The following is a 55,703-nucleotide window of genomic DNA, read 5'->3' as shown; positions in this document are numbered from 1 at the left end:
ATTTTCTGAAAAATCATACATCTATCACGACCACGTTCCACACCACAACATTGAACGCATCAATTAAAAATATCTCACATTCCATTGAAAAAGTCAGCTCTTTCAACGTTTTTCGCCTATGCGCATGCGGCAGCTGTATACTCCATGTCATACGCATTCTATTCCGATGCCAGTTATAGCGAGCAGGTGGTCGAAGACAATTCAATTCATTGCGCAGCCAAAAAACTTCATCTGCTTAATTCAGTGCCCAATATTTGAACAGCAGCATTGTATAAATCATCTATCGGTTTTTGCCACGCATGAGGAATTGATGGAACTGGGTTTCGAGGGATTTGACGACAGGGTTGCGACATTCGCGAGGGTATGGCGGGAGGGTCCATCCTGACAAAAAAGGAATATCGAAAATGCTTGAAATATCAATATTGCAATAAAAAAGCCAGTCACATGACTGGCTTTTTTATTATGCAGGACTTTCCTGAAACTGTTTTGCATTATCACAAATTTCATACCATGCGGGTTTGGAGCCGACATACACATGAAATTGCATGCTGACCTCAGGGTCATCATCCAGGCAGTTAACTGATATCGGAAACGAATCATTTTCTGAGCCAATTTCCCCCAAAGAAGTCCCGCAGTTTTTACAAAAAGTTCTTGCATATTTAAAGGGAGTCTCTGGCTCATATCGCTGAATAAATTCTCGCCCCTCCAGCAAGGTAAATGAATTTTTATCAACGAAGGCCAAGGCACTCGCGCCGGCCTTCCGACAACGAGAACAGTGACACATGCCCATCATGCCCGGGGGAGACGCCAATTCAAACTTTACTGAGCCACAGCAGCAACTGCCTCTGATCATGAGATGTCCTTTTTGAAAGTTGACACTGTATTTTTACACAGTACTTTTGGACAGGCAAGTGACATATGGTGGAATTTTTCAGAACCGAAGCGAGGAAGGGCAGCTCTGCCATTCAGGCACAGACTGATGCGTTGAGTGCTGTGAAAGCTTGCTCAGTCGAAAACTGATTAGAGCTCTGTGTAGAGTTTGCGAACGGTAGCAGTGGATCTGTCCTGCTGTTGGGACAGGCCGGGAGATCGTGCTGGTGTTAATGATGAGCGTGCACTGAAGTCAAAAAAGCAAGGGGAGGATTCTGGGCGGGCTGGTCCCGCAGGCCCAGCCTATAGCCCAAGCTTTATTCTTCACAAGTATACACGGAGTTCAACTGGAATATTGATCAATGGCTTCACTGAATAATCTGGCTTGCGATCCAGGAAACAAGCAACGTCGGGAATGGGAAGAATCTGTGCAAATATTCCCAGCTTTGTCTTGTATTCGATTTTATTGAGCAACACGGCATTCGCATGGGATAGAGCATGGATATCCTCGCAAGCAAGATCGAGTGTCTCGTATCGCGCATAGTGATCGCCCGGCTGATTGGCCCAGTAGATGCACAGCGCTGTAGCAAATTCACACTTTGCTTGCGCTATGATCTGCGTTAGAAGCCATATGCCACTATCATAATTATGATGCTGGACGATGGCATGAAGCTGACATCCAGACAGAGTCGAGAGATCGTTTTCTACTTCTTTTTTGAACGCTTGAATACCTATCGTTCTCTGCCGAACATAGAAGTGATAAAAATCTTCCTCCTCGTTACCTTCCATAGCGCTGTCAAAAACCGACTGATCCATGTTGTGATAATAAGTGTCGCCGGCACATTTTCCTTTCAGGGCCAGGATTAGGATATCTTGCTCGGCATCCGGGCCGTTCGGCTGTGTAAGTCCCAGCGCTTTTTCCAGTTTTGTTAAAATTTGCATTCCTTGGAGTAGACGGTTTGACAAAACTTCAGGATGAGTGAATGCGACAAATGGTAAGGAAATGTCGTTCTTCATGCAGCCTGCACAATATTGTCGTATCTATTTAGCTGGCGCGACCCGCACCGCAGCGTACCAGCAATATGAAAGAGTGAATGGAAAACATCAATTGTAAAGGCATGCCACACATCCGCGTACTGGCAGACGAAGACACCGACGGCCTCACGTACGAAACTCTGCCGGCGCACCAGATTGCCGAGCACGTCTTCGGACTGCTGGCGTCACCCGGCTTGGCCCTAAATTTGGCGCACGGCGACATCTAAACATCGCCGACCCGCTCTCCCCCGCCCAAGTATTGAAGCGCGGCGGCAACTTCTGCATCCAGATCTACGATGCCGACGCCGTGAGCCAGTCCGCAGTCGACCGGCTCGAGTACGACGTGCAAAAGCAGCTTGGCGGCACCATGGATGGCCAATATGAAGGCAATCTGACCTTCAGCGTGCCGGGCCACCACGGCATTTACAACGTCAACGGTCCCTCCGACGCCTTCCGCGAAGCAACGGGCGTGGAATGGTACTTCGCCAATATCTACGCCAACCTCGATGACGACAATGATGAAACCCTACTCAACTGGTGGCTGGATATGTAAAGTTTACTGACCACCTTGACGAGGCGCCGCAAGCCTTGGTCCAGCACGTCATCAAGGGCTACCTCATACCAACACCAAAACCGTAGAAAAAGTTTATAGCGCCTGGCCACTTGGCGAGGCAAGTTCGGTCCCAGACGTCTCCACCACTGAATTTTTAGAATCAAGTAGTTAGCTAGAAGAAAGCTGTCATTATTTGGGGTGTTTTAGCCTGGGAATGACAACAAAATGACAGATTTTTTCGTACGTTAGCTACTCAGCAACAACAGCCATCCCCTCATTTCGTAGCCTTACGATGGGTTTGCGTCAAGACCCGGAGAGCTATGTGCATAGGAACGTTGTTTTTCGCCAAGTAGGCGGCCGCAGTCGCTGTGCCTAGCATTTCTTGAAAAATGACTCCGACATCGACTTTTTGCGCTGTTAGACCGTCATGCCTTAAACAGTCATAATTTTGGTTGGCTGCAATAGCAAATATGGGTTCATCAAGTTTGTTAACGTGCATTTTTGCCTCATCAATAAAAGAGAAAAATGTCTCCTTTTTTGTCTTAAAGATAACTTAAATTTCCATTTTTGAGTAAATATTTTCTTTAATCAAGTTGTTGAAGAAGTAAAAATTTAACTATTAACAAGCAAAAATCATGCTGACAAGAACGTAAGGAAGCATAGGGGCAAAACACCTATTATTATAAGGGAGCACTCTCCCACTTCCCCTGCAAATCCCTTGGCCAGTACACCACGTGCACTAACGCGAGGGGCAGGTTTGGCGTTCAGACACGGACTGAGGCGTGGGGTTCTGTGACAGTTGGCTCAGTCGCAAAACTGATTGGAAGCACGAACGCGCGCCCAAGGCGCGCGGGGCTGCCGCGCAGCGGCAGCGGTTGGAGGATTCGGGGAGGGCTGGGCCGATAGGCCCAGCCCTTCGAATCTCACACGCAGGGCGCCGCCCTGCTCGCTTCCGCCAAGAAATAAAAAAAGCCGCCCAAGGGGGCGGCTCTTCTTTTTATTTCCTGGCGGAAGCGGTGAGATTCGAACTCACGAACAGTTTAACCCGTCGCTAGTTTTCAAGACTAGTGCCTTCAACCACTCGGCCACGCTTCCAGATGGCAGCATTATACATAAAGGTCCGTGGCTTACCAATGGCGAGTAGTCAGTGCCGCGTATTTAAACCTCACAGCAACCTCCGGGGTCAGACCCGGCGGGTCTGACCCCGGCCCTTCGCCTATGGGTTCCATATTTGCGCCGGTACGCCAACGGGAAGCCTAAACGCCCCAGTTTTTCCGCAGCGCCTTCTCGAACTCCCCCGCCGGCAACGGCCGCGAGAACAGATAGCCCTGCACTTCGTCGCAGCCAGAACTCTTCAGGAAGGCCAGCTGCTCCGCCGTTTCCACGCCTTCCGCGATAACTTTATGGTGCAGCTGCTGGGCGATGCTGATGATGGTGCTGGCGATGGCGCAGTCGCTGGCATCTGTCGGAATGCCGGTGGTGAACGAGCGGTCGATCTTTAATGTGTCGATGGGGAAACGCTTGAGGTAGGACAAGCTTGAGTAACCAGTGCCGAAATCGTCCAGCGACAGGGCCACGCCCAGCGCCGTGATACGGTCCATGATGCCGATGACCCTCTCGATATTGTGCATCAGGGTGCTTTCCGTGATTTCCAGCTCCAGCCAGGCCGCTTCCAGGCCGTAGCGGGCCAGGGTCGCGGCCACCCTGGCGGGCAGGGCTGCCGTGAATTCGCGTGCGGACACGTTGACGGCCAGGCGGATCGGCGGCAGGCCGGCCAGTTTCCACGCTTGCGCCTGGGCGCAGGCCGCTTCCAGCACCCACTCGCCCACTTGCACCACCAGCCCCGTCGATTCGGCCAAAGGAATAAACTCGGCGGGCGGGATCATGCCGTGCTGCGGGTGGTGCCAGCGCACCAGGGCTTCGGCGCCGATGATGCGCCCGCTGGCCAAGGCATACTTTGGCTGGTAGTGCAGCAGCAGTTGCTGCTCAGACAGGGCCTGGCGCAAGCCTGTTTCCAGGCGCATGCGCGCCTGCATGCCCAGGTTCATGTCCTGGCTGTAGAAGGCCACGCTTTCCGCTTCGCCGCCGCTGTCCTGCTTGGCCCGGTACATGGCGATATCGGCCAGGCGCAGCAGGGTTTCCGCGTCCTGCCCATCTTGCGGATACACGCTGATGCCGATGCTGGCGCCCACGCGCAAGTCGTGGCCTTCGATCAAAAACGGTTCCACCAGCGAGGCCAGCAGCTTTTGCGCCACCATGCTGGCCTCGAAATGCTGGCCGATATCGAACAGGCCGACGGCGAACTCGTCGCCGCCCAGGCGGGCCACCAGGTCCTGGTCGCGCAAGGCGTGGCGGAAACGCAGCGAGACTTGCCGCAGCAATTCGTCGCCGATGCGCCGGCCCAGGGTATCGTTGATCAGTTTAAAACGGTTCAAGTCGATGAACAGCACGCAGCCGAGCATCTTGCTGCGCTGCGCCACGCTGAGGGCCTGGTCGACCAGCTTGGCCAGCAAGGTACGGTTAGGCAGGCTGGTCAGGGGGTCGTAATAGGCCAGGTGGTGCAGGCGCTCTTCGGCCAGCTTGCGCTCCGTGATGTCCGTCAGGTAGGCGATGAGTCCGATGGGCTTGTCATCCAGGTCTTGCAGCGGCGACAAGGACAGGCTGGCCCAGAAGATCTCGCCCGACTTCTTTCGGCGGCGCACCTCCATCAGGCGCCCTCCCTGCTCCAGGAAGGCGTCGTGGAAACCCGTGTCTTCGTCGTCGTACAGGAACAGGATGTTGCGCCCCACGGCTTCCACCGAGGTGTAGCCGAACAGGCGCTCGGCGCCCTTGTTCCAGCTGGTGATGTAGCCAGTCAAGTCCATCGTCAGCACGGATTCGTGCAATTGATCGAGGATTTGCGTCTGCTGCGCCAGCAAGGCTTCGACTTGCGCGTAAGCATGGGTCGAGCGTTGCGCCAGCGAATGCACTTGCAAGACGCCGGCCGTCAACGATGCCAGGCTGGCCAGGTGGCGGCGGTCGGCGTCGTTATACAGCGGGCGTCCCGCCACGCTGTAATGGCCGAAGCAGTGGCCGTCGAAACTGATTTCCTGCAGCAAGGCGGGCGTATCGTCGGGAAACAGCGCGACCGGCGCAGCGGCGTCCATGTTGGCCGCAGGCAGGAAGCGGCCATGCGGGCTGGCCATCACGGCGCTGGCAATACGGCCCAGCTCGGCCACCAGCGCAGGGCCGCGCAAACGCACGACGGCGTCGCACAGGGCGGCGCTGTCACCGAGGAAATCCGACACCGGAAACAGGGTCATGCTAGAGGTTCCGGCTGACCTGGATGGCCCATTGGTAGGCCTGCAGCAGGCTGCGCCAATAGGTTTCTCCATCGATGCCGGCGCGGCGCAAGCCTTCGGGCGGCGGCGCGGCGCTTTCGACCAGTGCCAGCAAGGTGCCCAGTTCGCCATTGCGTTCGAGCAAGGCGGTGCTCACTTCCGGCGCCAGATTCAGGGTGGCGATGATTTCCTGCATCGGCATGCCCAGCAGGACGTCGAGCAGCGAGAACACGCCCGCCATGAAGGCCAGGTCCTGCGCGTCGCGGTCGCCGCCGCGCAGCTGGCACAGCGCTTCCATCTGCGCCGCGCGCACGGCCGCCAGCGGCAGCAGCGCGTGGATCTTGCCATCGTCCTGTTGCCGCGCATACAGCAGCAGTTGCAGCCAGCGCTGCAGCTGGCGCCGGCCCAGCAGGGTAATGGCCTGGCTGAAGCTGGTAATCGGCGCCGTGAAGCCGAAGGCGGCTGAATTGACCAGTTTCAATAAATGATAGCTGAGCGATGGATCTTGCTTGAGCGGCACTTCCAGTTCGTGCGCGTCGGCATCGCGGGCCAGCAAGCCCAGCAGCGCCAGCAGGCGGCGCCGCGACGTGGCGTCTTCCGGCTCGCTTTGCTGGCGCGCATGGTGCAGGGCGTAGTCGCCGGCAAACCAGCTCACGCCGAGTTCTTGCAAGGCAGCAAACTGCTCCGCGTCGGCGATGTTGTACGCCAGGTGCGGCCCCGCCAAGGGCAGCAACTGGTGCAGGGCCGGGCGCGCACCGGACGCGTCAAAGCTCAGCGCGCGCGCGTCGACTTGCGCCGCCGCCACGGGACCGGCATCGGCGCCATCGAGGATGAGGCGGTAGCCGGCGTCGCGCCATTGCTGGCATTTTTTCTGGATCTGCTTGTCGCCGGCAAGATGGGCCGGCAAACGGAAGATGGTGCGTTGCGGCGCCAGTTGCGCCAGCACGGCCTCGTCCACGCCATGCGGATCGGCCAGGGGAATGATGCAGTCGAGCGGCGCCAGGAAGGCATACGCATCGGCGGCGGCCAGCGCCGCCAGCAGCGGCGCCGTCGAGGCCTGCGGTACATGCAAGGTGACAGCGACCCACTCGTTATGAGCATTGGCAACTGCTTGTAATCCCACCAACGGAAACAGGTTTGATTCAGACGCTGACATCGGTATCTCAGTGTGGGTAGGGCGCCATAGTAAATAAACTGACCAGCATTGGCAACCCTGGCCCGACAGGGATGCCATTTCGACAGCGAGAATCATTCTATCCGAATCTCACCCATGAAACAGTTTAATTTTGGCAATAAATATTCAAAAAGAACATTCCCCCGCGAGACCCGCCTGCCATGCGGGTTTGACAAAAACACGGCACGGCGCGCGCATTCTCAGGCGCTGCCGCCATGCGCGTGCTCGACCGCATATTTGATCAATTCGGCCTGCCCTTCGATGCCCAGCTTGCGCTTGATGTTCAGCCGGTGCGTCTCCACCGTGCGCACGCTCAGGTCCAGGTCGCGGGCGATCTGCTTGTTCGACTGGCCCGCCGCGATGTGCTGCAGCACTTGCTGCTCGCGCGTGGTGAGGAAGGAATCGTGCACCTGCGGGCGCGACAGTTGCCGCGCCAGGGCCGCGCTGTAATAAATGCCGCCGGACATCACCGTCTCGATGGCGAAGACGATATCTTTCCCAGGAGCATCTTTGAGCACATAGCCGCGCGCCCCGGCGGCGATGGCTTGCGACACATATTCGAGCTTGTCGTGCATGGACAGGATCAACACGGCAATCTGCGGAAACGCCTGCTTGAACAGCGCCGTCGCTTCGATGCCGTTGATGCCGCGCATATTGATATCCATCAACACGAGGTCCACCTGGTGCGCGCGCGCCTGGCTCAACGCCTCGTCGGCGCCGCCCGCCTCGGCCACCACGTCGAAATGCGCCACCGCCTCCAGGCGCGCGCGCAAGCCGTCGCGTACGAGGGGGTGGTCGTCCACCAGCAGGATGTTGATCTTCTCGGTCATGTGTATCTATCAGTGTGAGGGTGGAAGGGCGAGCCGCGCCAGCACCAGGGTACCGGCCGCAGACGAGGTGATGTGCAGGCTGCCGCCGATGGCTTCCATGCGTTCCGTCATGTTGCGCAGACCGATGCCGCGCTGCGGATGCAGGGCGATGCCATCGAAATCGAAGCCGCCGCCATTATCCTGGATGCGCAATTCCACGGCCTTGCCCGCCTCGTGCAAGCTCACTTCCACGCCGCGGGCGTGGGCATGGCGCTCGCAATTGGTCAGCGCTTCCTGGGCGATGCGGAACAATACGGTATTGACCATGTCGGGCAAGCCCTCGCCCGCCGCCGCCGGGCTGGCCGTGAAACTGGCTTGCGCGCTGCTGCTGTCGTTAAATTCATGCACGAGGTGGTCGAGCGCGGCGGCCAGGCCCAGGTCGTCGAGGATGGCCGGGCGCAGGTTGTGCGAAATGCGCCGCACTTCGCCCAGCACCTTGTTGAGTTGCTCGGCGGCCCGCTCGAAGGTGGCGGGCGCCTTTTCTTTTTGCTCGGTATTGCCGGCCAGGCGCGCGATGCCCGCCTCGATCTGCAGCTTGATGGACACCAGCCACTGGCTGATGCCGTCATGCAAGTCGCGCGACAGCCGCGCCCGCTCTTCTTCCTGCGATTCCACCACGCGCTGCGCCAGCACTTTCAGCTTGGCGTCGGCCACCCGCAATTCGCGCAGGTTCAGCACGAGGCCGCAGGCGGCCACCAGCAGGGAGCCGAGGATGGCGATGGCGGCGATCAGTTCCATGGTCGAGCGGATATTGCGCGACTGCTGGGCATCAACCTTGGCCAGCGCCTGGTCCACGTCATCCATATAAATGCCGGTACCCATCATCCAGCCCCATTCCGGCATCAGGATCACATAGCCGAGCTTGGGGGCGGACTTGTTCGTCGACGGCTTGATCCAGTTGTAGCGCTCAAAGCCGCCGCCGCTCTTCGCCCGCTGCATCAGGCGCTGGATGGTCAGATTGCCCTCGGCGTCGCGCAATTGCCACAGATTCTGCCCCACCAGTTCGGGCTGGCGCGGATGCATCAGCGACTTGCCCTGCAAATCATAGATGAAGAAATAGCCGTCGTCGCCATAGCTGAGGGCGGACAGGATGCGCTTGGCCTCCTCTTGCGTGGCCTCATCCTTGCGCCCCGACTGGTACAGGGAAGCGATGGAATGGCTGGCCAGGGTCACGTAATGCTTGAGTTCAGCTTCCTTGCTGGCCAAATACGCCTGCTGGATGGTGGCGCGCTGCTGCTCGGCCAGGGTGATGGCCTGGTGCCGCACGGCAAATGCAATGGCGCACAGGGCGAGGATCAGCGGCGTGATGGCCAGGAAGATGACTTTCTGTCTGAGTTTCATGGCCTGGCGCTCCGGCGGCGTCGATGCTGGTGGGAATGCGTGATTTTACGTCGCGGCACGGCGATCGGTCTGCGTAGTAATACTGAGCGTTACTGCGTAGTCGTGCGCTTGCGGCAATTATACGATTCCTGAATACTCGCCATAAGCTGCAAACACCCAATTCACACCCAAACTGGCGACGACCAGGCTCGGCAGCACACATCATCGCACGGCACAGCGCCCGTCAATCTCTGGAGGAAGCATGAACCGCATTTTCAAACAACTGGGCTGGGCAGCGCTTGCGCTGGCAGGCGCCGGGTCTCTGGGCGTCGTCGCCCTGCAACGTGGCGAACCGATCAGCGCGATCTGGATCGTCATCGCCGCCGTCTGCGTGTATCTGATCGCCTACCGTTTCTACAGCCTGTTCATCGCCGACAAGGTACTGGGCCTGGACGCGCGCCGCATGACGCCGGCCTTCAAGCACAACGATGGCCTCGATCACGTGCCGACGAATAAATATGTGCTGTTCGGCCACCATTTTGCGGCGATCGCCGGCGCCGGTCCCCTGGTCGGCCCCGTGCTGGCCGCGCAGATGGGCTATCTGCCCGGCATGCTGTGGATCTTGGCGGGCGTGGTGTTTGCGGGCGCCGTGCAGGATTTCATCGTGCTGTTCATTTCCATGCGCCGCGACGGCCGCTCGCTGGGCGACCTGATCAAGGCGGAACTGGGCGAAATTCCCGGCATGATCGCCCTGCTCGGCTGCTTCATGATCATGGTCATCATCCTGGCCGTGCTGGCATTGATCGTCGTCAAGGCGCTGACCGGCTCCCCATGGGGCAGCTTCACCGTGATGGCAACGATCCCCATCGCGCTGTTCATGGGTGTGTATTCGCGCTTCATCCGCGTGGGCCGCATCGGCGAAATTTCCATCATCGGTTTTGTCTTGCTGATGCTGGCCATCATCGGCGGCCAGTACGTGCAGGAACACGCCGTGCTGGGCCCGATGTTCACGTTCACGGGCACGGAACTGACGTGGATGCTGATCGGCTACGGCTTCATCGCCTCGGTGCTGCCCGTGTGGCTGCTGCTGGCGCCGCGCGACTACCTGTCGACTTTCCTGAAAATCGGCACCATCCTGGGCCTGGCCATCGGCATCATCGTCGTCGCGCCGTACCTGAAAATGCCGGCCATGACCAAGTTCATCGACGGCTCCGGCCCCGTCTGGTCGGGCAATCTGTTCCCCTTCCTGTTCATCACGATTGCCTGCGGCGCCGTGTCCGGCTTCCACGCCTTGATTTCCTCGGGCACCACGCCGAAGATGATTGAAAACGAAAGCCACGCCCGCTTCATCGGCTATGGCGCCATGCTGATGGAATCATTTGTCGCCATCATGGCCCTGGTAGCCGCCTCGACCATCGAGCCTGGCATCTATTTCGCCATGAACAGCCCGGCCGCCCTGATCGGCACCACCGCCGAGTCCGCCGCACAGGCCATCTCGCAATGGGGCTTCTATGTGACGCCGGAAATGCTGACGCAGACGGCCAAGGACGTGGGCGAGCACAGCATCATCTCGCGCGCCGGCGGCGCACCGACCCTGGCGGTCGGCATGGCGCAGATTCTGTCCGGCGCCATCGGCGGCAAGGCCATGATGGCCTTCTGGTACCACTTCGCGATCCTGTTCGAAGCGCTGTTCATCCTGACTGCCGTCGATGCGGGCACGCGTGCGGGCCGCTTCATGCTGCAAGACTTGCTGGGCAGCTTCGTGCCAGCTTTGAAACAGACGGAAAACGTCATCGCCAACCTGCTGGCCACTGGCCTGTGCGTGGCGGCCTGGGGCTACTTCTTGTACCAGGGCGTGGTCGATCCATTGGGCGGCATCAACACCCTGTGGCCGCTGTTCGGCATCGCCAACCAGATGCTGGCGGCCATCGCACTGATCCTCGGCACCTGCGTGCTGTTCAAGATGAAGCGTGGCCAGTATGCGTGGGTCACCATCACGCCGACGATCTGGCTGCTGCTGTGCACCCTGACGGCGGGCTGGCAAAAGATTTTCGACGCCAACCCGCGCGTCGGCTTCCTCGCGCACGCCAAGAAATACTCGGCGGCCCTGGATGAAGGCACCCTGCTGGCGCCGGCCAAGTCGGTGGCGCAGATGCAACAGATCATCTTCAACGATTACCTGGACGCCGGTCTGGCCGCCTTCTTCGTCATCGTCGTCGTCAGCGTGCTGTTCTTCGGCATCCGCACCATCATGAAGGCGCGCGCCGACAGCCGTCCGAGCACCAAGGAAACGCCGTTCCAGGCCATGCCCACGGTGCAATGATGATAGACGAAATCATCAAGGCTGGACGGTATCTGGGGCAAAGCATGCGGCTCATGTGCGGCTTGCCCGAGTACGACACCTACGTGGCCCACCGGGAAGTCACCCATCCCGGCGAGCCGATGATGACGTATGAAGAGTTCTTCCGCGAGCGGCAGGAAGCCCGCTATGGCGGAGCGGGCAAGCGTGGCGGTTGCTGTTAGCGGACACCTGACCCAGCCTACTGCGCGTCGGTATAGGCGGCTTGCGATGCTCACCGTACTAAAGTACGGTTGCGCTTCTCGGCCACCTCTCCCTTCCGCTCGCTACGGCTGAGTCAGGTGTTGTTGCTCAGCAATAATTTGAGGGCGGTCTTGTGAGACCGCCCCATTCATTTCCTCTCGTACAAGTTCCCCTCCCCTCTCTTCCCTTAGACCCACATCAACATCTGGGTGTGTCTTCGCGTCTATATTTTTCCAATAGGAATTAAATAACAGTCAACGGGCGACCGGGGAAGCAGCGACTCATGTTCAATTTCCAACGCTCCAGCATCAGCCAGAAGCTGACCATGATTTCGGTACTGTCATCGGGCTGCGCGCTGCTGCTGGTGTTCGTGGCGTTTGCGCTGACGTCCGTGCTCAGCCACAAGAACGATGAAGGCAAGCAATTGCTGTCGCTGGCGGGCGTGATCGGTGCGGCCGGCGCGGTGCCTTTGCTGGCGGGAAAATCGGCGCAGGGGCAGGCGGAACAGGTGTTGGCGGCCTTGTCCGCGCGCGACGAGGTGGCCCAGGCGGCCCTGTTCGACAAGGGCGGGCGCCTGTTCGCTCTATACCGCGCGCCGCAGCATGCGGACGGCCTGCCGGCGCCGGAAGACATGGACCCGGCCTTGCTGGCCGACATGGCCGTGCAGCCCGTCACGCAAGGTTCGGGCACGACCCTGGCGCCCGCCATGCGTTTGTACCGCCCCGTCTACCGGCCAGGCGAGCCGCAACAGATCATCGGTGCCGTGCTGATCGAGGCGGACCTGAACCACATGTGGCGCGACATCGGCCGCCACGTGGGCGCCATCGGCGGCGCCACCGTGCTGTCCTTCCTGATCGCCGTGTTCCTCGCGCGGCGCTTCAAGAGCGTGATCGCCGAACCCATCACCAAGCTGATCGATACAGCACAAAAAGTGTCGAGCAGCCAGACCTACAGCCACCGCATCGCGCACCAGCGCAGCGACGAGCTGGGCGTGCTGATCGACAGTTTCAACGACATGCTGGCGCAGATCGACAGCCGCGACAGCACCCTGGCCAATTACCGCGACCAGCTCGAACGCCAGGTGGGCGTGCGCACGGCGCAGCTGGAAAAGGCCAAGGATGCGGCCGAGGCGGCCAGTCACGCGAAAAGCGCCTTCCTCGCCACCATGAGCCATGAAATCCGCACGCCGATGAATGGCGTGCTGGGCATGACGGAACTGCTGCTAGCCAGCCCTTTGAGCCCGCAGCAGCGCCACTACACGAGCATGGTGCAGCGCTCGGGACAGAATTTACTGGTGATCATCAACGACATCCTCGACTTTTCCAAGATCGAGGCGGGCAAGCTGAGCGTGGAATACATCCGCTTCAATTTCCGCGAATTGCTCGACGACATAGAACACGTGTTCGCGCCGCAGGCGGAAGCGAAAAACATCAGCCTGGAATTCGATATCGCCTACGACATCCCCATCGCCATCTGCGGCGACCCGAACCGTTTGCGCCAGATCATCGTCAATCTGCTGGGCAATGCCATCAAGTTCACGGAAACGGGCAAGGTCACGGTGAAAGTGACCGTGTGCAGCGAAGACGCACCCAGCGTGGGCTTGCGTTTCGAGGTGCACGACACGGGCATCGGCGTGTCGAACGAGGCGCAGACGCGCATCTTCGAATCGTTCTCGCAGGCGGACGGTTCGACCACGCGCAAGCACGGCGGCACCGGCCTGGGGCTGACGATCTCGAAACAGCTGGTGGAGCTGATGGGCGGCACTATCGGCGTTGATAATGCTTTAACGCAAGGCTCGATCTTCTGGTTCGAAGTAAATTTCGATAAGCGGCGGGTCGACAGCGACGACCCGTCCTTCAACCTGAAAACCACGCGAGGGTTACGCGCCTTGATCGTCGACCACACACCCGCCACGCGCGCCGTGCTGGAGCGGCAACTGGCCAGCTGGCACATCGTCAGCGACAGCGCCGGCACGGCCAGCGACTGCCTGGGCAAGCTGCGCGCGGCGGCCCAGGCCGGCACGCCGTATGCCGTGGCCCTGCTGGACATGGAATTGCCGCGCACCAGCGGCCTGGCCCTGGCCGCCAACATCAAGAGCGATCCGCTGCTGGCCGACCTCAAATTACTGCTGCTGAGCACGGAACAGGCGGCGGCCGATCCCGTACAGCGGCGCGAGGCGGGCGTAGCCTTTCAGCTGATCAAGCCGGCCCGCGAATGCGACCTGTTCGACTGCATCGTCACGCCGCCACGCGCCAGCGACAGCCTGCGCATCCATCCGCCGCACACGGCGCGCCAGGTGGGCCGGCGCCAGCGCCGCCGCGTACTGCTGGCCGAGGACAATGCCGTCAACGTGGAAGTGGCGCTGGCCATGCTCGACAGCCTGGGCCTGGACGTCGTCTGCGCGCGCAACGGCGAAGAAGCCTTGCAGGCGGCGCAGGCCGAGGATTTCGATTTGATCTTGATGGATTGCCAGATGCCGGTGATGGATGGCTTTGCCGCCACGGCGGAAATCCGCCGCCACGAACAGCAGTGCGGCCACGCGCGCGTGCTGCCCATCGTCGCCATCACGGCCAATGCGCTGCAGGGCGACCGCGAAGCATGCCTGGCGGCCGGCATGGACGATTACCTGAGCAAACCGTTCACGCAGCAAGACCTGGGCCACACGATCGCCCGCTGGATCACCCTGCCGCGCGCGGCCACCGTGCACCACAGCGAAGCGCCGCAGTCACACACGCCGCAGGAGGCGCCGCCCGAAGTGCCGCCGCCTGCGCCTGCCTCCCCGACATCGGCCCAGCCGCTGAACCGGCAGGCGCTGGAAAACATCCGCGCCCTGTCCGGCACGGATGGCGATGCGCTGCTCGAACGGGTCATCCTCGCCTTTACCGGCGAGACGCCGCGCCAATTGAGCGCCATGCGCGAAGCGATTGCCGGCGCGGATGCGGAAGCGCTGCGCAAGGTGGCGCACAGCCTCAAGTCGGGCAGCGCCAACGTGGGCGCCGATGGCCTGGCGCAGCTGTGCAAGGAGATGGAAAAACTGGGCCGCGCCGGCAGCACCGAGGGCGCGGCTCCCCTGCTGCAAGAAATGCAGCAGGCCTTCCTGGCCGTACGCGAATCGCTGAACGCCATCCTCGTGAAGGAACACTGACATGACAGCGCCCCTCTCCCCTCCCCGCGGCCTGGTGCTGGTGGCCGACGACGATCCCGTGATGCGCTTGCTGATGCGGCAAATGCTCACGCAGGTGGGCCTGGACGTGATCGAGGCCGAAGACGGCGTGCAGGCCCTGGCCAGCTACAAGCACAGCGGGCCGGACCTGGTCATGCTCGACGTCGACATGCCGGCCATGGACGGCTTTGCCGTGTGCCGCGAAATCCGCCACCAGGAAGTGGGCGGCACGGTGCCCATCATCATGGTCACGGGCGGCGACGAACTGGAAGCCGTCACGCGCGCCTACGAGGTGGGCGCCACGGATTTCATTTCCAAACCCATCAACTGGCCCATCCTCGGCCACCGCGTGCTGTACGTGCTGCGCGCCAGCGACGCCATCGCCCGCCTGCGCATCGCCGACGCGCACAACCGCGCCGTGCTGGCCGCCATCCCCGACACCTTCTTCCGCCTGAACCGCGAAGGCTTTTATCTCGACTACGAACAGGGGCACGACGCCAGCGCCGGCTTTTCCCTCAGCGACTGCGTGGGCAGCCATATCCGCGACGTGCTGCCGCCCGAAATCGCCGCGCGCCTGCTGGACCAGGCGCACGCCGTGCTGGCCACGCAGCATATCGGCTCGGTCGACTACACGCTCACGCACGAAGACAGCACGCGCCATTTCGAGGCGCGCCTGGTGGCAACGGGGGCCGATGAAGTGCTGGGCCTGGTACGCGACATCAGCGAGCGCAAGCGCACGGAAGAGCAGATCCGCCGCCTCGCCTATTGCGACAGCCTGACGGGCATCCCCAACCGCCAAGCGTTCCTGGAAACGCTGGAGCGCGAACTGGTGCGCTCAAAAGAACACGACAAGAAATTCGCCGTGCTGTTCATGGACCTCGACGCTTTCAAGCGCATCAACGACACCCTGGGACACGACGTGGGCGACCATTTGCTCAAGGTGGTGTCCGAGCGCCTGCGCGAAACCATCCGCCCCAGCGACCTGGTGCTGCGCGCAGAGTATGAACTCGACGGCATCTCCGGCGGCAGCAACCTGGCGCGCCTGGGCGGCGACGAATTCACGATCCTGATTCCCGACCTGGAGCGGGTGGAGGACGCGCTCAACGTGGCGCATCGCGTGAAAGAAGCCATGCGCCGGCCCTTCATGATCGAAGGACACGAGATTTTCGTCACGGCCAGCATCGGCATCTCGCTGTATCCGGAAGATGGCGAGGATTGCAACTCGCTGCTCAAATATGCGGACACGGCCATGTACCACGCGAAGAACTGCGGCAAGAACAACGCCAAGCTGTACAGCTCATCGCTGACGATGGAAATCATGAGCCACGTCAAGATGGAAGTGGGCCTGCGCAAAGCCTTGCAGAACAACGAGCTGTACCTGCTGTACCAGCCGCAGATCGACGTGCCCAGCACGCAGATCGTCGGCGTGGAAGCGCTGGTCCGCTGGCGCCATCCCGAGCGGGGCATCATCTCGCCCACGGAATTCATCCCGCTGGCCGAAGAGACGGGATTGATTGTGCCGATCGGCGAATGGGTGCTGCGCACGGCGTGCAACCAGGCCAAGGCCTGGCAAAGCGACGGCGGACGCGCCATCCGCATGGCCGTGAACCTGTCGGCCAAGCAATTCAAGGATGAAAACCTGATGCAGATCGTGCTCTCGGCCCTGGCCGACACGGGCCTCGACGCGCGCCTGCTGGAACTGGAATTGACGGAAGGCACCTTGATGGACGATGCGCGCGCCACCATGGTGACCCTGGAGCAATTGCGCGGCATCGGCGTGTACCTGTCGATCGACGACTTCGGCACGGGATATTCTTCAATGAATTACCTGAAACGCTTCGACGTGCGGGCCTTGAAGATCGACAAGAGTTTTATCGCCGGATTGCCGCAGGATACGGAAAACGCGGCCATCACGCGCGCCATCATCGCCATGGCGCATGGTTTGAAGATGGTGGTGGTGGCCGAGGGCGTGGAAACGGACGAGCAACTGCTGATGCTGGAAGAATACGGCTGCGACATGGCGCAGGGATACTTCCTGGGCCACCCGTCACCGCACGACACGATCACGGCCATGCTGGCCAGGCAGAGGGGCCAGCTGGCCAGCGTGGAAACTAGAGCACTTCGAAGGCAAGGATTTGCGTGACTTGCTGGGCGTTGAAATTATCGTCGGAAATCATCACCAGGCTGCGGCGGCCGTTTTCCAGACGCGGTCCCCAGCTGATGCCTTCGATATTGTCGACTCTTTCAAGGCCGGTCTTTTCCAGGTCCAGCAGCAATCGCTTGCGCGCCGGCACATAGCGGGCGCCCGCCAGCGCCGGAATGGCCTGGATATCGGTGGCGCCCTGCGTTTCCATCTCGTAGATGCGCACGTGATTCGTGTACAGGCCGTCGGCGTGTTCCACGCCGGCCCGCTCCACCACCAGCAGCTGGTGATCGTTGACGGCGAGGATTTCCGACACGCCATTGTCCGCTTCCTTCCCCGGCGCGGGCCGCGACGCCACGGGCTCAATCGGATACGCGTACTGGCCCAGCACGCTGCCGGCGCGGTCAAGGCGCGTGATGCGCACGACGGAGCCGATGTCGGGCGTGGCCAGCGGAGCATCCTGGTACAGGGCCGCTTCCATGCCCAGCCACAGGCTCTTGCCATCCGAAGAAAACGACAGCGCTTCAAAGCTCATGTTGTTGCGCGAGCCGATTTCGTCCTTCGCAACCTTGAACATGGCGGGCGTGGGCAAGGTGGCCAGGTAGTGGCCGCCACTATCGGCATGGCGCACGAAGGGGTCCAAGCCCACCTTGCGGTTGCCTTCGCTGCCGTACCACAGACTGCCGTCCTGGGGATCGACGCGGATGGTTTCGATGTCGGGCACCTGGTCGCCCTGCTCCAGCTTTGCATGCGCCAGGTTCGGATAGCGGCTGCCGTCGGGCTGCGTGAAGAAATGCACGCTGGCCAGAGTCACGCCCGTAAACGCCTTGCTGTCGTAGGCCAAGGTGGCGCGGTAAAAGCGAGCCGGATTGATTGCCGAGCGATCATCGCTTTCCATCACCCAGCTCTTGTTGGCCGCATCGTAATCGATGCCGGACAAGCCGCCCACCGTGGTGCCCTCGAACGGGTATTTCAAGGCGATGCGCTGCTCGCCGATCAGGCGCAAGCCCGTGACCGGTGCGTCGTGGGGGAAGCTGGCGCAGGCGGAAAAGAGGATGGAGATGGCCAGCGCGGGGATCAGACGCGCACGGGTGGCGCGGAGGGACGACTGCTTCACGATATTCCTTAATAAAACCCAAAGGACAGAATCCGGGGTCGGACCCTGAGGGTCCGACCCCAGCCCTTGCCTGGGGTCAAGATGATTTACCAAGCTAAACCTACACCACCCCATCCGCCTTGAGCCGCGCAATGGCGGCCGCGTCAAACCCCAGCGACGCCAGCACCTCGTCGTTGTGCTGGCCCAAGGTCGGCCCCAGCCACTGCGTCTTGCCCGGCGTGGCGGACAGTTTCGGGCTGATCGCCGGCAATTTCACGGGCGTGCCGTCGGCGAAATGGTGTTGTTCGAACATGTCGCGGGCGAGGAATTGCGGGTCGCTCAGCATGTCGCGCACCGAGTAGATTTTACCGGCCGGTACGTCGGCTGCCTTCAGCACGGCCAGCGCGCTGTCTATCGTGTGCGTGGCGCACCAGGCGCCGATGGCGTCGTCGATTTCCTGCGTGCGCGCCACCCGGCCGTCGTTGCGCGCCAGTTGCGGGTCGCCCGCCATGTCGATGCGGCCCATGGCCAGCATCAAGCGCTTGAAGATGGCGTCGCCATTGCCCGCAATGACGATGTTTTCGCCGTCGCCCGTCGTGTAGGTATTCGAGGGCACGATGCCGGGCAGGGAGCCGCCCGTGCGCTCGCGCACCACGCCCGCCTGGTCGTATTCGGGCACCAGCGATTCCATCAGGTTGAACACGGATTCATACAGGGCCACGTCGACCATCTGCCCTTCGCCGCCATCCCGGCCACCCGTCACGTCGCGGTGACGCAGGGCCATCATGGCGCCGATCACGCCGTGCAGGGCCGCCACGGAGTCGCCGATGGACACGCCCACGCGCACGGGCGGGCGGTCGGCAAAGCCGGACACGTAGCGCAAGCCGCCCATGGATTCGCCGATGGCGCCGAAACCGGGCAAGTCCTTCATCGGCCCCGTCTGGCCAAAGCCGGACAGGCGCACCATGATGAGCGACGGTTTCTCTTTCTTGAGCTGCTCGTAGCCGAGATCCCACTTTTCCAGCACGCCTGGACGGTAGTTCTCGATGATGATGTCCGCTTCCAGGGCCAGCTGGCGCGCGATGGCGCGGCCCTCGGGCGACTTCAGGTTCAAGGTGATGCTTTTCTTGTTGCGTGCCTGCACCGACCACCACAGGGAGGTGCCATCCTTCAGCACCCGCCAGGTACGGATGGGGTCGCCGCCATCGGGCGACTCGATCTTGATCACGTCGGCGCCGAATTCGGCCAGCATGCGGGCGCAGAAGGGCCCCGCGATCAGGGTGCCCAGTTCCAGCACTTTAATGCCTTGCAATGGACCAGTGGTCGCGGAGGATGTTGTCATGTTGTGTTCAGGTTGCCCTGCGGTCGAGCATCGCGCGGGCAATCGTGCCCGCGTCGACGTATTCCAGTTCGCCGCCCACGGGCACGCCGCGGGCCAGGCGGCTCACGCGCAAGCCCCGCGCCTTCAGCATTTCACTGATGTAGTGGGCGGTCGCTTCGCCTTCATTCGTGAAATTGGTGGCCAGCACCACTTCGCCGACCACGCCATCGTTGGCGCGGTTCAACAATTTTTCGAGGTGGATATCTTTCGGGCCAATGCCGTCCAGCGGAGACAGCCGCCCCATGAGGACGAAATACAGGCCCTTGTAGGTGAGCGTCTGCTCGATCATCAGCTGGTCGGCGGGCGTTTCCACCACGCACAGCAAGCGCTTGTCGCGCTCTTCGTCGAGACAGGTCTCGCACACTTCGTGTTCGGTAAAGGTGTTGCACAGGCCGCAGTGATGCACGGCATCGACGGCCTGGAACAGGGCGCGCGACAGCATGGCCGCGCCTTCCCTATCGTGCTGCAACAAATGAAAAGCCATCCGCTGCGCCGACTTGGGGCCGACGCCGGGCAGGCGCCGCAGCGCCTCGGTCAGGAATTCAAGCGACTTGGACATGGATCAACCCTGCCCCGTGCCATGGATCGAGCGCATGCGGCAGTGCATCAGAATGGCATTTTGAAGCCGGCTGGCAAGTTCATGCCACCAGTCAAGCCTGCCATTTTTTCAGCGGACGTCGCTTCCGCCTTGCGCACGGCATCGTTGAAGGCGGCAGCCACCAGGTCTTCCAGCATGTCCTTGTCGTCGGCCAGCAGCGATGGGTCGATGGAAACGCGCTTGACGTCGTTCTTGCACGTCATGACGATTTTGACGAGGCCGGCGCCGGACTGGCCTTCCACTTCCACCAGCGCCAGTTGTTCCTGGGCCTTTTTCATGTTGTCTTGCATTGCTTGCGCCTGCTTCATCAGGCCAGCCAGTTGATTTTTCATCATGAGAATGCTCCGTTCAATTCAGTTTGTGAGTGTGTTAATCATCAATGCAGGGTCGGCGCGGCGGAGCCGGCCGGTGCAGGGGTAATCGTTCCCGGCACAACAAAAGCGTCGAATGCACGCTTCATGTCGAGCACGAAGGGATCGCTGGCGATGGTTTCTTCCGCTTGCAGCTGGCACGCCTCGCGGTGGGCCTGCGCTTCCGCGCTGGCCGTATACCAGACAGCGCCCAGTTCCGTATCGACATTGACCTTGCGGCCAAAGCGCTCGCTCAGCACGGCAGCCAGTTTTTCCACGTTGGCCGGACTGCGCCACGTGTCGATCGGCACGCGCAGGCGGAACGTGGTGCTGTGACCGTCGTGCAGGCATTCGATCAGCTCGGCCTGCACGGCCAATTGCTGGGCTATGCCGCGCAGGGGCAGCACGGCGGCGACGGCCGGCCAGTTGCCGTCCCAGTCCAGGCCAGGCACGGGCGTGATCACATACGGTCCGCTGGGCGCGGCTTGCTTGGCAGCACGCTGCGGCATGATGACGGCCGGCTGCTCGCTGCTCTGCGCGGCGGGCGCCGACACGGCCGCGGAGGCGCTGTCGTCGGAAAATTCGGTGACCCACGGCGGCAAGTCGTCGTCGGCGGGCGCCTGCTGTGGCGGCGGCGCCTGGCGTACCGGTGCCGCCGCCGGTACGGATACCGGTGCTTCCATCACGGCCACGGGTGGCGCGTCGTCCCACGGCGCCGGCGCTTTCGCGGCGGCGGGCGGTGGCGACGGAGCTGCCTGGACCGGCGCGGCCGGGGCAGCGGCGACAGGCGCCACTGCTGGTGCCGGTGCGGCTGGCTTGGGCGCCGACGATGGCGCCGACGGCGCGCTGCCCGGACGGCCTTTCGAGGCGGCGCGGGCCGCTTCCAGCGCCGCATTGATGGCGGCGCGGGCGGAACTGATCGGGGCGCCCGATGCTGCCGGGGCAGCCGCAGCAGGAGCAGCCGCTGGCGGCGTAGCGGGCGGCGGCGCCATTGGTGCCGGCGCCGGTGCAGCGGCTGGCGCCGGCGCAGCCGCGCGTGGCGGCGGCGCTTCGCTGCGCGCCATGCTGGCGGCTGCGGCGGCGACCACGGCGGGCGGTGTCACGGCGGCGTGGCTGGCCACGCTGTTCGTGGCGGCGCGGGCGGCGGGAGCCGAAGCCCCTGCGGCGGCGCGCGCAGCGGCCACGGCGGCCGGACGGTTGCCCGTGGCAGCGGCCGGTGCAGCCGGCACGCCATCGGCGCCGCCTATGCCGGGCCGAAAGGCCAGCATGCGCAGCAAGGTCATGGTAAAGCCCGCGTATTCATCGGGCGCCAGGCCCAGCTCATTGCGGCCATGCACGGCGATCTGGTAAAACAGCTGCACTTCTTCCGCGTCAAACGCGGAAGCCAGGCGCACGATGTCCGCGTATTCGGGCAAGTCCTGCGGCAAGGCGGCGGGCACGGTTTGCGCCAGCGCAATGCGGTGCAACAAGGTGCCCAGATCTTGCAGGGCGCCGTTGTAGGACAGGCTGCGCGAAGCCATCTCGTCGGCCACGGCCAGAAGATCGGCGCCATCCTGCTGCGCCAGCGCGTCGAGCAGGCGCACCAGATATGACTGGTCGAGCGCACCCAGCATGCCTTGCACGGCGTCCAGCGTGACTTCGCCAGCCGCATACGCGATGGCCTGGTCCGTCAGGGACAGCGCATCGCGCATGGAGCCGTGGGCGCCCTGGGCCAGCAGGCGCAAGGCTGGCTGTTCGAAGGCGATGCCTTCCTGTCCCAGGATATTGTCCAGGTGGCTGATGATGTGGCCGGGCGGCATCTGCTTGAGGTTGAACTGCAGGCAGCGCGACAGCACGGTCACGGGAATCTTTTGCGGGTCCGTCGTGGCCAGGATGAACTTCACGTGCTCGGGCGGCTCTTCCAGCGTCTTCAGCATGGAATTGAACGCGTGGTTCGTCAGCATGTGCACCTCATCGATCATATAGACCTTGAAGCGCGCATTGCTTGGCGCATACACGGCTTGCTCGAGCAGCTGCGCCATTTCATCGACGCCACGGTTCGATGCCGCATCCATCTCTATATAGTCGACAAAGCGTCCCGCATCGATCGCCGTGCACGCTTCGCACACGCCGCAAGGCTGGGCCGTGATGCCGCCCGTGCCATCGGGGCCGATGCAATTGAGCGACTTGGCCAGGATGCGCGACAGGGTCGTCTTGCCGACGCCGCGCGTGCCCGTGAACAGGTAGGCGTGATGCAATCGGCCGCTGTGCAAGGCATGCGTGAGAGCGCGCACGACGTGCTCCTGGCCGACGAGCGTCTCGAAATTCTTGGGGCGGTATTTACGGGCGAGGACTTGATAGGACATGCTGAGATTTTACCATGCGATTTTGCGGGTGATCCTGCGCGGCGGGCGCAAGCCTCATGGCCGGGCCATTCAAAATGGCAAACGCGGCAAAGCAGCAATTGTATAACATGGCCAGCTGGAAATATGGAAAACACGGCAAGCCCGGCAATGCAGCAGCTCGGCAAGAAAAAGGGACCGTAAAAGCAAAAAAGCTGCCCATGGCAGCTTGATTGTTGATCCTGATAAAACATTCCCGAAGGAGGCGAGCCTGATCTGCGGCACTCATGGTTAATAGCCGTGGCTGCTTCGTTCCCGACCTGACCAGGTTAGCCATGCCACGATGCGCAGGGGCCCGCCAAGGACAATTATAACCGACCTGCGCAAGATTGGGAAATTGCCGTGTCAATGCTGTGTGCGTCGGCGTAGGTCGGCGTGGGTCTGCGTAGGTCGGCTTAGGCCGCAGGCCGTAAGCCGACACTGCTGAGTACGCGGCCGACACTGCCGAGCCGCAACGTCGGGTTACGCGCAAGCGCTAACCCGACCTACTTAGCACCTACAAACCCAGCTCTTGCCAGATGCCATCCACCCTCGCCTTCACTTCCGGCGTCATGGTGATCACCGTGCCCCACTCGCGCGTCGTTTCGCCCGGCCATTTATTCGTCGCGTCGATCCCCATCTTGCTGCCCAGGCCGCTGACCGGCGAGGCGAAGTCCAGGTAATCGATGGGCGTGTTGTCGACCAGCGTGGTGTCGCGGATGGGGTCGACCCGCGTCGTGATGGCCCAAATGACTTCTTTCCAGTCGCGGATATTCACGTCTTCATCGACCACCACGATGAACTTGGTATACATGAACTGGCGCAAGAAACTCCACACGCCGAACATCACGCGCTTGGCGTGGCCCGCGTACTGTTTCTTGATCTGCACCACGGCCATGCGGTAGCTGCAGCCTTCGGGCGGCAGATAGAAGTCCGTGATTTCGCTGAACTGCTTTTGCAGCAGCGGCACGAACACTTCGTTCAGGGCCAGGCCCAGCACGGCCGGCTCGTCCGGCGGCTTGCCTGTATACGTGGAGTGGTAGATCGGGTCGCGGCGCATGGTGATGCGGTCGATGGTAAACACGGGGAAACTGTCCTGCTCATTATAGTAGCCCGTGTGGTCGCCATACGGCCCTTCCAGCGCGTGCTCGTAGCCGCTCGGATGCTTTTCATCCGGGTAGATATGGCCTTCGAGCACGATTTCGGCGGAAGCGGGCACGCGCAGCTCGCTGCCGATGGCTTTCACCAGCTCCGTGCGGCTGCCGCGCAGCAAGCCGGCGAACTGGTATTCGGACAGGCTGTCCGGCACCGGCGTGACGGCCCCTAATATAGTAGCGGGATCGGCGCCCAGCGCGACGGCGATCGGATACGGCTTGCCCTTGCTCTGGATCGCGTGCTCGCGGAAGTCCAGCGCCCCGCCCCGGTGCGCCAACCAGCGCATGATGACCTTATTACGCCCCAGCACTTGCTGGCGGTAGATGCCCAGGTTTTGCCGCTTCTTGTTCGGGCCCTTGGTGATCACCAGGCCCCAGGTGATCAGGGGGGCGACGTCGCCAGGCCAGCAATGCTGGATCGGCAGGCGCGCCAGGTCGACGTCGTTGCCTTCCCAGACGATTTCCTGGCACTTCGCGCCGCGCAACTCTTTCGGCGACATGTCCCACACGGATTTCACCAGGGAACCGAGGCCCAGCAGATCCTTGAAATCCTTCGGCGGCTCTGGTTCCTTCAGCCGCGCCAGCACATGGCCGATCTTGCGCAACTCGCTCACATCTTCCGCGCCCATGCCCAGCGCCACGCGGCGCGTGGTGCCGAACAGATTGCCCAGCACCGGCATATCGTATCCCGTCGGATTGTTGAACAGCAAGGCCGGTCCGCCCGCGCGCAAGGTGCGGTCGCAGACTTCCGTCATCTCCAAAATCGGTGAAATGGGGGTCGAAATGGGCTTAAGTTCACCCATTTGTTGCAGTTGAGAAATAAAATCTCGCAAATCTGAATATTTCATGTGTTTTTAATTTTTTTTGACGTCGGACGCCGTTGCTGAAGGATCTATGCCAAGTAATTGATTTTATTGGCTTTTGGCACAATGCAAGACAAAAAGTAAGACATAAAAGTAATAAAGAAACGATTCGTTAGTATTGACTTGATATAAAACGGCTTCTACAATTCGCCCAACTTGAAAGAGCACGCCGGCCCAGAGCTTGATTTTAGCGTTTCTCTTTCATTCACGGAGTCGGGGCTCCACATGACATTTTAAGGAGTGTTTTCAAAAGGCGTCTGCCTTACCCCCGGTAAAAGTTGTATTGCGACTGATCCAATACCAAAAACGGGACCGATCAGCTCAAGCAAGCAATGACGGCGTTTCTCGCACGCATCCATACGCGGCGGAAACGATGATATTTCTGATGCACGGCATTGGCAGTACCCACAACACCGCGAGACCGCGGAGGGACTGCCTGTTGACGCGACATTTCGGGGAACTCTATGACTCATCGTAGCACTGAAGCAGCTTTGCCTGCTTCAACCGTGGCTGGCCAGCCAGCGTTGGCGCGTTTGCGCGCCCGCGCACAAGCCATTTCGGCACGTGGCGTATTGACCACGGCACAACACACACTGACAGTCTTCGGCATTTCCGCCCTGGCACTGATCGCCCTGCTGATGTTCCGCCCTGACCTGGGCAAGCAACTGACGCACAGCCTGTTCCCGCTGCCGATGGCAGAGGCGCAAGCCGTTGAAGCACCTGCCCTGTCGGCACTGATGGAAGCGCCTGCTTCCGTGCAAACGGCCGCCAGCGACGCACCGCTGAGCAAGGAAGAAAAAGCCTTGCTGGGCACGCAAAAGCAGCAGCAATGGGTCACCAACTGGCTTTCCAAGCGCTACCGCGTAGCCAACGATGCGACCAATATGCTCGTCTCGACGGCCTACCTGACAGCCCGTGAAATCAAGCTGGACCCGCTGCTGATCCTGGCCGTGATGGCCATCGAATCGGGCTTGAACCCGTTCGCGGAAAGCCCGGTCGGCGCGCAAGGCTTGATGCAGGTCATGTCGAAAGTGCACCATGAGCGCTTCCAGGAAATGGGCGGCGTGCAAGCAGCCCTGAATCCCGTCGCCAACATCCGTGTCGGCTCGCTGATCCTGAAAGACTACGTCACGCGTGGCGGTTCCGTCGAAGCGGGCCTCAAAACCTACGTCGGCGCCGCCAACTTCGCCACCGACTCGGGCTATGGCTCGCGCGTGCTGGCTGAATACCGCCGCCTGAAACAAGTGTCGGCCGGCCAGCGCGTGCCGACGACGACGCCGGTGATGGCATCGAACACGCCAGCGCCAGCCAAGGCCCCGGCAGCGGAAAGCGGCATCACCATCAAAGTATTACCCCATAACGAGATCGCCGGCCTGTGACCCTTTAAAAGCCCTCACAGGGGCATCCAAAAAGCGGCACCCAGTAAAAAAGCCACCGCACGCAAGTGCCGGTGGCTTTTTTATTGCCCTGCAGCATTGGCCGCAGGAGCTGCTCTCTATATTACTTGCGCTTGTTGGCGCCCACTTCTTCCTCGCGGAATTTCACTGCCAGCTTGTCCAGCACGCCGTTCACATACTTGTGGCCGTCGATACCGCCAAACGACTTGGCCAGCTCGACCGCTTCGTTGATGACGACGCGGTACGGGATTTCCATGTTGTTCTTCAGCTCGAATGCGCCGATCAGCAGGATGCCGTGTTCGATCGGCGACAGTTCCGCGATATTGCGGTCGATCAATGGTGCCATGCTTTCGCGCAGCGCCAGCGAATCCTTGATGGCGCCGTACAGCAGCACCGTGAAATGATCGCCATCGGCCTTGTCGAAACCATGCGCGGCGCGAATATTGTTCACGACGGTGGTCGCGTCTTCATTGTTCAGCAGCCACTGGTACAAGCCCTGCAGCGCAAACTCGCGCGCGCGGTGACGCGGCGTGCGGTTTTTGCTGGGATTGGCGAGCAAATTTTTCTCAGTCATGATTGTTACCTGTTCTTAAGTACGTGTTCACTACAAATTCCGGCGAGACACTGCGGCGCGCTTTTAGGTAGCGCAGCCGTAATTCAAGCGTGCGTGAGAAGGATGTCAGGGCAAGGCGCGGGGCCGAAGGCAGTACGATAGTACGGCGAGGCCTTGCAACGCAGCCATGGCATTCTTATCACACGCGCTTAGTCTTCGTCGGTGTCTTGCAACTCTTCTAGCGCTTGCGCCAGATTGGCCATTTCCACTGCCACGCGTGCCGCTTCGGCTCCCTTGACCAGCATGCGCACTTCCGCCTGCTCGTCGTTTTCGGTCGTCAACACTGCGTTGGCGATGGGGATGCCGTAATCGAGACCGACGCGCGTGATGCCCGCGCCCGATTCGTTCGATACCAGCTCGAAGTGGTAGGTTTCACCGCGAATCACGGCGCCCAGTGCGATCAGGGCGTCGAATTGCTCGGTTTCCGCCATTTTTTGCAGAATCAGTGGGATTTCCAGGGCGCCCGGCACGGTCACGTGCAGGATATCTTCATCGGCCACGCCCAGCTTGCTCAACTCTTCCAGGCATGCCGACAGCAAGCCAGCGCCGACGATTTCATTGAATCGTGCCTGGACGATACCGACGCGCAAACCTTCGCCGGCAAAATTGGTTTCGTATGTTCCTACGCTCATCATAAGCCTCTTTAATCTGGTGGTTCAGGGCGACATGCACATGTCGCCATCATTTACTCTACATCGACGCCTGACAAAATCGTAGCGAGCGGCAGCGAGTTGTGGTCGAGAAGCGCAACTGTACGAAGGTACAGTGAGCATCACAGGCCGCAAATCGCGACGCGCAGTAGATTTAGTTAGGCGCCCTGGCCTGGATGGCACTGAAAACCCGTTACTTCCAAGTCGAACCCCGCCATCGACGGCATCTTGCGGGGGCTGGCCAGCAATTGCATCTTGCTCACGCCCAGATCGCGCAGGATTTGCGCGCCGATGCCGTAGCTACGCAGGTCCATGCTGGCGGCGCGGCCTTTCGGCTTGGCTTGCGGCGTATCGAGCGCGGCGAACTGGGCAAACAGCTCGCCCGACGTCTCGCCGCAGTTCAGCAAGACCATCACGCCCCGCTCGGCCTGCTTGATGGCGGCCATCGAAGCGGCTACCGTCCACGAGTGGGTGGTCGCTTCGCTTTCCAGCACGTCCAGCAGGGAAACGGGCTGGTGCACGCGCACCAGCGCTTCCAGGCCGGGCGCCAGGTCGCCATGCACGAGGGCCAGATGGGCCGACGCGCTGGGCTTGTCGCGGAAGGCGATCAAGCGGAATTCGCCGTGCGCCGTGTGCAGGGTGCGCTCGGCAACGCGCTCGACCAGCGATTCCGTCTGGCTGCGGTAATGGATCAAGTCGGCAATCGTGCCGATTTTCAAGCCATGTTGTTCGGCAAAGACCAGCAAGTCCGGCAGGCGCGCCATGGTGCCGTCGTCCTTCATAATTTCGCAAATCACGGAGGCGGGCGTCAAACCAGCCATGGCCGTCAGGTCGCAACCGGCTTCCGTATGGCCTGCGCGCATCAGCACGCCGCCTTTTTGCGCTTTCAGCGGGAAGATATGGCCAGGCTGGACAATATCGCTGGGCTGCGTGCCCTTGGCTACGGCCACCTGGATGGTCTTGGCGCGGTCGGCGGCGGAAATACCCGTCGTCACGCCTTCGGCCGCTTCGATGGACACGGTAAAATTGGTGCCGTAGGCGGTGCCGTTGCGCGACGTCATCATCGACAAGTTCAGCTCGTCGCAACGCTCTTCCGTCAAGGTCAGGCAGACCAGGCCACGCGCATGCGTGATCATGAAATTGATGGCTTCAGGCGTCACGAAATCGGCGGCAAGCACCAGATCGCCTTCATTTTCCCGGTCTTCTTCATCGACCAGTATCACCATGCGGCCGGCGCGCAATTCAGCGACGATCTCTTCGGTGCTGGATATTGACATTATTCATCCTCTGAAGACACCTGGCAAAACCTGCTGCGCGTCGGTATAGGCGGCTTGCGATGCTCACCGTAGCTTCGTACGGTTGCGCTTCTCAGCCACCTCTTCCTTCCGCTCGCGACGGTTTTGCCTGGCGTTGTTAATGAAACTAAAAACTGAAATATCGAGCGCGAAAATTCCGCGAATTTCCGGGAATTTTCTTATAACCTGCTATTTTAAAGGATTTAGCGCTTGCAGACCTGAAATAAGACAGCTTTGCGGCACGGATGCCACCGCCTGCCCTGCAAAGCGCCCATTCCCTGATCCAGCGCATACGGCGACGGCAAGGCGCGCGCCGCCGGCCTTGCAAAGAGCATAAGATCAGCCAGTCACCGCCACGGCGCTGACGCCCCACTCGCAGCGACACCCCACACAGGAGCGGCACTATGAAAACCAATGGATCGGCCATCTGGTCAGGCGGCATCAAGGATGGCAAGGGCGCCATCAGCACGCGCAGCGGCGCCTTGCAGGAATATCCCTACGGCTTTGCCAGCCGCTTCGAAGGCAAGCCCGGCACGAATCCCGAGGAATTGATCGGCGCCGCGCACGCGGGCTGCTTCACCATGGCCCTGTCGCTGATTCTTGGCGAAGCGGGCCTGACGGCGGAAAAGATGGAGACGACGGCCGAAGTCACCCTCGACAAGGTCGACGACGGTTTTGCCATCACGGCCGTCCATTTGATCCTGAAAGCAAAGATCCCCGGCGCCAGCCAGGCTCAATTCGAGGAATTGACGGGCAAGGCCAAGGCCGGCTGCCCCGTGTCGAAGCTGCTTAAAGCCAACATTACCCTGGACGCTACCCTGCAGCCCTAGATTTTCGTCACGGGCTTGACGGGTTCCACAGGGGCCACCGGCGCTACCAGCGGCAGGCGCGAATCGCTGGCCGGCAATGGCCGGTTCATCAAGCCGGGATTCAGGGCCGCATTGTTCAGGTTATACGCGGCAATGGCCGCCGCCACGGACGGGTCTTGCGACGAGGGCGGCGGCACGGCACGGCCCGCCGCTTGCGCGGCCAGCTCTTGCGCCTGCGTATTTTGCTGTGCCAGCTGGGCTTGCGCCGTCGCCAGGCCCGCATCGGCTTGCCCTTGCGCCGCGCGCGCCAGCGACTGCGCCCGGTCGGATGCCGCCTGGGCCGCCATCTGCGCGTCGCTGGCGGCCAGCTGCGCCCGCGCCGCATCGTCCGCCGCGGCTTGCGCCTGCTGCTGCAATCCCTGCTGCTGCACTTGCCCCTGACGCAGTTCGTCCACCCGCGCCGCTTCCTGCTGCTGCGTCTGCTGATCGGTATTGATGCGTTCGGCGTCCAGGCGCTGGGCATCGACGCGCTGGTTGTCGGTGCGCTGCGTCTGCAGCAATTGCGCTGCATCGGCCGCTGCTTGCGCCTGCGGCTGGGGCCGCAGTTCCTGCAAGTCCAGGTTCAGCTCCTCCGCTTCCAGTTGCTGCTGCAGTTCCAGCTGCCGCTGCGCAATAGCGGCCGTTTGCGACGGCGCTTCGTCGACGGCCTGCATCTGCTCGGCCTGCGGAGCCTGCGCGGCGCTGGACGGCAGTGCTTCGCCCGTCAAATCCGCTTCGACATTGGTCGCCACCGGCGCGCCCTGCCGCTGGGCCAGCACGGCGCCCACCTGCGCCAGCACCTCCGTTCCCTGCTGCAAGGCATTCAGGGTGGCATTGCTGTCGGCCGCATACGCGGCCTGCAAAGTTGCGGGGTTGACATCTTCATTGCGCAAATCGATGCCGATGCGGGCCAGGCCCGCCTGCGTGAGCAGGCTGCCGTCCTGCGCCAGTGCGGCGGCCGCATCCGTCGTGCCGTCGCCCGACAGCAAATCGTAGCGCTGCGCCAGGCTGCCCGGCGTGTCGCCCGCCGTCGCCAGCTGGCTGGCATCGATGCCGCTCGTTTGCAGCTGGGCGAACGATTCCGTCAATTGCCGCGCCAGCGCCAGCAAGTCGTCATTGACATTCACTGGGGTATTGGCCGCCCTGGCCTCTTCCGTGGCGCCCTGCAAAGCCAGCAGTTGCCGGCGCGACAAGGCCACGCCGGACAGGAACTGGCCCAGCGGGGAGATGTCGACCTGGGTCGATGACAGGATGGCAAGAGCAGCCGCCTCGCTGGAAGGCGGCACGGGCAGTACAGGCGGCAGCGGCGCCGTTGCGTTCACGCGGGACGTGGCCGGGATGGTGTTGGGCACGGTTGCGCGCGAAATCGGGTCCATGGCTAGCCTCCATTGCGGAAAGCTTCATAGTATGCGCGTCTGCAAGAAAAGCAACACACGCTTGGCAAGGCGAGAATGTGTTGCGGTGTTCTTGTATCAGGCGGCAGCCTTGTCCAGCGACAACATGCGCTCGACATAGCGGGCGATCAGGTCGATTTCCAGGTTGACCTTGCCATCGACCGTCAAATGCTTCAGGGTCGTCATGGCGATCGTGTGCGGGATCAGGTTGATCGAGAAGCGGCAGCCGTTGACGGCGCCCGCGCCCAGGTCTTCCACGCGGTTGACGGTCAGGGACACGCCATTGACGACGACGGAACCCTTGAAGGCCAGGTATTTCGCCAGCTCGTGCGGCGCCTCGATCACCAGTTCCCACGATTCGCCCACTGCTTCGAACTTGCGCACGATACCCAGGCCGTCGACGTGGCCGGACACCAAGTGGCCGCCCAGGCGCTCGGCCAGGGTCAGGGCTTTTTCCAGGTTCACTTCCGTGGTGGTATCGAGGCCCACGGTGCAATTGAGGCTTTCGCGCGAGACATCGACTGCAAAACCCGTGTCCGACTTTTCCACCACCGTCATGCAGGCGCCATTGATGGCGATCGAATCGCCCAGGGCCACGTCAGCCAGCGGCAAGCCGCCCGCGTGGATGTTCAGGCGCACGCCTGCATCGAGGCCGCCGTCGAGCGGTTGCACGGTTTCAATCTTGCCGATGGCGGCAACAATTCCTGTAAACATGAACTAACCCTATAAAAGTATGAAAGTATTAATTGCGCTGGGCGAATCTTGCAAGGATACGCAAATCTTCGCCCACTTGCTGAACCTGGTGAAATTGCAAAGTGTGCTGTTGCTTGATATCCGTCAATGGGGGCAAGGAAAACATGCCTTGCGCATCGCCCAGCAAAGTGGGCGCCAGGTAGACCAGCAGCTCGTCGACGCAGCCTTCGCGGATCAGGGAGCCATTCAGTTTGGAGCCGGCCTCGACGTGGACTTCATTGCATTGCCGGCGTCCCAGTTCCAGCATCAGCGCGGCCAGGTCGACCTTGCCGGCCGCGTTCGGCAACAGGATGACTTCGGCACCCAGCGCCTGCAGTTGCGCCTGTTTCTCCGGGTTGGCGACGGCCGCCACGATCCACGTGCCGCCCCCTTGCAGGATGCGCGCGTCGGGGCTGATGTCGAGCCGGCTGTCGACGACGATGCGGCGCGGCTGGCGCGGCGTCTCGACGGCGCGCACGTTCAATTGCGGGTCGTCCGCCTTGACGGTGCCGATGCCCGTCAGGATAGCGCAGGCGCGCGCGCGCCAGGCGTGGCCGTCGGCGCGCGCTTGCGGCCCGGTGATCCACTGGCTTTGCCCGTTGTGCAAGGCTGTCATGCCGTCCAGGCTGGCCGCCGTTTTCATGCGCACCCACGGCTTGCCGCGCTGCATGCGCGAAAAGAAGCCGATATTCAATTCATATGCCTCGTCGGCCAGCACGCCCGTGGTGACGGCGATGCCGGCCGCCTCCAGCTTGGCCAGTCCCTGCCCCGCCACCAGCGGGTTCGGGTCCGTCATGGCGGCCACGACGCGCCCCAGTCCCGCGCGCACGAGCGCATCGGAGCATGGCGGCGTGCGGCCGTGGTGGTTGCACGGTTCCAGGGTGACATAGGCGGTGGCGCCGCGCACATCGTTGCCGCGCGCCGCCGCATTGGCCAGCGCTTGTACTTCGGCATGATCCTGCCCGGCCGCCTGCGTCACGCCGGCGCCGATCACCTGGCCATCCCTGACGATCACGCAGCCGATGCGGGGATTGGGCGAAGTCGTGTACAAACCGCGCGCCGCCCATTCCAGCGCCAGGCGCATGCCATCGATATCGTTGAGTATTTCCACGGGCTTCTTTGCTAGTGAGTGATAGGTGAGTCGGGTTACGAACTGTCGGCCACGCCGCTGCAATTGGCCGCCTGCTGCTGCGGGTCGCACACGCGCACCCTGCCCAGCATATTGATTTTAATATGCCGTACCTGCTTTCCCAAAGCCAGGGACAAGGTACCCCAGCGCGCCGCCAGGCTATTGGTCGCGCTGCAACTGCGTCCTGCGCCATTGTAGGCGATATAAAACGGCGCCGTGGCCGACGAAAACGCGAACTGGGCCGTGATGCCCGCCGGCAGCGGCCCCTGGCGGAACAGCAATTCGTCATCGCCATCGAACGCCAGGTTGGCATTGCGGTCGATGAATATCAGCCAGCCCGTACGCCAGTCCACGCCACCGGCTCCGGCCGGCATCAGCAGCACGCGCTGTCCCCGCGCCATCGCCTGTGCCCGCGTCAATTCGATGGCCGAAAACAAGTCGGTAGCCGCCGTCCGCACCTGCTGGCGCGCCAGCACCTGCTGCAGGCTGGGCATGGCAGCGGCAGCCAGCAACGCGGCAATCGCCAACACGGCCAGCAATTCGGGCAGGGTATGCCCGACGGTGTCCCCGACGGTGTGCCCAATCCGCGGTGAGCGCTTGTGCATGGCCATGGCCTAGGGCCAGCAGTGGCTGGACGGGCCACTGCTGCCGCGCTGGCCCGTGCTGCTCAAGGACAACACGCCGCAATCGGCATCCTGGAAGTGCGCATCGACCTTGGACGTGCCCGGCATCGCGCGCAACAGCACGCATTGCCCGATCGCCAGGCCGGGACAAGCCAGCGCCTCGATTTCATACGCGCTGCCGGCCGCGCCCCCGTCGCCAGACCACCATGGAAACTGCTGCACTTGCGACGACGGCGACGCGGAGGAAAATGCCAGATAGCGGTTGTTTTGCGAATAATAGCGTTCCTGCTGCTGCATCAGCCGCAGCAGGGCCGCCTGTCCCTGCACCCGCTTGGCGCGCACGACATGACCGTGATAGGCGGGCACGGCCAGCGCCAGCAACAGGCTCAGGATCGCCAGCGCGGACAGCAGTTCGATCAGGCTGAAGCCCCGTGTGGCAGCAGGAGCACCACCGTTTGCAGCGGGACCGTTCCGGCTTGCCACCACGCCCATATGACCCCCCGTCTTTCCTGAAATCGCCGCCGATGCGATGCGCCAGCCTCGCTGGGCCTATTTTTTCTTGGCCGCCTCGTGCAATTCGCGCCAGTTCGCCACTTCGCGCCAACTGAGGCGCCGGGCCGGCAGCGGTGCGCTGACGACCTTGAGTCCCGTTCCGCTGGCTGCGCCAGGCAAGCCAGGCTGCAGCACCGCCAGTTCCTTGCGCCCCTCGGCCCGCCCCGTCGCCGTCGCGGCGCCCACCGTGCTGTTCAATTCCAGCGCCAGCGGCGGCGCGCGCGCCAGGCCGTCGGACAAGCGCCCCGTCTGCGCACCCGCCTGCACGGCACCGGCGCCATCGGCGGCAAAGCCGCTCAGCACATCAAGCACGTACAGACGCGTGGCCGGCTTGGCGCAAGGATCGCGCCCCGGCAGCACAGTGTTGAACAGCACCTTGCCGGCGGCTAGCACGGGACTGCTGATGCTGCGTTCGCCCGTTTGCCCGGCATTGAGGAAATCGAGGTGCCAGCCGCGCATGGCGTCGCTGCCCGTATAGCGCAGCTCGGCGCCATCGACGCGCACGCCGCCCACCGCTTCGCCCAGGCTGCGCTGTTCCAGGTCGGTCCGGCTGCGCGTGGGAGACGACTCCCGCAAATCGTCGTGCACGGCATAAAACGATTGCGACAAAAAGGCGGAAGGTGAGGTATCGGCCGCTTCGACCAGTTTGCCCGTGCCGAACAGCAGCAGATAGCCGCCACCGGGTGCGTAGGCCACGTTCATCTGTTGCGTCACTGGCTGGCGCCTGCCCTGCGCATCGCGCGCGACAAAGACGAGCTTGCGTCCCGCCCCCTCTTTCCACGGCGGCCCGCCAGCCATGTCAAGGCGCCAGATATTGCCCTGCAGATCGCCCGCATATAGATAAGCCAGCGCGCCGTCGCCGCCCGGCACCACGACGGGCGGACCCAGCGCGTGGGGCATGGCGTCGGCGCCCGCGTGCGCGCCCGCATCAGTGTCATGGCCGCCATCGCCACCACCACCGCTGGCCACCGGCACCTTGAGGCGGAAGTAATTACTTCCCAACACCCAGGGCGTGCCGGGCGCCTTGTCCAGCGCCAGCAGGAAAATGGCGGCGGCCGATGCGGGCGCCGTCGTGTCCTTGCCATCATCCACATGGTTGTTGTAGCCGCTGGCGACGATGGCAAAATCGCGGTAGGCTGGCGCGCCCTCCTTGCCGCCCATGTTGATGCGGGCAAAGCTGGGCGGCCCGCGCACGTTGCCCATGAGCCTGTCGTCACGGTCCGTAAACTCCCACAGCGCTCCGTCTTGCGCGAAGCGGGCCGGATCCGTGATGTCGAGCGCAAACACGCCTTGCGCCCCGCCGCCCATGCCCGATACCAGTACCGTCTTCCAATGCCCCAGCGCCAGCACTTCCGCCGTGGCCGCCGCACCATCGAGCAGCGGGCCGGGACTGTAGTGAGTACTCGCAGCGGCTGGCGCAAGGTGCAGCAGCGCTTGCGGCAGATAGGCAAACGATTCGCTGCCCGTGCGCGCATCGAAGGCATGCAGCAAGCCATCATTGGCGCCCAGGTACAGCATTTTGCGCCGTTGCAGCAGCGCCTTGCGGTGCAAGCCATAGCCTGCCCCCTGCATGCCCAGCCCCGGCGCGCCCACGTACAGCAAATTGCCATGCGGCGCCGCGCCCAGGCTGCCTGAGCGGCGGCGCAGGAAGCCGCCCGGCTGGCCCACCTCGTGCGTGCGCTGGCCCAGCAGATACGCCAGGCGCGCTTCCCCTCGTCCATCGCCACCGTCGAATGCGCCGCGCTGCTCCGTATCGAGCCGCTTCCAGGCCAGCGGCACCAGGGTGCCCTTGGCGTCGAGCGTGTAGACGGGACGCAAGGCCGCCGGCGTACCATCTGGCGCGACCTGCTCCTGCAAGCCCGTGCGCCACCATGGCTTGCCGGGAAGCAGTGCGCCATCGCCCCCCAGGGCAAATGCGGTGCGCGACAAGGTCATGCTGCCATCGGCCAGGCGTATCTGCGTCTGGAACCAGTAAGCCTCTTCCGTGCCGCTGGCCAGCGCCATCAGGGCCGGCCCGGCAAGCGTCGCCGGCAAGCTGCCCTTGTCGGCAGCCGCAAAGGCTGCGCGCAGTCCCCCGATCAGGGCGGCCGGGTCGCTGCCGGGCAGGTAATGGGCGGGCCAGCGGCCATCCAGGCTCCACTCGCTCAGCGCGCTGCCAGTCGCGCTCTTGAAGGGGTTGGCATCGCCATTGGCATCGAGAAAGCCGCCATACTTGGCCGCCAATAACAAGGGCGTAGCGGCGGGAGTGGCGGCCGATTCGCCGGCCGGGTCGCCCTGGCGCAAGTCGCCCGCATAGTGCTCGACCTTCGCCATGCCGTCGCTCTTGCCACCGGGACGCAGGGCCTGCACATGCGACCAGTAGGCCAGTCCTGCCGCATGGTAGCTGGCGCCGCCCGCCCCCTCGGCCAGCAATTCCAGTGCCGCCAGTTCGGGCCGTGGCGCGGGATTGCCTTGCGCGCCACCGCTTTCCAGGCTGCCCACCGCATGCGTCCAGGCCATGACATCGAACGGGGGCGGCGCAAAACTGTCCGGCGCGCGGGCGCGGTCGCCGTTTGATGCGGGAGTCGCCGGGACGTTGCCGGGCACGTAGCGGTCACCCGCCATGCCCGCATCGCCGAGACTGACGACGATGTGACGCTGGCAACTGGCCGTTTGCGGGTCGCTCCATTGCGTCACGACCGGCAAGCCGTCGTCGATGGCAGGCGGTGCCGTAGCGGGCGGCACGACGGCGCTCGCTTGCCGCCCCTGCAGATAGCGCAGCGATTCGTACAGCAATTCAGCCAGCGGCGCCGCGCTGGCGTACGCGCCAGGATGCCCGGCGTTGCCGCGGCCCAGGCCATTGATGTAAGCGGTCACCCCGCCGCCAGGGCTCGCGCCTTGGGCCGCAGCTTGAACCGCATACACGCCAGTAGCGGGATGCCACTCGGCGCCAGCATTGTCTTGCGGCATAAAGTCGGGCGCCATCCAGCGCTGCTGTCCCACGTGGGCCAGCGGCGCGCGCAGCACGCCGCCATACACGACGCCGGCGCTTGCAGGCAAACCATTCAAATGGCCAAACACGCCCACCCGCACCCTGCCGCCATGGCGCTGCACGGCGCCCACCGGCTTGTAGTTCTTGCCATACGCCAGGCACAAGTCGTCGCGCAGCGGCCCCTCATCAGCGTCGCACACGCGCACGCGCGCGAGGAACACGCCGTGCGTGGCGGCGGCCCCAGGCGCGTCGCAATTGCCGCCCGGAGGCAAACTGGCGTCGCCGAACAACAGGCGATTACGGCAAGAAACGATGGCCAGTTGCGCCAACGCAAATGGTGTCGCCGCCGCCACGCCAGTCTGCAAGACCTTGCGCGGGAAAAAAACGGGGTGGGCAAAAAAGTCGATGGGGCTGTCGGCATCGGGCAAATAGGCGCGCTGCAGCACCGTCTTGCGCACCTCGTCGATGACGCGGTCGCCGCCCGTCAGCGCATAGCGCACGATGTCGAGCATGCTGGCACTGGCCCAGTTGAGAAAGTTGCCGCTGAAACTGTCTCCGCCGCAGCCGTGCAGCGCATCGGCCGGTTTCAGCACGGAGAAGTAAGCGGTCGCTACGCGCAAGTCCGGCAGCATGACGCCGTCCTTGCTGTGATACGGATAGCTGTAGCACATGCGGGCGTGGAAGTAACCGAGGTACTCGCGCTGCGGCGCATAGTTGCCTCCATGCGCGGCAGCGGCGGCAGCGTGGGTGAGGGACAGGTTGAGCAGCAGATTCGGCGGCACCCTGGTGCCGTGCAAGCCCGCGTCGGCCCGCGCCAGCGCCACCGGGGGAGCGGCGGCAAGGACACTACGGCAAATCAGGCCAGCCACCAGCAGCCAGGCCCAGCCGGAGCAACGCAGCGCGGACGAGAAAGCGGACGGCAAAGCCCTCATGGCCCCGCTCCAGCCGCCGGCTTGCGGTAATAGCTTTGCAGCACGACTTGCGTGCTTTCCTGCGCGCCAAAACCGATGGCCGTGATGCGGTACACATAGCTTTCCGTGGCCAGACCACTGGCCACTGCAGTGGCCTGCGCGCCGGGCGGGTGAAACGGCAGCAGTTCGATAAGGTAGCGGGGCCGGCGCGACGGCAGGAAACCCTGCCCCGTCTGCATGGCGGCGCCCGTAAACTGGCCATACGGCACGGTGCGGCTGCCCCCTGCGGCACCATCGAGGTCCGTGCTCAGCCAGAGTGCCTGCGCACCCGGGGCTGCCGGCAGGCACAGGCCCAGTGTTCCCCCTTCGCCGCAGCCGTCCGCAAACCCTGCCGCACTGCCTGGCGCGAAGAGGCTGCTGCGTCCGGGCACGCCGGGCAAGCCTTCGATATCGTTCTGCGCATCCACCAATGCCTCCTCCGCCGCCTGAAACGCGATCTGCCTGTCGCGCTCGCCCCGTGCCGCCTTCTCGCCCTGCAAGGCCATCTGCGCCGCCGATATGCCCAGCAACAAGATGATCACCAGCAGACACAGCACATACACGAGGGTAGCGCCGCTGCGGTGCCCACGAAGTGCGCGACAAGGTACGCAACAGCGGACGCCCGCGCCAGCCATCGCGCCGCCCGCCTAGGCCGGCCCGTTACGCAGCATGATGCTCGTCTGCACCAGTTGCCGCAGCCGGGAGCGCGTTGCGGCGGGCAAGGACGCGCGCGCGATGCGCACGCCCGTGTCGCCGGCGCCGTGCGCCTCGGCATACGCCTTGCCGAACAGATCAAACTGCGCCGGCCCCAGTTCCGCCATCTTGTCCGCCTGGCCCGCCTCGCCATGCAACAGCAAGGCCACGCGCACGCTGACCACGCGCTTCCAGTGGGTGCGCCGGTGAAAATCGCGCTGGCGCGCGGCCGCGTCCGCGCCGACCAGCACCAGCGCCGCATCGTAGGCGTCGAGCGCGCTGGCGTTGACATAGCGGTTCGCCACGCCGTCGGCAGGCGTATCCGTGTCGAGGCCATACAGCACCTGGAAAGCGTCGACGCCGCGGATGATGGCGTCCGCGCCCCAGCCGTTCGCGCCACGGTATTTGCAGCGCAGCTCGCCCTCGCCATCGGCGCCCTGCGCTACATAGAAAATGCTCCAGCCCCGCTGCGCCTGCGTTTGCGCGGCGCCCACGCCAAAACCCGCGCAATTGAGCACGGAACCGTCGCCGCCCTCTTCCTTGCCGGTGCCGTAATAGCGCAAGGCCAGCACATCGCTGCCATGCAGGACGCCGGGCAGCGCGCCGCTGATGCCTTCGCTGTTCTTGCCCAGGCTGCGCGCGTCGAGCCCGGCCACATTGGCGCTGTCGTCATCGGCATGGGCGACGGGCGCGGCGCTGCTATCCCAGTTCACGTACGCCGTCTGGCGCACGGCGCGGGCGATGGTATCGAGCGCATAGCGGCCGTTGTCATCCAGCCGCGCGCTGGAGGACTGGTCGCCATAGCTGCCGCTGACGGCCAGCAACACGCTACTGGCCGCCAGCATCAGCAACGCGCCGAGCGACAGGGCCACCAGCAATTCGACCAGGCTCATGCCCCGATGCCGGCGCCACGCGGCAGGCACGCGGTTCATGCGCCGCCTCCGCCCAGCTGGATTGCCAGCCTGGGCAGCGACTCGCCTGCCGCATTCTCGGCGGACGAGCCATCGGGCAGGCGGGCGCGCCAGCCCAGCTTGATGACGATGGGCGCCCCTTTGCCGCCGCTGCAAGCCCAGTGCAAACCCTGGGCAGCGGCGTCCCACGCGGCGAGGTCGCGGCAAATGTGCAGACGTGCGCCGGGCAAGGCCGCATGCAGCCGTTGCTTCCATTCGGCGATATCGAATTGCGCCAGTTCAGCCGCACCGCAGGCGGCGGCACCGAAGCAGTCCGGCGCACCGCCGCCAGCGTCGGCGCCGTCCGCCGCCGCGTACGCCACGTTCAGGTAGGGATTGCCCGCATCGGGTCCATTCATGAGCACGCTGTTTGCGCGCATGCCCTCGGCCATGCCGGCGGCCAGTTGCACGCCCGCCGACAACAACGCCGACTCGTGGCGCGCGCGCAGGGCGTTCAGTTGCAGGATGCTGGCACCGAGCAGGCCCAGCGCCAACAGCAGCAGCGACACGAGCACCTCGACGAGGCTGCTGCCACCCGCAGGAAACATAGTGCGACCGCCATTGCGCATGCGCTACTCCCTTCCGCAGAAAGAGTCGCAAGAACAGGCGGCCCAGCTACAAGATAGGCGCGCGCAAAAAACCGGATCTGCGCTAGCGCAAACAGGACAGCGATAAGGTGAGAAGAACAGCGTTGAATTGATCAGGCCGCTTGCCAGGCGAACGCTGGCGTGATGAAAACGGGGCGCATGAGTAGCCCCCGTTGTCGGCGAAGTGAACGTCAGGGCTTGCGTGCCTGTCCCACTTCGGCAATCGCATCCTGGAACTCGGCCAGGTCTTCGAAGTTCTTGTAGACGGAGGCAAAGCGGATGTAGGCGATCTTGTCCAGGCGCTTCAATTCTTGCATGACGAGTTCGCCGATATAGCCGGAATCGACTTCGCGCAAGCCGCTGGTCAACAGTTTTTCCTGGATGGACGCGATGGCCGTATCCACGGAGGCGGCCGCGACGGGACGCTTGCGCAAGGCCAGCATCAAACTGCCGCGCAACTTATCCGCAGCGAACTCCGTCCGGCTGCCATTCTTTTTGACGACGGCCGGCATGATAAGTTCAATGCGCTCGTACGTGGTAAAACGCTTGTCGCATTTGCCGCAGCGGCGGCGGCGCCGAATGGCATCCCCTTCCTCCGATACGCGCGTATCGAGAACCTGGGTGTCGCCGTGCTGGCAAAATGGACATTTCATGGGCTGGCTACAACTTTATAGTAATAATTACGGGAAATCGCCGCCCTTGTACAAAGGGCGCCCGAATCACTCCGGGCGCCCTTGGGCACGACTGGAATGTGTCATACAGAATCTTACTCCGTATGACACATTCTGGACAAATAATTAGCGACTATTCCGGTAAGGAGCGTCTGCAGCAGATTGCTCATCGGTCGCGCGGACAAGGCGCGAGAAGGACGCATGGCTAGCAATGCTACGACGAGCAACGCAGTACCCGCTTCCGAGGGGCTGTCTGCTGTAGATGTATTCCTTCACCGGAACAGGCTCTTAAGCTGCGTATACCGGGTGCGCGTCGGCCAGCACTTTCACGGCCGCTTTCACGCGCTCAATGGTGGCGGCGTCATGCGGATTGTCCAGCACGTCGGCGATCAGGTTGCCCACTTCTTCCGCTTGCGCCTCCTTGAAACCGCGCGTCGTCATCGCCGGGCTGCCCAGGCGGATGCCCGAGGTGACGAATGGCTTTTGCGGGTCGTTCGGGATGCCGTTCTTGTTGCAGGTGATGTGCGCGGAACCGAGGATGGCTTCGGCTTCCTTGCCCGTCAGGTTCTTGGCGCGCAGGTCGACCAGCATGACATGCGATTCGGTGCCGCCGGACACGATGCGCAGGCCGCGCTTGATCAGGGTTTTCGCCAGCACGTCGGCGTTCTTGATCACTTGCTTCTGGTATTCGACGAATTCAGGGCTCAGCGCTTCCTTGAAGGCGACGGCCTTGCCGGCGATCACGTGCATCAGCGGGCCGCCCTGGATGCCAGGGAAGATGGCCGAGTTGATGGCTTTTTCGTGTTCGGCCTTCATCAGGATGATGCCGCCGCGCGGGCCGCGCAGGGATTTGTGCGTGGTCGAGGTGACGAAGTCGGCGAACGGCACCGGGTTCGGGTACAGGCCGGCGGCGATCAGGCCGGCGTAGTGGGCCATGTCGACCATGAAATACGCGCCAACTTCCTTGGCGATCTTGCTGAAGCGTTCGAAGTCGATCTTTTTCGAGAACGCCGATGCGCCAGCGATAATCAGTTTCGGCTTGCGTTCGCGGGCCAGGCGCTCCATTGCCTCGTAGTCGATGTCTTCTTCCGCCGTCAAGCCGTAGGAGACGACGTCAAACCATTTGCCGGACATGTTCAGCGGCATGCCGTGGGTCAGGTGGCCGCCTTCGGCCAGCGACATACCCATGATCAGGTCGCCTGGTTTCAGCATGGCGAAGAACACGCCCTGGTTCGCCTGCGAGCCGGAATTCGGCTGCACGTTCGCGCATTCGGCGCCGAACAGCTGTTTCACGCGGTCGATGGCCAGTTGCTCGGCCACGTCGACGTATTCGCAGCCACCGTAGTAGCGCTTGCCTGGGTAGCCTTCGGCATATTTATTCGTCAGCTGCGAGCCTTGCGCTTCCATTACGGCTGGCGACGTGTAGTTCTCCGACGCGATCAGTTCGATGTGGTCGTGCTGGCGCGTATTCTCTTTTTGAATGACGGCGAACAATTCAGGATCGACGTTGGCGAGGTTGTGATCTTTTGCAAACATGTAAAAACTCCAAGTATGAGGGTGCTTGTACTGGCAGGTTGGATCGAATGAGGGGAGCCGGCGTTAAGTGAATAACAACATTGGACAGGCAGCCTCTTCGTGCTTTTCCATAGTGGCTACCCAGGCGAACGGCTGATGAAAAATCTCACGTTTCCCGGTGGATGCCCACCTTTCGCCGGTTTGCCGATCGCCATTCATGGAGATCGCCCGACTTTTCGCCAGTCACGTGAGACGTAATGGAAGCCAAATTGTAAGTTAAGTGCCCAAATTGAGCAAGGAATGCAACCGTGCGGCTATAATCGCCGCGCGCCACCCCAGCCAGGGTGCGGCCACGAGCTGCCCCGGGGCATGACTGCGGCTTTTAAGCTGGACTTAAACCTGGCCATGGCATGTAAGCGTATGTTACGAAGCTTGCCATTGCACACGCCGGATTTACAATGCTGCGGTGCAACTTATATGCAGCTTTTGCATGGCTTTCCAGCAAGCGCCCACAGTCACAGGAAGAAAAATCGCGTAAAATGTTGCTCAATCTCACTACTGGCGCAATAAACATGCCTTCAGTCTTTACCTGGAACGTACGTGTCTACTATGAAGACACCGACGCCGGCGGCATCGTCTATTACGCAAATTACCTGAAATTCTTCGAACGCGCGCGTACCGAATGGCTGCGCGCCATCGACGTGGGCCAGCAGGAATTGCTGGAGCAGCACGATGCAATGTTCGTTGTCAAAAGCGTCAACGCCGACTATCATGCGCCAGCCAGGCTCGATGACACGGTAAGATTAACCTTAAGCATAGAAAAAATGGGGCGCGCCTCCATCGTTTTCCTGCAACAAGCCTGGTGCGGCGACCGCCTGCTCAATACGGCCCGCGTCAAGATCGGCTGCGTCGATTCGGCACTGCGCCCGCGCGCCGTGCCTGATGCAGTCGCGGCCCGCATGCGCGCCGCCTGAGCCCTACCCGCCACTCCCGGACAATTCACCCAACAGACTGCCAGCCAATGAACGTTACACAAGATCTTTCTTTCCTCGCGCTCATCTCCAATGCCCATTTGATCGTGCAACTGATCATGGCCCTGCTGCTGCTGATTTCCCTGACCAGCTGGACCTACATTTTCCGCAAGATGTTTGCCGTGCGCCAGGCGCGCAAGCAAACCATCGAATTCGAACGCAGCTTCTGGGCCGGCGGCAACCTGCATGCGCTGCACCAGAACGCCAGCGGCAACCGCGACCAGAGCGGCGCGCTGGCCCGCATCTTCGATGCCGGCATGGGCGAATTCATCAAGGGCAAGGCTTCCTACGGTTCGCGCGAAGCGCTGGACGTGGGCGCCGTGCTCGACGGCGCACGCCGCGCCATGCGCGCCGCCTTCCAGCGCGAAATGGACGTGCTCGAATCGCATCTGGCCTTCCTCGCTTCCGTCGGCTCCGTTTCGCCGTACATCGGCCTGCTCGGCACCGTCTGGGGCATCATGAACGCCTTCCGCGGCCTGGCCAACGTGCAGCAAGCCACGCTGGCCGCCGTCGCGCCCGGCATCGCCGAAGCGCTGATCGCCACCGCCATCGGCCTGTTCGCGGCCATTCCCGCCGTCGTCGCCTACAACCGTTTTTCGCATGACATCGACCGTCTGGCGATCCGCTTCGAAAGCTTCGTCGAGGAATTCTCCAACATCCTGCAGCGCCAGTCGCGCTAAGAGGGAGCAGCGTCCATGGGTTCCTCATTCAATAGCGGCGGCATGCGCGGTGGCCGTGGCCGCAAGTTCAAGTCCGAGATCAACGTCGTGCCGTATATCGACGTGATGCTGGTACTGCTGATCATTTTCATGGTGATGCCGTCGTCGAACAATCCCAGCGTGGTGAACTTGCCCAACGCGGAAAAGTCGGCCAAACCGCCCGATGACTATATTCAGATCGTGCTGAAACCGAATGGTTCGCTGTCGATCGGCGTCATCGGCAAGGAACAGCTGTCGCCGGAGACGGAACCGAACCGCGACGCCCTGCTGCGCAAGCTGCGCGGTTTGCATGAAAGTAACCCCGACTATCCCGTGATGATCGCCGGCGACAAGGAAAGCAAGTACGACGATGTGATCCAGCTCATTTCGGAAGCGAAAAAGATGGGCATTACCCGCGTCGGCCTGGCCACCAAGTAAGCGCAGCACCCTGTTTCCAGACTTGACCGTTTTTAGATAGACTAGACTTTGCAGAACAAACAAATCGACCATGTACTCGGCAAGCCCTACAGCGTGCCGCGCGAACGCAGCCGCTGGCCCTCGCTGGGCCTGGCGCTGGCGATGCACCTTGGGCTGCTGTTTTTCCTGTGGGTGGGCGTACACTGGCAAAATACGGAACCTGTCGCCGTCGAAGCGGAAGTGTGGGATATGAAAGTGCAGACGGCCGCGCCGCCGCCTGACGTGGCGACGGAACCGGAGCCGACACCGGCGCCGCCGCCGGAACCGCAAGTGGAACAGCCGGCTCCGCCGCCACCGCCGCCCGTGGCAGCGCCCGAGCCGAAGGTCGATCTGCGCGAGGCGGAGATCGCCCTCGAACGCAAGAAGGCCAAGCTGAAGGAAGAAAAAGACAAAGCGGCAGCGGAAGAACGCCGCAAGCAGGAATTGAAGGAACGCGAGGAAGAAAAGCGCGAACTGGAAAAACAGAAGCAGAAAGAGAAAGACAAGGCTGAAAAGCTGGAAAAAGAAAAGGCTGACAAGCTGGAGAAAGCCAAGGAAGCCAAAGAGAAAGAAAAAGCGGCGGAAGAAAAAGCCGAGAAAGAACTGTCCGAGAAAAAAGCGGCGGCGGAAAAAGCCGCCAAGGCGAAAAAAGCGGCGGAAGAGAAAAAAGCCGCCGACAAGGCGCGCGCCGCGGAAATGAGCCGCATCACGGGTGCGGCGGGCGCCGGCACGACGGGCACGGCCGCGAAAGCGACCGCGCCACGCAAGGACAGCGGCTATGTCGCTGCCCTGACGAGCAAGATCAAGAGCAATATCGCGTACAGCGGTAGCACGGACGTGCCGGGCAACCCGCGCGCCGTGTTCAAGATCGAGCAACTGCCAACTGGGGAAATTATTTCGGTCCGAAAGATTAAAAGCAGCGGCCTGCCGGCGTATGACAGCTCGGTGGAAAACGCCATTAATAAATCGTCGCCACTGCCGAAGAAAAAAGACGGCACCGTGGAACGCGAGATTGAACTCATATTCGAGATGAAGGATTTGCCTAAATGATGACCATGAAAAAAATGAGCTATGTCGTGCTCTGCGCCAGCCTGGTGCTGGGAGCGTCAAGCGCCCAGGCGCAGCTGCGCGTGGAGATTACGGGGATCGGCAGCAACCAGATCCCGGTGGCTGTCGCCAGCTTCGTCAATGAATCGGCGGCGCCGCAATCGCTGTCGGGCATTATCAAGGCCGACCTGGCGCGCAGCGGCGTGTTCAAGCTGATCGACGCCGATGCGCCCGTATCGGAAACGGCGCCCGTCAGCTACGAGCAGTGGAAGTCGCGCGGCGCCGACGCGCTGGCGGCCGGCACCGTGCAAAGCATGGCCGATGGCCGCCTGGACGTGCGCTACAAGCTGTTCGACACCATCAAGGGCGCCCAGATCTCCAGCATGAACAATGCGGCCGCGCCGCAGTTCAACCGCTTGCTGGCGCACAAGATCGCCGATGACATCTATGAAAAGCTGACGGGCGTCAAGGGCGCGTTCGCCACGCGCATCGCCTACGTCACGCAATCGGGCCGCGAATACCGCCTGGAAGTGGCCGACGCCGATGGCGAAGGCATCCAGGTCGCCCTGCGCTCGAACGAGCCGATCATTTCGCCGTCGTGGTCGCCGGATGGCACCAAGGTCGCGTATGTGTCGTTTGAAAAGAAAAAACCGATTGTCTACGTGCAAAATCTGGTGACGCGCCAGCGCACCATCGTGTCGAATGAAAAAGGCAGCAATTCGGCGCCGAGCTGGAGCCCGGACGGCTCGCGCCTGGCCGTGGCCCTGTCGCGCGATGGTCATACCCAGGTCTACACCGTCAATGCCGACGGCAGCGGCCTGCGCCGCGTCAGCAGCAGCAGCGGCATCGATACGGAACCTCAATTCTCGGCCGATGGCCAAAGCATTTACTTCACCAGCGATCGCAGCGGCGGACCACAAATCTACCGCATGTCGGTCAGCGGCGGCGAAGCCAAACGCGTGACGTTTGGCGGCTCCTACAACATCAGCCCGCGGATTTCGTCCGACGGGAAGACACTCGCTTATATTTCCCGTCGCGACGGCAATTTCCAGCTCTACGCGCTCGACCTGGCTAGTGGCCAGGAACTGCGCCTGTCGGACACCGCCAACGACGAATCACCGAGCTTTTCGCCCAACGGGAAATATATCATGTACGCGACCGAATCCGGACGACGCAAGTCGCTGGCAGTGGTATCGGTGGATGGCCGCGTCAAACAGCGTTTGACTACGCAAGCTGGCAATATCAAGGAGCCCACCTGGGGTCCTTTTATGAAGTAAATGCTGTACAGTTTCACCTTTAACCATGACCCGGAGAATAAAAATGAGTAACTTTAAAAGTTTGGCTTTCATCGCCGCTACCGCAGCCCTGCTGTCCGCCTGCAGCACCCCAGTCAAAGTCGCAGAAACCCCAGTGGTTGAGCGCGCTCCTGAAAAAGTCGTTGCTCCAGTTGACACCCGTCAAGTTCAGCCAGTGACGACCGCATCGGTCGATCCACTGGACGATCCAAAAGGCGTGCTGGCTAACCGCAGCATCTACTTCGACTTCGACAAATACGTCGTGCGCGAAGCGGACACCCCAGTCGTGCAAAACCACGCTGGCTACCTGGTGAAAACGCCTAGCCGCAAGATCCTGATCCAAGGTAACACCGATGAACGCGGTGGCGCTGAGTACAATCTGGCCCTGGGTCAGAAACGTGCTGAAGCCGTGCGCAAGTCGATGGCCGCCCTGGGCGTGCCAGAAGGCCAAATGGAAGCCGTGTCGCTGGGCAAAGAAAAGCCTAAAGCACAAGGCAGCAACGAAGCAGCATGGGCAGAAAACCGCCGCGCTGACATCGTTTATTGATGTTCAGGGGTGAGCGCCGCAGCATTGACGCTTACCTAACTGGCCAGTCATAGGCATAATAATGGGGCGCAGCGCGGTGATTCACCGCCCGGCGCCCCGTTTGCATGTTTTGCGTAACCTTTGAAAGCCCGACCCATGATGACATTCTCGAAAGCCGGCGTCGCCGCCGCCTTGATGGCCGCGTTTGCCTACCTGCCCCTGCACGCCAACGCCGCCCTGTTCGACGACGACGAAGCACGCAAGGCCATCCTCGAGCTGCGCGCCAAGGTCGACGCCATGGCGCGCGACCTGAACAGCCGCATCGACACCAAGGCGGACAAGACCAGCACCTTGAGCCTGATCAACCAACACGACCAGACCATGCAAGAGATCGCTCGCCTGCGCGGCCAGATCGAAGTGCTGGGCAACGACCTGGCGAATGTGCAAAAGCGCCAGAAGGATTTCTACACCGACATCGACGCGCGCCTGCGCAAGCTCGAGCCACGCCAGGTCACCATCGACGGCCAGGAAGCGGCCGTGGGCGTCTCCGAGCAAAGCGCGTACGAATCCGCGTTCGGCCTGTTCAAGTCGGGCGACTACAAGGGCGCCGTCACGGCGCTGGACGGCTTCGTCAAGCGCTATCCGGAATCGGCCTACGCGGCCAACGCGCAATACTGGCTGGGCAACGCCTATTACGCCCAGCGCGACTGCAAGAGCGCCATCACGGCCCAGCAGGCAGTGCTGAAGAACTACCCGGACAGCCCGAAGGCAGCCGATGCCATGCTCAACATCGCCAGCTGCTACACGGAGCTGAAAGACAAGCCGAACGCGACCAAGACGCTGAACGCGCTGATCTCGCGCTACCCGGACTCCAGCGCGGCCCAGGCGGCCAAGGAACGGGGCGGCAAAAAGTAAAAGCGGGGAAAAAGTTGCCCGTTAGGTTTGACAGAATCCCGGGCACCCCCTATAATCTTTCTTCTTCGGGTCGTTAGCTCAGCTGGTAGAGCAGCGGACTTTTAATCCGTTGGTCGCAGGTTCGAATCCCGCACGGCCTACCACGAATACGCAGTACTGATCTGCTTGCGAGTTGTTATAGCAAGCATTTTTTTACGGCACAGTGTTACCGAAGTTGTTGTAAAAAGTTTTTGGGTCGTTAGCTCAGCTGGTAGAGCAGCGGACTTTTAATCCGTTGGTCGCAGGTTCGAATCCCGCACGGCCTACCAAATACTACAGAGAAGCCAACCGTTCGCGGTTGGCTTTTTTGTTTTCTAGGTTTGCCTGGATCGCAGCCACTCCTTCAACGCATCATTCATGCGCGTTTGCCATCCATCGCCGGTGGCCTTGAAGGCTTCGAGAATGTCGGCATCGAAACGTATGGTCGTGCTGACCTTTCCGCCGGTGCCAGCGGGTCTGCCGCGGCGGCGTGCCGCTTCCTGCCGCGCGTCGGAAAGGGAAACGGGCTTGTTGCCCACTTGCCAGACACCCTGCTCGAAAAAACCATCCGTCAATTCAGGCGCATCGTCGGGATCAACCCAGGCTTTGCTTGTATTTGTCGATTTCGCGTTCATTTGCCTTCCACATGCTGATGATCCTGCGCGCCCGGCCACGCGGCGCGCAGACCAGTACAATCAGGGGCTCGTCGAGCCAGCCTGCAGTGATGAAGCGGGGTTCGCCGTAGTCCTGGCGCTGGTCCGGCAGCGTAATGGTGAGCTCGTCAAACACTACACGCGCACGCGCAAAGTCGAGACCACGCTCCCTGAGCGTCTTTTCACGCTTGACAGCATCAAAAGTGATTCTCATTATTTATTGTAGTAACAAATAATAGAAACAGCCAGCCCTGTTTCACGAGCAAGGGCGCCATCGGGACGGCTACATCGCCACCCTTAACGCGGCGCCAACGCCGGCCTGCCGGCAAGATGCGCCAGCACACTACCCATCACCCGCCCCAGCGGCACCTCCACCCAGCGGTAAAACGCGGCGCCGGCCGCCAGGCTGGCGCCCCAGGCTGTCAGCATGCCCAGCGCCTGCCACTCCGGCTCGAGCGGCGCATACGTGACAAACAAGGCATTCACCAGCAGGCTGACGGGGAAGTGGACGAGAAACACGGCATACGAGATCCGGCCCAGCGTGTTGATGATGTTCCATGCGCCACCTTGGGACGGCGTGCGGGCGCGGCCGAACAGGAACAGGGCGCAGGCGACGATCAGGGCCAGCGCGATGCGGCTGCGGTAATCGACGGCCAGGGCCAGCAGGACGGGCACGGCGGCCATGGCCATGAGCACGGTCATGGCGCCGGGTTTGCGGGCCGGATCGCTGGCCCACCAGGCCAGCATGCCAAGGCCGTAGCTGCCGAAGAAATACGGCGCCCAATTGTCCCAGTCCGCGTCGAGATTGAAATACAGCAGGGAAAAGGTAATACCCGCGGTGACGGCCAGCGGCATCAGCCAGTGCCCGCGCCGCTGGCCCGCCAGGCGGCCGCCCAGCCACAGCAGCGATACCGTCAGCAGGTACAGCTGGAAATCGATGGCCACGTACCAGGCGCCGGCCGACAGCGACTCATAACCGAGCACGCCATGCAGCAGCAAGGCATGAGCGCTCAGCTGGCCCAGAGTGACGGCGGCCGACATGGAGTCGTGCTGCATCCAGATGCCGGCGACCGGCGTAATCACGGCAGCGAGCAAGGTGGCAGCCAGGAAAGGCGGCGCCAGCTTGGCATAGCGGCGCCAGATCGCCTGTAGCGGCGTGGCGATGCCGGGACGGCCGGCAGGCGAAAGGGATTTGGCGACGAGAAAGCCGCCGATGACGAGGAACACTTGCACGGCGATGCGCGCACTGCCGCCCAGCCAGTCCAGCAATGCGGGCCACAGGGGTTGCACGTAATCGGACATGGGGCCGTAAAACGCCAGGTGATGCAACACGATCAACTGCGCCGCGCCTGCCTTCAAACCATTGATCCAGCCAAACTGCGGACGATTTGCCAGGTCCGCCTGTGATACCACTGCTGCTGCCGTCATTCCCATCCCTTGCCGTGCCAGGTAGCGTCGCCAGCCCATCGCGCAACAAGCGCGCGGCCGGGGACTTACCGAAAGGCCGATATCATAGCCGAGCCTGGAAGATGGCGGGGCACGGCAGGCCGCTAAGCGCCCTGCCCGCCCGCGTCCGGCGCCTCGGGCGCCAATGGCTGCTGCGCAAGGATGGCGTCCAGCAAGCCGGGGAAGCGGCTTTCGATATCGGCGCGGCGCAAGGTGTTCATGTGCGTCGTGCCCGCGTTTTCCGTATAGACGAGGCCCGCTTCGCGCAAGACCTTGAAATGGTGGGAAACGGTCGACTTCGGCCGTCCGCCGTCGAGGTCGCCGCAGGCGGCCGCGTCGACTCTGGCCAGGTGGCGCACGATGTCGAGGCGAATCGAGTCGCTCAAGGCGTAGAGCACGCGTTCGAGCACGAATTCGCTGGCGGGAGGATGTTTGTGTGGGCGCATGAGCAGAATCATACAGCATGCGCTATACTAATTCCATTCTTCGAATATTTACGAACTACCGAATCAGCATCCATCAATACTTCCATCAACAAACACAAAGGCCACCATGTCCGCCCTCTTCCAGCCCTACATCCTCAAAAACGTCACCCTGCGCAACCGCATCGCCGTGCCGCCCATGTGCCAGTACATGGCCGTCGATGGCGTGGCCAACGAATGGCATCTGTCGCATTACGCAGGCATGGCGCGCGGCGGCGCGGGACTGGTGATCGTCGAAGCGACGGCCGTGGCGCCCGAAGGCCGCATCACGCCCGGCTGCACGGGCATCTGGAACGATGATCTGGCGCAAGCCTTCGTGCCCGTCGTGAAAGCCATCAAGGCGGCCGGCTCCGTGCCCGGCATCCAGATCGCCCATGCGGGCCGCAAGGCCAGCGCAAACCGTCCATGGGAAGGCGACGACCACATCACGCAAGGCGACGCGCGCGGCTGGCAAACCATCGCCCCGTCCGCCATCGCCTTCGGCGGCGGCCTGCCGAAAGTGCCGCGCGCCATGGACCTCGACGATATTGCCCGCGTGAAACAGAACTTCGTCGATGCGGCCATCCGCGCCCGCGAAGTGGGCTTCGAATGGCTGGAACTGCACTTCGCCCACGGCTACCTGGCGCAAAGCTTCTTTTCCGCCCACGCGAACCAGCGCGACGACATCTATGGCGGCAGCCTGGAAAACCGCAGCCGCTTCCTACTGGAAACACTGAAAGCCGTGCGTGAAGTGTGGCCCGAGCACCTGCCGCTGACCATCCGCTTCGGCGTACTGGAATTCGACGGCCGCGACGAGCAAACCCTGCTCGAATCGATCGGTCTCGTGCGCCAGTTCAAGGATGCGGGCATGGATATGCTCAGCGTCAGCATGGGCTTCACCATTCCCGACGTATCGATTCCGTGGGGTCCGGCCTTCATGGGCCCGATCGCCGAGCGCGTGCGCCGCGAAGCGGGCGTGCCCGTCTCATCCGCCTGGGGCTTCGGCACGCCGGCCATTGCCGAGCGCGTCGTCAAGGAAGAGCAGCTGGACGTGGTGATGGTGGGCAAGGCGCACCTGGCCAATCCGCACTGGGCATATTTTGCCGCCAAGGAGCTCGGCGTGGAGCGCGCCTCGTGGACCCTGCCGGCGCCCTACGCGCACTGGCTGGAACGCTACTGATCGTCCTTGACCGTTGCCGGATGCCCTTCCAGGGGCAATTCCGGCAGGAATAACAGCCCCAATAGCAGCAGTGGCATGCAGCATACGTCTGGACGCCGTGCACAATTCGTCGGACAGCGCCGGCGCTCGCTCGGGGATGGGAAGGTCTTCGTTGCAGGCATGGGATCCGATATAGGCAGGCTATCTAGCAATATGAAACCGCGCATGAGGGCTACGCGAGGCTTTTTTCCGCCCATATCCACCCCGGCCCTTCCCAAAACCGCCGTTGGCCGTCATAATAGCCGCCCTTGGGTCGTTAGCTCAGCTGGTAGAGCAGCGGACTTTTAATCCGTTGGTCGCAGGTTCGAATCCCGCACGGCCTACCAAGATTCAGTCGTCATCATGCAAGCATGCTGATACGGCACAGTATTACCGCAGTTCAGTAGTCAAAGTTTTTGGGTCGTTAGCTCAGCTGGTAGAGCAGCGGACTTTTAATCCGTTGGTCGCAGGTTCGAATCCCGCACGGCCTACCAAATACTTCAGAGAAGCCAACCGTTCGCGGTTGGCTTTTTTGTTTTCAGCGCCAGCTATGCCCCTTCCCCATACCTGCCCGGCGTCACGCCCATCACCCGCTTGAACATGGCGATGAAGGCGCTGACGGTGTCGTAGCCCAGGTCCAGCGCAATCGTCGTGACGGGCTGGCCGGTGGCCAGCAGCTCCAGGGCGCGCAGGATGCGGGCGCGCTGGCGCCAGGCGGACGGAGTAAAGCCTGTCTCCAGCGTAAAACGGCGCGCCAGCGTGCGCGGCGACACGCCGGCCCAGGCGGCCAGCGCTTCCACGCCCCGCTCGTCGGCCAGGTCATCGAGCACGGCGCGCGCCACGCGCAGCAGGCGCGGGTCCGTGGGTAGCGACAGACCGAACGGCTCGTGCGGCGCGGCGGCGATCTCGTCGAGGATCACGCCCGCCACCCTGGCCTGCCGGGTGTCCAGTGCGCCGTCGTCCCAGGCGCTGGCGCGGCCCACCGCTTCGCGCAGCAAGCCCGAGACGCGCATCACGCACGGCGCGGCGGGCAAGCTGCCGCAACTGGCCTCGTCCACATACACGCTCCAGCCCGCAAACGGACCATGCGAACGCAGCCCATGGACATGATGGGGCGGCATCCACACGCAGTGGCTGGCCGGCACCACCCATTGCCCGCTGTCGGCAGCAACGGAAAGCAAACCCCGCATGGCGCCAAACAGCTGACCGCTGGCATGGCGGTGCGCCGCCGTCACCCTCTCCTGCGGCTGGACAATGCGCATAGCGCGCAGCGATATCAGCATCGGCAGCGATGGCGGCAAGATTGGCGGATTTGACGTATCGAATGACATAAACAACGCAGGCAAGACAATCCAGCCATCATACAGTGAAGTCTTTCCAACACTCAGGAGTTCACCATGCGTGCAGAAGAGGTATTATCAGATCAACAAAACCAGGGCCAGTTCAATGGCATTACCGTGCGCAAGGGAACGGTGGGGGCCTTCCTGGCCAACGCCCGGCTATGGCTGGACGACGCCAGCGGCAGCGCCGAGCGAAGCATCGCCGAGCGCGACATACTCGACGCCTTGCCAGCCCTGCACGCGCTGGGACTGTTCGACATCCTGCAAGTGCGCGATGCGGCGCTGCGCGAACTGGTATCGCCATCGGGCGCCTAGGCGGCACCGGCTCGTCGCCGCCGCGCATTTCCTCTATCATGCTGCTTTGCCCGCCTTCGCACCCGCCATGCCGTTTACCATTGCCGCCCCCGTCCACAGCGAACTGATCATCAAGAAAAGCCGTTTCATCGGTTGCGTGCAGCCGATGACGGACCGCGCCAGCGCGCAGCAGGTGGTCAACGATTTGAAGGCGCAGCATCCGGGCGCCTGCCATGTGTGCTGGGCCCTGCTGGCGGGCGGGCAGTCGGCGGCCGTCGATGATGGCGAGCCGAGCGGCACGGCCGGGCGGCCCATGCTCGACGTGCTGCGCCACCAGGACCTGGAAGGCGTGCTGGCGACGGTGGTGCGCTACTTTGGCGGCATCAAGCTGGGTGCGGGCGGCCTGGTGCGCGCCTACACGGATAGCGTGGCGCAAGCGCTGCTGCAGGCGGAAAAGACGGCCATCGTGCGCCAGCGTAGCCTGCGCTGCACGGTGCCGTATGCGATGGAAGGCATGCTGCGCCGCGAACTCGATGGCGCCGGCGCCACCTTGCTGAACGTGGAACATGGCGAGCACGTGCTGTTCGACTTCAGCCTGGCGGAAGCGGCAGCCACCGCCCTGCTGGCCCATCTGGATGAGGCAGGCAATGGACGGATAACCTGGCTGAAAGCAGAAGCCGAAGAGGAAGAATAAAACTTACAAATTGCCAGGGCGCTTGATCTGCAACAAGATGAAATGCGTCCACGCCAGCGCCGGCAGCACCATCAACAACAACATCAGTCCGGCCGGCATGTCCGGCACGAAACGCACGAAGCAACCTAGAAAACCGGCGATGGCCAGCCAGAAGCGCCAGTTGAACGCATAGGCCTTGCGCGCCACCGTTGCCAGGGCGATGCGCCAGAATTCCAGCAAGGCCCACAGGCCGCCCGTCAGCAGCAGCGCGGCCAGCGCATTGGCGCCGGGGGCGTCGGCCCAGGTACGCACCATGTTGTACAACAGCACGGGATAGCCGGCCGTGATGGCCAGGGTGGCAGGGCCGGCGGCGATGACAGCTTCCAACAGCTGCCCTTTGGAACGATGATCCACTAACTCTTGCTCCTCAAGCCACGACGCCGGAATGGGCGGCGATCACTTGCAGCGCGCCGGCCGCATCCTGCGCCCAGACGCGCGTAAAACGGAAATCGCCATGCGTTTCCACGTCGTGATAGCTGCCTGTCAAGTGCATGCGCACGGAGACGACGGCCACGTTGCCAGTGACACGCACATGGCGCTCGGACGCGCGCAAGTCCGTGATGGTCAGCAGCCGCTGCTCGTGCGCTGCCAGGTCCGCATGTTTGCTCAGCAGATGACCCAGGTGATTGGTAAACAACAAGTCATCGGCCAGCAACACATTCAGTACAGCCACATCGGATGCCATCATGGCCAGGCGCAAGCGTTCTTCCGCATCAAGTACCTGTACTTCCGTTAAAGCATTCATCTTTTTCCTTGAAATAATTGGCACGACATTAATAAATAAGCAAAACATGCTTGCATGAAATCTTCTTTTTCACAATCCACCGGAAGACTTATGCCTGTGGAGCATATTTATATAGCGTAATATTCGCAGCGGTATTGCGCAAAACGCCACCATAGTACTGTACAGTGCTTGCCCTTCCGCCCCGGGCTGGGGCAGCTGTCAGTTGTAGTACTGTTTTATGTGCTCCGTGCAGTCTCGAATAAAACCAAGATAAGGCCCCTTCATGGCAATTAACATCATCCTGAACCTGCTCGTTGCGTTGCTCGTCTTCGCTTTCATGTTCCACCAGCAACGCAAACACGCGACATTTACCGTGCGCGTCTTCACGGGCCTGGGCCTGGGCGTGCTGCTCGGTGCGGCCGTGCAGTGGCTGTACGGCGCCGGCTCGCCCATCATCGCCGGCACCAATGAATACATCGACATCGTCGGCAGCGGCTACGTCAAACT

General features: G+C 62.3%; 53 protein-coding genes, 5 tRNA genes, 1 other RNA gene and 1 riboswitch (1 of these 60 running past the window's edge). Of the genes, 24 read left to right on the top strand and 35 right to left on the bottom strand.

The annotated features are described in order from the left end of the window. Positions 1–460: 460 nt before the first annotated feature. Both U0004_RS09335 and U0004_RS09330 read right to left on the bottom strand, forming a co-directional pair. Positions 461–853 carry a GFA family protein gene (locus U0004_RS09335; protein ID WP_071653664.1) on the bottom strand — a complete coding sequence of 131 codons (393 nt, stop codon included), beginning with the start codon at positions 851–853 and terminating at the stop codon, positions 461–463. Between the two features lie 341 nt (positions 854–1,194). Further along, complete coding sequence (locus tag U0004_RS09330) at positions 1,195–1,887, bottom strand: DUF4274 domain-containing protein (RefSeq protein WP_115057437.1); 693 nt, start codon at positions 1,885–1,887, stop codon at positions 1,195–1,197. Between the two features lie 77 nt (positions 1,888–1,964). Here U0004_RS09330 and U0004_RS09325 point away from each other — a divergent pair, with 77 nt between their 5' ends. Further along, a complete protein-coding gene (locus tag U0004_RS09325) occupies positions 1,965–2,132 on the top strand; it encodes a DUF4265 domain-containing protein (protein WP_217495233.1) in 168 nt (55 codons plus the stop codon). A gap of 80 nt (positions 2,133–2,212) precedes the next feature. Further along, positions 2,213–2,458 (top strand): hypothetical protein, encoded by a 246-nt coding sequence (locus tag U0004_RS09320; RefSeq protein ID WP_231958608.1) that lies wholly within the window; start codon positions 2,213–2,215, stop codon positions 2,456–2,458. 1,005 nt (positions 2,459–3,463) lie between these two features. Here the strand turns inward: U0004_RS09320 and U0004_RS09315 are convergent. From U0004_RS09315 to U0004_RS09295, 5 genes are all read right to left on the bottom strand, one after another. Further along, positions 3,464–3,553, bottom strand: a tRNA-Ser gene (locus U0004_RS09315). A gap of 161 nt (positions 3,554–3,714) precedes the next feature. Then, the gene (locus U0004_RS09310; protein ID WP_070255249.1) at positions 3,715–5,760 is read right to left on the bottom strand and encodes a putative bifunctional diguanylate cyclase/phosphodiesterase; all 2,046 of its coding nucleotides are present in this window, start codon (positions 5,758–5,760) and stop codon (positions 3,715–3,717) included. Between the two features lies 1 nt (position 5,761). After that, on the bottom strand, positions 5,762–6,850 hold the full coding sequence (locus U0004_RS09305) for an EAL and HDOD domain-containing protein (protein ID WP_327076255.1): 1,089 nt from the start codon (positions 6,848–6,850) through the stop codon (positions 5,762–5,764). Between the two features lie 302 nt (positions 6,851–7,152). Continuing rightward, positions 7,153–7,782 carry a response regulator transcription factor gene (locus tag U0004_RS09300; protein ID WP_070255252.1) on the bottom strand — a complete coding sequence of 210 codons (630 nt, stop codon included), beginning with the start codon at positions 7,780–7,782 and terminating at the stop codon, positions 7,153–7,155. 9 nt (positions 7,783–7,791) lie between these two features. Then, complete coding sequence (locus U0004_RS09295; protein ID WP_070255255.1) at positions 7,792–9,162, bottom strand: cache domain-containing protein; 1,371 nt, start codon at positions 9,160–9,162, stop codon at positions 7,792–7,794. Between the two features lie 241 nt (positions 9,163–9,403). Between U0004_RS09295 and U0004_RS09290 the strand changes: the two genes are divergently transcribed. The 4 genes from U0004_RS09290 (at position 9,404) to U0004_RS09275 (ending at position 16,989) form a co-directional block, all read left to right on the top strand. Further along, entirely contained in the window at positions 9,404–11,464 is a 2,061-nt protein-coding gene (locus U0004_RS09290; RefSeq protein WP_070255258.1) for a carbon starvation CstA family protein, read from the top strand. Further along, positions 11,464–11,664, top strand: coding sequence for a YbdD/YjiX family protein (locus tag U0004_RS09285; protein WP_010396213.1), 201 nt, complete (start codon positions 11,464–11,466; stop codon positions 11,662–11,664). Before U0004_RS09290 ends, U0004_RS09285 begins: the two co-directional genes overlap by 1 nt. 302 nt (positions 11,665–11,966) lie before the next feature. Beyond that, positions 11,967–14,828 carry a hybrid sensor histidine kinase/response regulator gene (locus tag U0004_RS09280; protein WP_070255261.1) on the top strand — a complete coding sequence of 954 codons (2,862 nt, stop codon included), beginning with the start codon at positions 11,967–11,969 and terminating at the stop codon, positions 14,826–14,828. A gap of 1 nt (position 14,829) precedes the next feature. Continuing rightward, positions 14,830–16,989: a putative bifunctional diguanylate cyclase/phosphodiesterase gene (locus tag U0004_RS09275; RefSeq protein ID WP_034786602.1), complete on the top strand. Its 2,160-nt coding sequence runs from the start codon at positions 14,830–14,832 to the stop codon at positions 16,987–16,989. Here U0004_RS09275 and U0004_RS09270 read toward each other — a convergent pair. The 5 genes from U0004_RS09270 to dnaX all read right to left on the bottom strand — a co-directional run bounded on the left by U0004_RS09270 (position 16,958) and on the right by dnaX (position 22,759). Beyond that, the gene (locus tag U0004_RS09270; RefSeq protein WP_070255264.1) at positions 16,958–18,106 is read right to left on the bottom strand and encodes an esterase-like activity of phytase family protein; all 1,149 of its coding nucleotides are present in this window, start codon (positions 18,104–18,106) and stop codon (positions 16,958–16,960) included. The two genes, U0004_RS09275 and U0004_RS09270, sit on opposite strands and share 32 nt — an antisense overlap. 100 nt (positions 18,107–18,206) lie before the next feature. Then, the gene (locus U0004_RS09265; protein WP_070255267.1) at positions 18,207–19,427 is read right to left on the bottom strand and encodes a CaiB/BaiF CoA transferase family protein; all 1,221 of its coding nucleotides are present in this window, start codon (positions 19,425–19,427) and stop codon (positions 18,207–18,209) included. A gap of 7 nt (positions 19,428–19,434) precedes the next feature. Further along, the gene (gene recR / locus U0004_RS09260) at positions 19,435–20,025 is read right to left on the bottom strand and encodes a recombination mediator RecR (protein WP_034786598.1); all 591 of its coding nucleotides are present in this window, start codon (positions 20,023–20,025) and stop codon (positions 19,435–19,437) included. Positions 20,026–20,072: 47 nt separating this feature from the next. Next, complete coding sequence (locus tag U0004_RS09255; RefSeq protein WP_034759121.1) at positions 20,073–20,399, bottom strand: YbaB/EbfC family nucleoid-associated protein; 327 nt, start codon at positions 20,397–20,399, stop codon at positions 20,073–20,075. A gap of 41 nt (positions 20,400–20,440) precedes the next feature. Beyond that, positions 20,441–22,759 (bottom strand): DNA polymerase III subunit gamma/tau, encoded by a 2,319-nt coding sequence (gene dnaX, locus U0004_RS09250; RefSeq protein ID WP_115057436.1) that lies wholly within the window; start codon positions 22,757–22,759, stop codon positions 20,441–20,443. A gap of 56 nt (positions 22,760–22,815) precedes the next feature. On the opposite strand from dnaX, the gene U0004_RS09245 reads away from it, so the two are divergent. After that, on the top strand, positions 22,816–22,968 hold the full coding sequence (locus tag U0004_RS09245) for a hypothetical protein (protein WP_167468641.1): 153 nt from the start codon (positions 22,816–22,818) through the stop codon (positions 22,966–22,968). Between the two features lie 28 nt (positions 22,969–22,996). On the opposite strand, the gene ffs is transcribed toward U0004_RS09245, so the two are convergent. Continuing rightward, positions 22,997–23,095, bottom strand: an RNA gene (gene ffs, locus U0004_RS09240) — signal recognition particle sRNA small type. Between the two features lie 196 nt (positions 23,096–23,291). Beyond that, positions 23,292–24,776 (bottom strand): 4-hydroxy-3-polyprenylbenzoate decarboxylase, encoded by a 1,485-nt coding sequence (ubiD, locus tag U0004_RS09235; RefSeq protein ID WP_071653620.1) that lies wholly within the window; start codon positions 24,774–24,776, stop codon positions 23,292–23,294. A gap of 479 nt (positions 24,777–25,255) precedes the next feature. Here ubiD and U0004_RS09230 point away from each other — a divergent pair, with 479 nt between their 5' ends. Continuing rightward, a complete protein-coding gene (locus tag U0004_RS09230) occupies positions 25,256–26,170 on the top strand; it encodes a lytic transglycosylase domain-containing protein (protein WP_052140520.1) in 915 nt (304 codons plus the stop codon). A gap of 121 nt (positions 26,171–26,291) precedes the next feature. Here the strand turns inward: U0004_RS09230 and nusB are convergent, their stop codons facing one another. From nusB to ribBA, 3 genes are all read right to left on the bottom strand, one after another. After that, the gene (gene nusB, locus U0004_RS09225; RefSeq protein ID WP_034786595.1) at positions 26,292–26,762 is read right to left on the bottom strand and encodes a transcription antitermination factor NusB; all 471 of its coding nucleotides are present in this window, start codon (positions 26,760–26,762) and stop codon (positions 26,292–26,294) included. A gap of 188 nt (positions 26,763–26,950) precedes the next feature. Then, on the bottom strand, positions 26,951–27,433 hold the full coding sequence (gene ribH / locus U0004_RS09220) for a 6,7-dimethyl-8-ribityllumazine synthase (RefSeq protein ID WP_070254024.1): 483 nt from the start codon (positions 27,431–27,433) through the stop codon (positions 26,951–26,953). Between the two features lie 176 nt (positions 27,434–27,609). Next, on the bottom strand, positions 27,610–28,728 hold the full coding sequence (gene ribBA, locus U0004_RS09215) for a bifunctional 3,4-dihydroxy-2-butanone-4-phosphate synthase/GTP cyclohydrolase II (RefSeq protein ID WP_070254010.1): 1,119 nt from the start codon (positions 28,726–28,728) through the stop codon (positions 27,610–27,612). A gap of 422 nt (positions 28,729–29,150) precedes the next feature. Here ribBA and U0004_RS09210 point away from each other — a divergent pair, with 422 nt between their 5' ends. Then, entirely contained in the window at positions 29,151–29,576 is a 426-nt protein-coding gene (locus U0004_RS09210) for an OsmC family protein (protein WP_034786592.1), read from the top strand. On the opposite strand, the gene U0004_RS09205 is transcribed toward U0004_RS09210, so the two are convergent. The 11 genes from U0004_RS09205 to glyA all read right to left on the bottom strand — a co-directional run bounded on the left by U0004_RS09205 (position 29,573) and on the right by glyA (position 42,382). Further along, positions 29,573–30,970: a hypothetical protein gene (locus U0004_RS09205; RefSeq protein ID WP_070254013.1), complete on the bottom strand. Its 1,398-nt coding sequence runs from the start codon at positions 30,968–30,970 to the stop codon at positions 29,573–29,575. The two genes, U0004_RS09210 and U0004_RS09205, sit on opposite strands and share 4 nt — an antisense overlap. Positions 30,971–31,066: 96 nt before the next feature. After that, the gene (locus U0004_RS09200) at positions 31,067–31,702 is read right to left on the bottom strand and encodes a riboflavin synthase (RefSeq protein WP_034786589.1); all 636 of its coding nucleotides are present in this window, start codon (positions 31,700–31,702) and stop codon (positions 31,067–31,069) included. 28 nt (positions 31,703–31,730) lie between these two features. After that, positions 31,731–32,804: a bifunctional diaminohydroxyphosphoribosylaminopyrimidine deaminase/5-amino-6-(5-phosphoribosylamino)uracil reductase RibD gene (gene ribD, locus U0004_RS09195; RefSeq protein ID WP_174718123.1), complete on the bottom strand. Its 1,074-nt coding sequence runs from the start codon at positions 32,802–32,804 to the stop codon at positions 31,731–31,733. 62 nt (positions 32,805–32,866) lie between these two features. Beyond that, positions 32,867–33,454: a GspH/FimT family pseudopilin gene (locus tag U0004_RS09190; RefSeq protein ID WP_070254026.1), complete on the bottom strand. Its 588-nt coding sequence runs from the start codon at positions 33,452–33,454 to the stop codon at positions 32,867–32,869. Between the two features lie 9 nt (positions 33,455–33,463). After that, complete coding sequence (locus tag U0004_RS09185; RefSeq protein ID WP_081345450.1) at positions 33,464–33,964, bottom strand: type IV pilin protein; 501 nt, start codon at positions 33,962–33,964, stop codon at positions 33,464–33,466. A gap of 57 nt (positions 33,965–34,021) precedes the next feature. Next, entirely contained in the window at positions 34,022–37,927 is a 3,906-nt protein-coding gene (locus U0004_RS09180; RefSeq protein ID WP_115057435.1) for a pilus assembly protein, read from the bottom strand. Then, a complete protein-coding gene (locus tag U0004_RS09175) occupies positions 37,924–38,580 on the bottom strand; it encodes a pilus assembly PilX family protein (protein WP_070254018.1) in 657 nt (218 codons plus the stop codon). Before U0004_RS09175 ends, U0004_RS09180 begins: the two co-directional genes overlap by 4 nt. Positions 38,581–38,592: 12 nt before the next feature. Further along, positions 38,593–39,570, bottom strand: coding sequence for a PilW family protein (locus tag U0004_RS09170; RefSeq protein WP_070254020.1), 978 nt, complete (start codon positions 39,568–39,570; stop codon positions 38,593–38,595). After that, positions 39,567–40,157: a type IV pilus modification protein PilV gene (gene pilV, locus U0004_RS09165; protein WP_070254022.1), complete on the bottom strand. Its 591-nt coding sequence runs from the start codon at positions 40,155–40,157 to the stop codon at positions 39,567–39,569. The genes U0004_RS09170 and pilV overlap by 4 nt, the downstream gene beginning before the upstream one ends. Before the next feature lie 209 nt (positions 40,158–40,366). Then, on the bottom strand, positions 40,367–40,828 hold the full coding sequence (nrdR, locus tag U0004_RS09160; protein WP_034759169.1) for a transcriptional regulator NrdR: 462 nt from the start codon (positions 40,826–40,828) through the stop codon (positions 40,367–40,369). 306 nt (positions 40,829–41,134) lie between these two features. Then, positions 41,135–42,382, bottom strand: coding sequence for a serine hydroxymethyltransferase (glyA, locus tag U0004_RS09155; protein WP_034786580.1), 1,248 nt, complete (start codon positions 42,380–42,382; stop codon positions 41,135–41,137). Between the two features lie 111 nt (positions 42,383–42,493). Next, positions 42,494–42,618: riboswitch (ZMP/ZTP riboswitch) on the bottom strand. A 315-nt stretch (positions 42,619–42,933) separates the two neighbouring features. On the opposite strand from glyA, the gene ybgC reads away from it, so the two are divergent. The 9 genes from ybgC to U0004_RS09110 all read left to right on the top strand — a co-directional run bounded on the left by ybgC (position 42,934) and on the right by U0004_RS09110 (position 48,637). Next, positions 42,934–43,335: a tol-pal system-associated acyl-CoA thioesterase gene (gene ybgC, locus U0004_RS09150; protein ID WP_046682324.1), complete on the top strand. Its 402-nt coding sequence runs from the start codon at positions 42,934–42,936 to the stop codon at positions 43,333–43,335. Between the two features lie 47 nt (positions 43,336–43,382). After that, the gene (gene tolQ, locus U0004_RS09145; protein ID WP_034759183.1) at positions 43,383–44,072 is read left to right on the top strand and encodes a protein TolQ; all 690 of its coding nucleotides are present in this window, start codon (positions 43,383–43,385) and stop codon (positions 44,070–44,072) included. 15 nt (positions 44,073–44,087) lie between these two features. Further along, positions 44,088–44,528 carry an ExbD/TolR family protein gene (locus U0004_RS09140; protein ID WP_223278896.1) on the top strand — a complete coding sequence of 147 codons (441 nt, stop codon included), beginning with the start codon at positions 44,088–44,090 and terminating at the stop codon, positions 44,526–44,528. A gap of 48 nt (positions 44,529–44,576) precedes the next feature. After that, positions 44,577–45,596 carry a cell envelope integrity protein TolA gene (tolA, locus tag U0004_RS09135; RefSeq protein ID WP_081345451.1) on the top strand — a complete coding sequence of 340 codons (1,020 nt, stop codon included), beginning with the start codon at positions 44,577–44,579 and terminating at the stop codon, positions 45,594–45,596. Positions 45,597–45,601: 5 nt separating this feature from the next. Further along, on the top strand, positions 45,602–46,870 hold the full coding sequence (tolB, locus tag U0004_RS09130; protein ID WP_034786777.1) for a Tol-Pal system beta propeller repeat protein TolB: 1,269 nt from the start codon (positions 45,602–45,604) through the stop codon (positions 46,868–46,870). A gap of 43 nt (positions 46,871–46,913) precedes the next feature. Further along, positions 46,914–47,435 (top strand): peptidoglycan-associated lipoprotein Pal, encoded by a 522-nt coding sequence (gene pal / locus U0004_RS09125; RefSeq protein WP_034786578.1) that lies wholly within the window; start codon positions 46,914–46,916, stop codon positions 47,433–47,435. 135 nt (positions 47,436–47,570) lie between these two features. After that, complete coding sequence (gene ybgF, locus U0004_RS09120; RefSeq protein WP_034786577.1) at positions 47,571–48,329, top strand: tol-pal system protein YbgF; 759 nt, start codon at positions 47,571–47,573, stop codon at positions 48,327–48,329. 67 nt (positions 48,330–48,396) lie between these two features. Further along, positions 48,397–48,472 (top strand) — tRNA-Lys (locus U0004_RS09115). An 89-nt stretch (positions 48,473–48,561) separates the two neighbouring features. Continuing rightward, a tRNA-Lys gene (locus U0004_RS09110) sits at positions 48,562–48,637 on the top strand. A gap of 45 nt (positions 48,638–48,682) precedes the next feature. On the opposite strand, the gene U0004_RS09105 is transcribed toward U0004_RS09110, so the two are convergent. The 4 genes from U0004_RS09105 to U0004_RS09090 all read right to left on the bottom strand — a co-directional run bounded on the left by U0004_RS09105 (position 48,683) and on the right by U0004_RS09090 (position 50,892). Continuing rightward, a complete protein-coding gene (locus tag U0004_RS09105; protein ID WP_070259759.1) occupies positions 48,683–48,982 on the bottom strand; it encodes a BrnA antitoxin family protein in 300 nt (99 codons plus the stop codon). Then, on the bottom strand, positions 48,942–49,214 hold the full coding sequence (locus U0004_RS09100; RefSeq protein ID WP_070259758.1) for a BrnT family toxin: 273 nt from the start codon (positions 49,212–49,214) through the stop codon (positions 48,942–48,944). The genes U0004_RS09105 and U0004_RS09100 overlap by 41 nt, the downstream gene beginning before the upstream one ends. A gap of 83 nt (positions 49,215–49,297) precedes the next feature. Further along, positions 49,298–50,428 (bottom strand): acyltransferase family protein, encoded by a 1,131-nt coding sequence (locus U0004_RS09095; protein WP_070259756.1) that lies wholly within the window; start codon positions 50,426–50,428, stop codon positions 49,298–49,300. Positions 50,429–50,550: 122 nt separating this feature from the next. Continuing rightward, entirely contained in the window at positions 50,551–50,892 is a 342-nt protein-coding gene (locus U0004_RS09090; protein WP_052140607.1) for an ArsR/SmtB family transcription factor, read from the bottom strand. 106 nt (positions 50,893–50,998) lie between these two features. Between U0004_RS09090 and U0004_RS09085 the strand changes: the two genes are divergently transcribed. The 3 genes from U0004_RS09085 (at position 50,999) to U0004_RS09075 (ending at position 52,599) form a co-directional block, all read left to right on the top strand. Further along, positions 50,999–52,087: an NADH:flavin oxidoreductase/NADH oxidase gene (locus tag U0004_RS09085; RefSeq protein WP_070259754.1), complete on the top strand. Its 1,089-nt coding sequence runs from the start codon at positions 50,999–51,001 to the stop codon at positions 52,085–52,087. A gap of 289 nt (positions 52,088–52,376) precedes the next feature. Next, positions 52,377–52,452 (top strand) — tRNA-Lys (locus tag U0004_RS09080). 71 nt (positions 52,453–52,523) lie between these two features. Continuing rightward, positions 52,524–52,599: transfer RNA gene (locus U0004_RS09075), tRNA-Lys, on the top strand. Between the two features lie 54 nt (positions 52,600–52,653). Here the strand turns inward: U0004_RS09075 and U0004_RS09070 are convergent. Then, positions 52,654–53,367 (bottom strand): AraC family transcriptional regulator, encoded by a 714-nt coding sequence (locus tag U0004_RS09070; RefSeq protein WP_231958610.1) that lies wholly within the window; start codon positions 53,365–53,367, stop codon positions 52,654–52,656. Positions 53,368–53,502: 135 nt separating this feature from the next. Here U0004_RS09070 and U0004_RS09065 point away from each other — a divergent pair, with 135 nt between their 5' ends. Together U0004_RS09065 and U0004_RS09060 are read left to right on the top strand one after the other, a co-directional pair. Next, positions 53,503–53,760, top strand: coding sequence for a hypothetical protein (locus U0004_RS09065; protein WP_070259752.1), 258 nt, complete (start codon positions 53,503–53,505; stop codon positions 53,758–53,760). Between the two features lie 67 nt (positions 53,761–53,827). Beyond that, positions 53,828–54,433, top strand: coding sequence for an IMPACT family protein (locus U0004_RS09060; protein WP_070259750.1), 606 nt, complete (start codon positions 53,828–53,830; stop codon positions 54,431–54,433). Between the two features lie 3 nt (positions 54,434–54,436). Here the strand turns inward: U0004_RS09060 and U0004_RS09055 are convergent, their stop codons facing one another. Beyond that, positions 54,437–54,826 carry a hypothetical protein gene (locus U0004_RS09055; RefSeq protein WP_070259748.1) on the bottom strand — a complete coding sequence of 130 codons (390 nt, stop codon included), beginning with the start codon at positions 54,824–54,826 and terminating at the stop codon, positions 54,437–54,439. A 13-nt stretch (positions 54,827–54,839) separates the two neighbouring features. Continuing rightward, the gene (locus U0004_RS09050; protein ID WP_034785122.1) at positions 54,840–55,217 is read right to left on the bottom strand and encodes a nuclear transport factor 2 family protein; all 378 of its coding nucleotides are present in this window, start codon (positions 55,215–55,217) and stop codon (positions 54,840–54,842) included. Positions 55,218–55,479: 262 nt separating this feature from the next. Here U0004_RS09050 and U0004_RS09045 point away from each other — a divergent pair, with 262 nt between their 5' ends. Beyond that, positions 55,480–55,703, top strand: the beginning of a protein-coding gene (locus U0004_RS09045) for an L-cystine transporter (protein WP_070259747.1). 1,177 nt of this gene lie beyond the right edge of the window; 224 of the gene's 1,401 nt are visible here — the first part of the coding sequence; it begins with the start codon at positions 55,480–55,482; its stop codon lies off the right edge, out of view.

Source organism: Janthinobacterium lividum (genome assembly GCF_034424625.1).
Lineage (GTDB): Bacteria > Pseudomonadota > Gammaproteobacteria > Burkholderiales > Burkholderiaceae_D > Janthinobacterium > Janthinobacterium lividum.
The sequence above is the reverse complement of the archived record's forward strand: the minus strand, read 5'-3'. Positions and strand labels throughout refer to the sequence as shown.

Coding starts and splice junctions, on each gene's coding strand:
- nrdR (WP_034759169.1), bottom strand. CDS start 40,828: ATGAAATGTCCATTTTGCCAGCACGGCGACACCCAGGTTCTCGATACG.
- U0004_RS09070 (WP_231958610.1), bottom strand. CDS start 53,367: ATGCGCATTGTCCAGCCGCAGGAGAGGGTGACGGCGGCGCACCGCCAT.
- U0004_RS09180 (WP_115057435.1), bottom strand. CDS start 37,927: ATGAGGGCTTTGCCGTCCGCTTTCTCGTCCGCGCTGCGTTGCTCCGGC.
- U0004_RS09300 (WP_070255252.1), bottom strand. CDS start 7,782: ATGACCGAGAAGATCAACATCCTGCTGGTGGACGACCACCCCCTCGTA.
- U0004_RS09090 (WP_052140607.1), bottom strand. CDS start 50,892: ATGCGCCCACACAAACATCCTCCCGCCAGCGAATTCGTGCTCGAACGC.
- U0004_RS09295 (WP_070255255.1), bottom strand. CDS start 9,162: ATGAAACTCAGACAGAAAGTCATCTTCCTGGCCATCACGCCGCTGATC.
- U0004_RS09280 (WP_070255261.1), top strand. CDS start 11,967: ATGTTCAATTTCCAACGCTCCAGCATCAGCCAGAAGCTGACCATGATT.
- U0004_RS09310 (WP_070255249.1), bottom strand. CDS start 5,760: ATGACCCTGTTTCCGGTGTCGGATTTCCTCGGTGACAGCGCCGCCCTG.
- ribD (WP_174718123.1), bottom strand. CDS start 32,804: ATGCGCCTGGCGCTGGAATGGGCGGCGCGCGGTTTGTACACGACTTCG.
- ybgF (WP_034786577.1), top strand. CDS start 47,571: ATGATGACATTCTCGAAAGCCGGCGTCGCCGCCGCCTTGATGGCCGCG.
- recR (WP_034786598.1), bottom strand. CDS start 20,025: ATGTCCAAGTCGCTTGAATTCCTGACCGAGGCGCTGCGGCGCCTGCCC.
- U0004_RS09050 (WP_034785122.1), bottom strand. CDS start 55,217: ATGAATGCTTTAACGGAAGTACAGGTACTTGATGCGGAAGAACGCTTG.
- U0004_RS09285 (WP_010396213.1), top strand. CDS start 11,464: ATGATAGACGAAATCATCAAGGCTGGACGGTATCTGGGGCAAAGCATG.
- U0004_RS09190 (WP_070254026.1), bottom strand. CDS start 33,454: ATGCACAAGCGCTCACCGCGGATTGGGCACACCGTCGGGGACACCGTC.
- U0004_RS09095 (WP_070259756.1), bottom strand. CDS start 50,428: ATGACGGCAGCAGCAGTGGTATCACAGGCGGACCTGGCAAATCGTCCG.
- U0004_RS09210 (WP_034786592.1), top strand. CDS start 29,151: ATGAAAACCAATGGATCGGCCATCTGGTCAGGCGGCATCAAGGATGGC.
- glyA (WP_034786580.1), bottom strand. CDS start 42,382: ATGTTTGCAAAAGATCACAACCTCGCCAACGTCGATCCTGAATTGTTC.
- tolQ (WP_034759183.1), top strand. CDS start 43,383: ATGAACGTTACACAAGATCTTTCTTTCCTCGCGCTCATCTCCAATGCC.
- U0004_RS09330 (WP_115057437.1), bottom strand. CDS start 1,887: ATGAAGAACGACATTTCCTTACCATTTGTCGCATTCACTCATCCTGAA.
- U0004_RS09200 (WP_034786589.1), bottom strand. CDS start 31,702: ATGTTTACAGGAATTGTTGCCGCCATCGGCAAGATTGAAACCGTGCAA.
- U0004_RS09140 (WP_223278896.1), top strand. CDS start 44,088: ATGGGTTCCTCATTCAATAGCGGCGGCATGCGCGGTGGCCGTGGCCGC.
- pilV (WP_070254022.1), bottom strand. CDS start 40,157: ATGCGCAATGGCGGTCGCACTATGTTTCCTGCGGGTGGCAGCAGCCTC.
- nusB (WP_034786595.1), bottom strand. CDS start 26,762: ATGACTGAGAAAAATTTGCTCGCCAATCCCAGCAAAAACCGCACGCCG.
- U0004_RS09325 (WP_217495233.1), top strand. CDS start 1,965: ATGGAAAACATCAATTGTAAAGGCATGCCACACATCCGCGTACTGGCA.
- dnaX (WP_115057436.1), bottom strand. CDS start 22,759: ATGTCCTATCAAGTCCTCGCCCGTAAATACCGCCCCAAGAATTTCGAG.
- U0004_RS09065 (WP_070259752.1), top strand. CDS start 53,503: ATGCGTGCAGAAGAGGTATTATCAGATCAACAAAACCAGGGCCAGTTC.
- U0004_RS09265 (WP_070255267.1), bottom strand. CDS start 19,427: ATGACAACATCCTCCGCGACCACTGGTCCATTGCAAGGCATTAAAGTG.
- U0004_RS09105 (WP_070259759.1), bottom strand. CDS start 48,982: ATGAACGCGAAATCGACAAATACAAGCAAAGCCTGGGTTGATCCCGAC.
- U0004_RS09100 (WP_070259758.1), bottom strand. CDS start 49,214: ATGAGAATCACTTTTGATGCTGTCAAGCGTGAAAAGACGCTCAGGGAG.
- U0004_RS09170 (WP_070254020.1), bottom strand. CDS start 39,570: ATGAACCGCGTGCCTGCCGCGTGGCGCCGGCATCGGGGCATGAGCCTG.
- U0004_RS09335 (WP_071653664.1), bottom strand. CDS start 853: ATGATCAGAGGCAGTTGCTGCTGTGGCTCAGTAAAGTTTGAATTGGCG.
- ybgC (WP_046682324.1), top strand. CDS start 42,934: ATGCCTTCAGTCTTTACCTGGAACGTACGTGTCTACTATGAAGACACC.
- U0004_RS09255 (WP_034759121.1), bottom strand. CDS start 20,399: ATGATGAAAAATCAACTGGCTGGCCTGATGAAGCAGGCGCAAGCAATG.
- ribH (WP_070254024.1), bottom strand. CDS start 27,433: ATGAGCGTAGGAACATACGAAACCAATTTTGCCGGCGAAGGTTTGCGC.
- ubiD (WP_071653620.1), bottom strand. CDS start 24,776: ATGAAATATTCAGATTTGCGAGATTTTATTTCTCAACTGCAACAAATG.
- U0004_RS09290 (WP_070255258.1), top strand. CDS start 9,404: ATGAACCGCATTTTCAAACAACTGGGCTGGGCAGCGCTTGCGCTGGCA.
- U0004_RS09175 (WP_070254018.1), bottom strand. CDS start 38,580: ATGGCTGGCGCGGGCGTCCGCTGTTGCGTACCTTGTCGCGCACTTCGT.
- tolB (WP_034786777.1), top strand. CDS start 45,602: ATGAAAAAAATGAGCTATGTCGTGCTCTGCGCCAGCCTGGTGCTGGGA.
- U0004_RS09205 (WP_070254013.1), bottom strand. CDS start 30,970: ATGGACCCGATTTCGCGCGCAACCGTGCCCAACACCATCCCGGCCACG.
- U0004_RS09185 (WP_081345450.1), bottom strand. CDS start 33,964: ATGGGCGTGGTGGCAAGCCGGAACGGTCCCGCTGCAAACGGTGGTGCT.
- U0004_RS09230 (WP_052140520.1), top strand. CDS start 25,256: ATGACTCATCGTAGCACTGAAGCAGCTTTGCCTGCTTCAACCGTGGCT.
- pal (WP_034786578.1), top strand. CDS start 46,914: ATGAGTAACTTTAAAAGTTTGGCTTTCATCGCCGCTACCGCAGCCCTG.
- U0004_RS09085 (WP_070259754.1), top strand. CDS start 50,999: ATGTCCGCCCTCTTCCAGCCCTACATCCTCAAAAACGTCACCCTGCGC.
- U0004_RS09245 (WP_167468641.1), top strand. CDS start 22,816: ATGGCCGGGCCATTCAAAATGGCAAACGCGGCAAAGCAGCAATTGTAT.
- U0004_RS09060 (WP_070259750.1), top strand. CDS start 53,828: ATGCCGTTTACCATTGCCGCCCCCGTCCACAGCGAACTGATCATCAAG.
- U0004_RS09275 (WP_034786602.1), top strand. CDS start 14,830: ATGACAGCGCCCCTCTCCCCTCCCCGCGGCCTGGTGCTGGTGGCCGAC.
- ribBA (WP_070254010.1), bottom strand. CDS start 28,728: ATGTCAATATCCAGCACCGAAGAGATCGTCGCTGAATTGCGCGCCGGC.